This window comes from Marinobacter litoralis, assembly GCF_016427555.1.
Classification (GTDB): Bacteria; Pseudomonadota; Gammaproteobacteria; order Pseudomonadales; family Oleiphilaceae; genus Marinobacter; species Marinobacter litoralis_A.
On the sequence record NZ_JAELVS010000003.1, the window covers coordinates 346030 to 403700 of the forward strand.

Here is a 57671-nt window from a genome sequence, read left to right on the forward strand (position 1 = left end):
GCAGCGATACGCTCAAGACCCATCCCGGTATCGACCGAAGGTTTGGGCAGGTTCAGCATTTCTCCATCGGCAGTACGGTTGTACTGCATGAAAACCACGTTCCAGATCTCGATGTAACGGTCACCGTCTTCTTCCGGGCTACCGGGAGGGCCACCAGCCACATCCGGGCCGTGATCATAAAAAATCTCGGTGCATGGGCCACATGGACCGGTATCACCCATCTGCCAGAAGTTATCGGAGGCGTAGCGGGCGCCTTTGTTATCACCAATGCGCACGATGCGGTCAGCAGGCACGCCTACTTCTTTATTCCAGATATCGAAAGCTTCATCGTCATCCGCGTAAACGGTCACCCACAGCTTTTCGGTCGGCAGGTTCAGCCACTTGTCTCCGGTCAGGAAGGTCCAGGCAAAATTGATGGCTTCACGCTTGAAATAATCACCAAAGCTGAAGTTGCCCAGCATTTCGAAGAAGGTGTGGTGACGCGCGGTATATCCCACGTTTTCTAGGTCGTTATGCTTGCCGCCAGCGCGCACACACTTCTGGGTTGAAGTTGCCCGAGTGTAATCGCGCTCTTCCCGACCAAGGAAGGTATCCTTGAACTGGTTCATGCCCGCGTTGGTAAACAGCAAGGTTGGATCGTCCGCTGGCACCAGCGAACTGCTTGGAACAATAGCGTGACCGTGCTGTTTGAAATAATCGAGGAACGTCTGTCGCAACTCTGCGGTTTTCATAGCCCTTTGATACCTTTCCAGAAACCCGCCGAGAAGCCGGCAGGTCCGCGATTGAATACGAATACTTACATGCGTGTGCAAATCCGCTACTCTAGCACACGCCGAGAACATGAAAAACGTGAAACCTCATAGGAGAACCCATGCCCCGCCGCTTCCACGACGCCGAGGAACTATTACCGCCAGCCACAGCATTAAAGCGGGCATTGGCCATCATCTACGACGGCTTGATCAGCATTGCCGTGTTGCTGGTCGCCACTTGGGTCTACACCATGATCGCCGGCTGGCTAACAGGCTGGGACACCTACGAACAAATGGCCGAAGCCGGCCAGTTATCCGGTGATCCCGGGCTGACCTTTGTCCTGTTCCTTGTGCTGTATCTGTTTTTTGCTTATTTCTGGACTCGCGCCGGCCAGACACTGGGCATGCAGGTTTGGCGGGTGCGCATCGAAAACCTGGATGGCACATCGGTGAGCTGGACTCAATCATTGCTCCGCTACGGAACTGCGGCGGCCGTGGTTTTCCTGGCCATGATCGGCGGCCATTATCTGGGCGCGGTCACATTGCTGCTGACGGTACCGGCGATCATCGCCTTGTTTTACCCGATCAACGGCCTGTCGGTCACCGACCGGGTTTCCAACAGTGTGGTTGTGGCTCTCCCCAAGCCCAGCAAAAAATAACTTGCCTTCGGGCCGGCCTAGCCGGCCCTTCTCATTAACACAGCCCCTACCGCAGCATTGATCAGAATTGGCGCCAGCACCGCAATCATCGGATTAAAACCGTACACCATGCTCATCGGCCCCAGCAGATCCTGCATATACTTGAACAGCAGCCCTACCAACAAACCGGTAAACACCCGAAACCCCATGGTGACCGAGCGCAGCGGCCCGAAAACAAACGAAATAGCCACCAGCACCATCACAGCCGTCCCCAAGGGCATCAGCGCTTTCTTCCAGAAGGCTAGCCAATACTGGGCCGCCGTGAGCCCCTGCTCTCCCAAATAGCGGGCATAGGTGAACAACCCCGTCATTGATAGGTTTTCAGGCTTCACAATCAGCACACTGAGCACTTCCGGCGACAAACCAGTATCCCAACGCAGTGATGCCTGCTCGCCACGAACCGTTCGATCATCTTCAATTCGGGTTGTGACCACATTTTCGAGCATCCAGTGGTCACCCTGGAAGGCAGCTTTCTCAGCGAAACTCGATTGAATCAACTGCCGTTCATCATCAAATTCGAACAGAGATACGCCCACCAGTGCGCCGTCCGGCTGGACCGCGTTCAAGTGCATGAAGGTGTTGCCTTCGCGGTGCCAGACCCCGTGAGCTTCCGCAACATTCTTGCCGGCCCCCAAGGCGACGGCTTTATCGCTCTGAGCAATACGTTCGGTAGCAGGAGCCACATATTCGCCAATGAACACGCCCAGCACTACGACAATCAAAGCCGGTTTCATCGCCGACCAAACGATTCGCTTCAGCGAAACGCCGGCGGCCCGAATAACCGTCAGCTCCGAGGAGCTGGCCATGGTTCCCAACCCGACCAGGCACCCCATGAAAGCCCCCAAAGGCAGGTAATCATAAATACGACGGGGCAACGTCAGCGCTACGTACCAAAGCGCCTCCATGGTCTGATAGCCATTGCGGGTGTCTTCAAGCTCGGCAATAAAGGCAAAGATCAGATCCAGCGACAGCACCACCACCATCACCAAAAACATGGCGCCGCCCACGGTGCTCATTACGTAGTTATCAATCTTACGCATGGGCATTCGCCTCCTTTTGCAGGCGACGGCGATTCAGCCAGGCAGGACCAAACTGCAACCACAAGCCGAGCGACAAGAACAATCCGTGTACCCACAGCATGCCCAGCCACTCAGGCACCTTGCCATCGGCCAGCGCATCCCGCGCAACAATCAGCAAGCCGAGATAAGTGATGTAAACCAACATGGCCGGAAGCAAATGAAAGAACCGGCCCTGCCTCGGATTAACCCGGCTCAGGCGCACCGCCAACAGAGTGATAATCGGAACAATCAATGGCAGTGAAATACGCCAGTGCAACAAGGCACGGTCTTCGGGATCATCGGAATGCCAGAGGTCAAGAGTAGAAATGCCCTCTTCCAGCTCTTTGGTGCCGGCTTCACCGCTTTGAATTTTTAAACCATAGGCCTCAAAAAGCGTGGCGCTATGATCGAGCTGCCCGGGCACGCCCTGAAAACGCCCCCCATCTTCCAGAATCAAAAACCGGCTACCGGTTTCCTCATCGATCAACTGCGACCCGGTCTCGGCAGTAATCAGGGTAACGCCTTCTCCATCACTACCGTATTCGGCGATGAACACTCCTTGAAGCTGGCGCTTGTCGTCGCTCAAGGCTTCGGTATAGGTAACCCGGGTGCCCGAGGTGAAATCCTGAAATCGTCCCGGTGCCAGCATTTCGAATTCAGTCGCCTTACGCTGCTCGTTGAAAATCTGTTCTACCTGCTTCATACCCCAAGGCGACACGTATAGACTCATGGCGCCCACCACAACCATGACCGGCAACGCACCCAGCAGGGTTTTCGTCAGCAACTGGCGCTCACTCACGCCACATGCAAAGAGCACCGTCATTTCGCTTTCAAGATACATACGGCCGTATGCGAGCAAGATGCCGATGAACAGGCCCAGCGGCAGAATCAGCTCAAGAAATCCAGGAAACCGGTAACCCATGATGGCAAACAAAACGCCCGCAGCAATTTCACCCTCTGCGGCACTGCCTAAATACTTAATGAACCGGCCGCTCATAAAAACCAGCAATAAAATGCCGGAAACGGCGAACATGCTCACCATGATCTGGCGAATAAGGTAACGGAAAATGATAGTCAAATCAGTCTCTCTGGTGGCGCCCGGTTAGAAGATGGTGGATACAGGAAACTGCGCGTATTCTATGTAACCTTGCCACTGAATGACAGTAAAGCACTTATACATTACCGCTATTCAAGCAATATAGGCCGTCCGCTTGATTATTCGCGGCTTAGCCCCAATCCTAGAGAACATGCGAACCGCTGGGCTAGGCCCAACACTCGAATCACACAACAGGAGTTGTCATGAATTTCAGCCTGAGCAGCAAAGCCGTCACGGCGACCAACACCGACTGCCTCGTTATCGGACTGCCCGAAAACGGTGAGTGGCCGGAAACCACCAAAGCAGCAGACCAGGCTTTGGGAGGGCTGATCAAGCAACTGGAACACGCCGGCGACCTGACAGGCAAAAACGCCACGGTTAACACTCTGCCTCTGACCGAACAGCCCTGGCAGCGCGTTATTGTTATCGGCACAGGCAAAGACGACGAGCGCCATCAGGCCAATTACCGCAAAGCCCTGATCGCCGCCGTAGGCGCACTCAAAGACGGCCCATCCAACAGTGCCTTCATCTGCCTGACCGACACCGAGATTCAGGGTTCCGAAGCAACCTCCTCAGAAGAGGCCCGCCTGAACCTGCTCGGCCGCACACTGGAGGAGCAACTCTACACCTTCACCGGATTCAAGAGCGAACAACCGCCCGCCCGCAAACTCAACAAAGTTGTGGTGCAAGCGTCTGACGCCGATCAGGCCCAGAAAGACGCCTTCAACCTTGGGCTCGCCACCGGCCGCGGCATGAATTACACCCGCGATTTGGGCAACACACCGCCCAACGTTTGCCACCCGGTATGGCTGGCGGAACAAGCCCAAAACATGGCTAAAGAACACGACTGCATCAAAACCGAAATACTGGATGAGAAGCAGATGGCCGACATGGGCATGAATACCATCCTGGCCGTTGGCAAAGGCTCCACACAGCCCCCTCGCCTGATCGTTATGGAATACCGCGGCGGCAAAGCCGACGAAAAGCCCTACGTACTGGTCGGCAAAGGCATCACCTTCGACAGCGGCGGCATCAGCCTCAAGCCCGGCGCCGGCATGGACGAAATGAAATACGACATGGGCGGCTCTGCCAGCGTATTCGGCACCATGAAAGTCCTGGCTGAAACCAAACCAGCCATCAACGTGGTCGCCGTTATCGCAGCAGCTGAAAACATGCCAGACGGCTCAGCAACTCGCCCGGGCGACATCGTCACTACCCTGAGCGGCCAAACCGTTGAAATCCTCAACACCGACGCCGAAGGCCGGCTGGTGCTGTGCGACGCCCTCACCTACGTGAAAAAGTTCGACCCTGAAACCGTCATCGACCTGGCCACCCTCACCGGCGCCTGCATCATCGCCTTGGGCCACCAGGCAACCGGCATGCTGGCCAACGACGACGAACTGGCCAACGAACTGCTGGCCGCTGGCGAAAGAACCGGCGACCGAGCCTGGCGCCTGCCTCTGTGGGACGAATACCAAAGCCAGCTCGACAGCAATTTCGCTGACATCGCCAACATCGGCGGCCGCCCTGCAGGCACCATCACAGCGGCCTGCTTCCTGTCCCGGTTCACCAAAGAATACCGCTGGGCACACCTGGACATCGCAGGTACCGCCTGGGATTCCGGCAAAGCCAAAGGCGCCACCGGCCGCCCAGTGCCTCTGCTGGTCAACTACCTGATGTCCCATGCAGGGTAACAATCCGACCAACTTACCGGAGCCCGGCAGCCCAGCTGCCGGCCCCTCCGGCCAAGACGCAAAAAACCAGCGCTACTGGTTCCACATCCTCGCCCAAAACACCCCAGCCGCCCGCAACCTCCACGCCGCCAAACTCGTGGACAAAGCCTGGCAGCAAGGCGACCGCGTGTGCGTGCTCTGCGAAAACCAGCAACAAGCGCAAGAACTCGATGACCTGCTCTGGAACTTCACCCCAGACGCCTTCATCCCTCACAGCATCGCAACCGACCCGGGCACCCCATGCTCAGACCCAGTCGGCATCCTGCTCTATCCTCCGGCCGCCACCGATTGGGAAACCGTCATCATCCTGTCTTCCACTCTGCCTGAACAGGCGGATCAATACCGAAGACTGGCACTGGTCGCCCAAAACGACCCGACGGTACTCAACCAAGCCCGCGGCCACTACAAACAACTGCGAAAGCTGGGCATTGAAGCGCGGGTACACGACATGCGAAAACGCTGACTAACACGTTTGCTCGTCAAAAGGCATACGGTAGCTCACGACTTTCCAAGCACATCGAAACAGCACAAACTTGGGTGCGACAATAAGCCAGAGTTTGATAAGCGAAGTTGGGACAGGCTTTCCAAAAATTTCGTAGGCCATGGATGGCCGGAGAGAAGCGCTCAGGGACGAGCTTGTAGCGGTTTTTGGAAAGCCTGTCCCAACTTCGCTAACACCCAAACAAGCAGGCTAAGAATATACGAGCACCGGAAGCTGAACGTTCGCCCGAACCAAAGCGACCATGTATAATGGCCGGTTTCAAACTTCCCCATCGTGAATCAACCAACGGTCACTGCAGAAACCCATGGAAAAAACCTACCAGCCAGAAAACATCGAGCGCCAGTGGTACGAAAACTGGGAATCCAAAGGGTACTTCCGCCCCAGCGGAGAAGGCCAGTCCTACAGCATCGCTATCCCGCCACCTAACGTGACCGGCAGCCTGCACATGGGCCACGCCTTCCAGCACACCATCATGGACACCCTAACCCGCTACAAGCGCATGCAGGGCAACAACACCGTCTGGACCGTCGGCACAGACCACGCTGGCATCGCCACCCAAATGGTCGTCGAGCGCAAACTAGCCGCAGAAGAAGGCAAAACCCGCCACGACCTCGGCCGGGAAGAATTCATCAAACGCATCTGGAACTGGAAAGAAGAATCCGGCGGAACCATCACCCGCCAGATGCGCCGCCTGGGCAACTCCGTAGACTGGGACAACGAACGCTTCACCATGGACGATGGCTTCTACAAAGCCGTACAGGAAGTCTTCATCCGCCTATACGAAGACGGCCTCGTCTACCGCGGCAAGCGACTGGTTAACTGGGACCCGAAACTGCACACCGCCATCTCCGATCTGGAAGTGGAAAACAAAGAAGAAAAAGGCTTCTTCTGGCACCTGCGCTACCCGCTGGCTGACGGCGCAACCACCCAAGACGGAAAAGACTACGTCGTGGTCGCCACCACTCGTCCCGAAACCATGCTGGGCGACACCGCCGTAGCCGTACACCCGGACGACGAACGTTACCAGCACCTGATCGGCAAGCACGTGATGCTGCCGCTGGTAAACCGCAGAATCCCGATTGTGGCCGACCACCACGCTGACCCGGAAAAGGGCTCCGGCTGCGTCAAAATCACACCGGCCCACGACTTTAACGACTACGCCGTCGGTAAACGCAACAACCTGCCGATGATCAACGTCCTGACCCAGGATGCCAACATTCGTGACGTTGCCGAAGTCTTCAACAGCGACGGCACTGAAAACAGCGACATCGACGGCAGCATGCCAGCGGCCTACGCCGGCCTCACCCGCGAAGCGGCGCGCAAGCAAATCGTTGCCGACATGGAAGCCGAAGGCCTGGTACAACAGGTTGAAGATCACGTACTGAGCGTACCCCGCGGCGACCGCTCCGGCCTGATCATTGAGCCTATGCTCACCGATCAATGGTTTGCCGATGCCAAAACCCTGGCCAAGCCCGCCATTGAAGCGGTAGAAGACGGTCGTATCCAGTTTGTGCCCAAGCAGTACGAAAACATGTACTTCTCCTGGATGCGGGACATTCAGGACTGGTGTATCTCCCGCCAGCTTTGGTGGGGCCACCGGATTCCAGCCTGGTACGATGCCGAAGGCAACATCTACGTCGGGCGCGACGAAGACGAAGTGCGCAAAAAGCACAACCTGTCCGCCGATCTGGAACTGAAACAAGACGACGACGTACTGGACACCTGGTTCAGCTCCGCACTGTGGACCTTCGGCACCTTGGGCTGGCCGGAAATCACCGAGCGCCTGAAAACCTTCCACCCCACCGACGTGCTGGTCACCGGCTTCGACATCATCTTCTTCTGGGTAGCCCGGATGATCATGATGACCATGCACTTCATGAAAAACGAAGACGGCACCCCGCAGGTTCCGTTCAAAACCGTTTACGTCACCGGGCTCATCCGCGACGAACACGGTGACAAGATGTCCAAATCCAAGGGCAACGTCATCGACCCGCTGGACATGATCGACGGCATCGGCCTGGATGAACTGCTTGAAAAGCGCACCGGTAACCTCATGCAGCCCAAGCTGGCTGAAAAGATCGGCAAGCGCACCAAAAAGGAATTCCCGGAAGGCATCGCGGCCCACGGCACAGATGCCCTGCGCTTCACCCTGGCGGCCATGGCCACCACCGGCCGTGACATCAACTGGGACATGAAACGACTGGAAGGCTACCGCAACTTCTGCAACAAGCTGTGGAACGCCGCGCGCTACGTTCTGATGAACACCGAAGGCGAAGACTGCGGTGTGAACGACGAGCCGGTAGAACTGTCGCTGGCGGATCGCTGGATCATCAGCGAGCTGCAGCACTGCGAACAGGAAGTGACTCGTCACCTTGAGCAGTACCGCTTCGATTTGGCGGCTTACGCGCTCTACGAGTTCATCTGGAACGAATACTGCGACTGGTACCTGGAACTGGCCAAGCCCTGCCTGAGCAACGACAGCGGCAGCGTTGAAGCCAAGCGCGGCACCCGCCGCACGCTGGTACGGGTTCTGGAAGCCATCCTGCGACTGGCGCACCCGATGATGCCTTACATCACCGAAGAAATCTGGCAGCGCATTGCGCCTCTGGCCGGAAAGAGCGGCGACAGCATCATGCTGCAGCCCTTCCCGCAGCCGGAAGAGAGCAAACAAGACGCCACCGCCAAAGCCGACATCGAATGGGTGAAAGGCGTTATCGTCGCAGTACGTAACATTCGTGGCGAGATGAACATCTCCCCGGGCAAGCCGGTACCGGTATTCCTGAAAGGCGGCAACAGCGAAGACGAACGCCGCCTGAATGCCAACCGTCAGTTCCTGATGTCTTTGGCCAAGCTTGAAAAGCTGGAATGGCTGGGTTCCGAAAAAGCCCCCATGAGCGCCACACAGCTGGTTGGCGAAATGGAAGTTCTGGTCCCCATGGCCGGCCTGATCGACAAAGACGCTGAACTCAAGCGCCTGGACAAAGAGCTGGATCGACTGCAGAAAGAAATCAGCCGGGTTGAAGGCAAGTTGAGCAACGAAAAGTTCACCGCCAAAGCTCCGGCTGAAGTGATCGAAAAAGAGAAAGGTAAACTGCGCGATGCCCAAGGCAGCCTGCAGCGGTTGAGTGCACAGCGAGCCGAAATCGAGGCCATGTAAGGCCATGATTGCGATTCTGGGAGCCGGCTCACTGGGCCGGCTTTGGGCCGCCAAACTGCCTGCGGGGCGCGTCGCCTTTGTGCCCCGCCCGGAGCAGTCTGCTGCCTCCCTCCGCTATCGCTTCCGGCCCGTTCAAGGGCCGGAAATACCGGTGCAAATTCCCTGGCTAAACAGCCACCAATCACCCTCGCTCTTATTGGTCACCACAAAAGCCGGCGACACTGTTGCCGCTTTGCAGAGCGTTGTTCCTCGACTGCCCGAGACAACACCCATCGTTTTGTTTCAGAATGGCCTCGGCAGCCAGCAAGATGTGGCCCAATCCTGGCCGAATCGCCCTATCCTCGCAGCAACCACCACCGAGGGTGCGAACCGGCCGAAGCCCGAACTGACGCTTCATGCCGGGCAAGGTGAAACCTGGATTGGTGCACTCACCCCCGCTGGCGAAACCTGCCTTAACGAGGCGGTTTCCAGGCTGGCAGAAACCGGCCTGTGCGTTAACGCCACACCGGACATTCTCGACAGACTTTGGCAAAAACTGGTGATCAACGCGGGCATCAACCCATTTACCGCGATTTTGAATTGCCCGAACGGCGAGATTCTCAACCAACCGTTCTACCAGCAATGGATCGATCCTCTGTGCCACGAAATCAGCAAACTGTTAACCGCCAGCGGTCAACCTTCGAGATCAGCGGCAACACTCCGGGAGGCAATCGAATCGGTCGCCTGCAGCACCGCAGCCAATACATCCTCGATGCGAGCCGATCGATTGGCCGGACGCACAACCGAAATTAACTTCATCAATGGCTACTTGGCGCGTGCCGGAACCGAGCTCGGCATCGACACCCCCGTGAACCAGATGCTCACCGATCAAGTAGAACAACTGAAATGACACTTTTTCTTCAGGAGCACTCGCACTATGGGCAACCGCCTATCAAAAATTTATACCCGCACCGGTGATGACGGCACTACCGGCCTGGCAGACGGTAACCGAGTTACCAAGAACGCCCTGCGGGTCGAAGCTATGGGCACCGTTGATGAGCTGAACTGCCACATAGGCATGCTGGTGGAAACGTTACCCGCTGAAGATGCTCTGGTAGATCTGTTCCGCCGCATTCAGCACCACCTGTTCGATATTGGCGGGGAGTTTGCCATCCCTGGTAGCGTGATGATTGGCGAAAAACACATAAGCTGGCTGGAGCAGGTGCTGGACGAACACAACGACGACCTGCCCCCTCTGAAGAATTTCATCCTACCCGGCGGTTCTCCCGCAGCCGCACAGTGTCATTTGGCCCGAGCAGTTTGCCGCCGCGCTGAACGGATTGTAGTTGGCCTTAGCCAAGAAGAGGAAATCAATGCCGGTGCGCGACAGTATCTGAACCGTCTGTCGGATCTGCTGTTCGTAGTATCCCGGGTACTGGCCCGTCGGGAAGGTGCTAAAGAAATTCTTTGGGAGCAACAAAAATCCGGCCTCTAAGGGCCGGATTTTTAGGTTTAAGTCTCGACGACATCAGACCTTGAAGGCTTCGACCAACTTCTGAAGCGACGCCGTCAAACCGGACATCTGGCGTGAAGAATCCAAGGTTTCCTGTGCGTTTTCGGCCGTGCTTTGGCCCAATTCACCGATGCTTTCAACATTGGCATTCACGTTCTTCGCCACTGCGGATTGCTCTTCAGCTGCCTGCGCAATCTGGTGGCTCATATCGACAATTTCAGAAATTCCGTGTGCGATGCTATCCAGAGCCTGCGTCACTTCCGTAGACTTCTGAACGGTCAGTTCAGTCGCGCCATGACTACTGGTCATGGCCGATACCGCTTCTTTCACCCCACCTTGCAAGCGGGAAATCATATCTTCGATTTCCTCAGTGGACTTGTGAGTACGCTGCGACAACGACCGCACCTCATCCGCCACTACCGCAAAGCCACGGCCGTATTCGCCAGCACGCGCAGCCTCGATGGCCGCATTAAGCGCCAACAAGTTGGTCTGCTCCGCGATGGCTTTTATCTCGACAAGAACCTGACTGATGTTATCGCTGTCTTTGTTAACCCGATTGATGACATCCATCGCATCGGCAATCTCGCTGGCCAGCTTATGAATCGTCTCTACGGTATCCGCAACCACCTGTCGGCCTGTTTCGGTGTCCCGCTCTGCGCTACCAGCGCTGTCGGCTACCCGATGGGCACTCTCGGTCACTTCGTTTACCGCCTCGACCATCTGCCCCATGGCTTCATTAATCTGGCTGCTTTCATCCATCTGACGCGCCACCGCTTCACTGTTTGCAGCCGCAGTATCGTTGACCCGGACAGCCTGAAGGCCGACATCCGTGGTGGTCGCACTCACAGACCGGATCAGCTCGGCAATCTTGTCGGTCATGTTGTTGAATTCCGATGTGAGCACGCCTAGTTCGTCGCGGTTCGAAAGCTCGATATGCGTGGTCATATCACCGGCTGCCACACTTCTGGCGGCAGAACTGAACCGGCCAATGGCAACCCTGACCGACATAAAGAAACCAATGTACAAATACACCACTACCAGCATTACTGCGATCAGAGAGACAACAATGATGGTTCGCTGACGGGTTTCACTCGCTAAACGGTGTTCCAGGTTGGCCCCGACCACCTCAAAAATCGTCTCGGTCAAGGCATCGAAATGTTTGGTCTGGGCAGTTACCGTTGCATCGTATTCCTGCCACGGAGCCTCCAGCCGCATCGGGGTGATTATCTGAACATCCAGCGCATTCCTGACAACCAGCAAGCTGCCATCAACACGAGACAGGGCGGGATCCTCGGCCAACTCAGGCGAAGCATCTTTAGCAACCACCAGGCTGGGAGACAGCAAAGAGCTTCGGTTGGTCAAACGATCAAAGATCTCGTTCAGGTTTTCGCTCATTGCATAGCCCACCTGCCCGTCTACCAACGAGAAGATACCGTAGGATCGGGCGCTACCGATGGCATTACGTGCATCCGGAAAAACATCACGTACCAAGCCAAGCAATAACTGGTTTTCGCGGGAAACGTCCTGCCCCAAACCCGACACTTCCATCGTGGCTGGCAACACGGCCACCACTTTCTGCACGAACTCCTGATAGTACTTGAACTGCGCGTCCATACTGCCCTGATAGCTATTACTCTTCAGGAGTGCACGCCAATCTTTCTGCAATGCAAGAATCTGTTCCTGCCAGGACCCGGATTCATCAAACGAACGACGCGGTTCGGCCAAATCTGTCAGCAACGCATCCACTTGTTTCGCCGCCCGATCAGCTTTGTCAGCCAGTGCAGGATCTTCTTTGAGGATGGCGGGCGCTTTGTAGTCACGAAACTCCATTGCCGCTGCCAGCAATCGATCGGCGGTTTGCAGCTCCACTAATCCGTCAATGCTGCGATTCATGGTTTGCACAGACTGATTGAGGCCGGAAATTACCAGCCAGGACAGCACCAAAATCGGACCAAGAAAGAGAATGCTGATGAGGCTGAACTTGTAAACCATCGGCAGCCGGTTCATCAACGCAATCGCTGGATTAATTAAGTAGTTCAAAGCGCCCTCGCCCAGATTCGAAAACCGAACCATGAATGTTATTTTTTTGATTTTCACCTACAGCTGAAACGTTTGAATCGCTCCAAAGAGGTATTGGATCTAAACCACGCCTGCAATAACCAGCAACGCAATGGCACAGATCCAAACCAGCATGCTGCGGCTCAATAGATCCCTGATGGCAATCAGACTGCGGCCGCCGAAGCTTGGCCAGTCTGCCGGATGTAACTCCGAGAACCGTTCAGGATCAAGTGCATATCCGGTTAACGACCCGTTGGCGGAAATCATTAGCACTTCCGTCGTCGATTTTTTCAAGCCGGGCAAAACTTGACGAACTTTACGGGACCAGCCAGACAAATCGCCCGCCACACCGAACGTGCAGGCAAGCAATCGAGCCGGAATCCAGCCAACCCAAAAGGTCAGTTTTCGATACCCCGGTCGTGCTCCGGCTTGCGGCCAATGCTCCGCCAACGCCGATACACCACGAGCCAGAACGGCAGCCCCAATACCACCTACGACATACCAGAACACCACCAGGAAAAAACGGTCGAACACGTTGACAATCAGCGCCTTGGAAACCGACAAATGCATCACTTCGGGGGATACCGCCGCACCGCGCTCATCGGCCGGCAGCCGGTCTTTCACATGATGCCAGGCGCCCTGCATGTCACCATGCCCCCAAGCTTCGGAATAGGCCTTCAGTGACTCCTGCCAGCCCGGCACGCCCATCAGCAGGACAAGCAACACCATCTCTAACGGATAAACAGCCAGCCGAAACCCCAGCTGCTCTGCCAGCACCGTCAACAGTACCAGGCAAATCGCGGGCAGCACGACCAGCGCATACCCCCTTGTCGGGGACGTTTCATGCCCCGCCTTGCTCGTGGCCCCCTGCTGAAACCAGGCACGCCAGAATCCATCCGCGCTGTATGCGCCTTGCCGGTCCAGCTTGCGGCGAATCACATACGCCAACAGCAATATCACCAAAACCATTCAGTTTTTCTCCGAGCTGCTCACAAGCTTGTGAAAGTGCCGCCATTGAAACACCGGGCCAGGATCTGTCTTGCGGCCGGGGGCAATATCACTATGACCGGTGATGCGATCTGGGGTGACAGCGGGCCAGGCCGCCATAGTCAATCGCGTGAGCCGAGCCAAGGTTTGATACTGTGGCTCGGTATACGGAATGTCGTCAGTACCTTCAAGTTCGACCCCAATGGCAAAGTCATTGCATTCCTGCTCATCGCCAAAACAGGACCTGCCGGCATGCCAGGCTCGGTCAAGGCAACTGACAAACTGCACAACCGAACCATCCCGACGCACCAGTGCGTGCGCCGACACTTTCATGTCAGCGATCTCGGAAAAATAGGGGTGCGCGTGTCGATCCAGGCGGTTGCAAAAGAAATCTTCAATGTAAGGACCACCAAACTGCCCGGGAGGCAAACTGATGTTATGCACGACCAACAAGGTAATCTCAGCTCCGTCCGGGCGGGGGCCGAAGTTGGGCGACGGGTGCCATATGCTATCGGGAAAGCGGCCGGTCTCCCGCAAGGTATCAACTTGCGAGGTAAAATCAACGTTGGAACCGGAGGGGGCTATGAGATCAGATTGTATATTTGGCAAGGCTCATCCGTAGGGGCAATGAGTGATTCAAGTATTTCGATTGAATCACAAAGCGATTACAGATGCCACGAATTACCCGAATAGCAAGGCTTCAGTCCTTTCGACTTTGCCGGAGGTTATCAATGATGGATTCAAGTGCGCGATCGAAGATCAAGCCATCATCCAACAACGTGATCTCATCTTTCTGCATCGCCAATGCAAGGTCGTCACGAAGATATTCGGCTACTTTCGCCCCGTTACGGTTCACAAAAATGTACTTATCGGTCGCCTTGATGAAGGCCGCCAGCTTGCAGCGAACCCGAACACCGTCTCTATTCAGTTCAAGCCAGGACCCTACGCTCAACTGATCAGCTGTATCGAGCCACCGTTGATCAGCAACGTCTTTTTCCGATTGAGCCGCTGCCTGATCGACAATCTCTACCGCGCCGCCGTTACCGTCGTCGCCCTGGTCTGAACCAGGCTCTTTCCCCTCATCCTTAAGTTCTTCAGGCTCAAGAAGCGGCGGCTCTGCTTCAGCGTTCTCATCAAAGGCAATATCAGAGTGCTCTGGCGCGTCCTCCTTGGAGTCGCCAGGCTCAATCGGCGCTGTCACCAGATTCTGCAGCACATCAACGTGCACCAACTCTAAGTCCCGTATCACCGCATCAGTAGCAAACGGATCCCAGGAAATTTCCTGTAACGCCTTACGCAGCCCTTCTACCACATCCGGAATGGCTCTCAACAGGTCCGAACGGGTGTCAGAGGAAACCGGATGCGGATCAACACTCCACACCAACCGCTCGGTCAACGCTCTGGCGCTGGCCCATTCATGGGTCTCCTCCCCGTGGCGCAATAACACCCACTGGAGATAGCGCGATAGTGGGTCGTGGACAATCTGTGAGACGGGCTGCGGGAGCTCGTGCGCTTCCGTTTGCTGGCGGATCAACTCGGCCGCGGCCTGCTGGGCGCGCTCCTGCCTGGCCCGCCCTTCTTCCGCATCCCGAAGCCTTTGCTCGACCAGTTCTCTGCGGCGGCGGTCCAGATCCATGAAATGACCGAAGTCTTTCACCAGTTCCTCGAACAGCCCCACGTTCTCGCTGTACTCAGACAACACGCGCTCAACGACTTCCTCAATTTTATCGCGCAGCGGATCCCGCACGCCCGCTCGCTTCTCACTCCACCCAATTGCCGCCAGTGCAAGTTCGTTCAGCAACTTACGTACCGGATGCCCGCCGCGGTTGAAGAAATTTCGGTCACAAAGGGCCACCTTCAATACCGGTATTTGCAGCCGGCCAATCAGCGCCTTCATCACCGGATGCAATTGCCGGTCTTCCAGAATAAACTCGAACAGCATTGAAACAAGGTTAATAACATCACCATCAACCTGCCCAACAGACGCCTTTTCCCCCTCAACCGACTGTAGCAATGGTTTCAATTGATCCCGCAATGGCAGAACCTGTTCGTTGCGTGCAGTCTGGGTAGCTGATTGGAGCTGGCTCAACTGAGTGATCAATCGTTCTGTCTCTAACACCTGCCCTACAGCTTTCTCCGCCGGGGCTTCCTGATGATCGGTTTGATGCAGCAACGCGCTTAACTCACTTAATGTCGGCGTTACTTCCGCCTCTTTGTCATGGGAGGCAAGGTTCGAGCCGCCACTGTGTCGGGTACTGTCTGATGTCGGCACCGCACGAGGAATAGAAGAACCCGCACGCGGCGGTGTGGTCATCTCCGTCAATACGCCCTGGGTCACCAGGGTCTGGTTACAGGCCTGATAAAACGCCCCGAGCTGTTCGGTGAGCATTCGCTCGAAAAGCTTCAGCACCACCAGTTTGGCACGGATGTCGATATCGAGATCCGCGCAGGCTTCTGAAATCGCTCCTCCCAATACTTCGGGGCTCAGTGGAATCTGTGCGTCGGTCAGCGACAAGTCCGGAACGGAATGGCGCACTCTGGCCGCCAACAGACTCAAGACTTCCGCATACCGGTTCCGCAACCGATTGATCAGGTTGTCCAGCGCTACCTGCTGTTCAAGATCCCCGTGGTCAACCAAACTTAGTGAATCAACATCCACGTGTTCCAGCGACTGACCTTTCTGACCCGGATGAAATCGCCCCAGTTCGTTAAAGGACTGACTTACGTACTGCAGAATGGATACGGTCATGGCCTTGCGCCGCAAGCGCAGTTCACGCATGGCATCAAAATAGGAGGCCTGGTCCTGGTTCGAGCCCGCTCGGTCAGCCAAAGCGAACAAACTGTCATCAGCCTTTTCGAAAAAACCCGCAAGCACGGTCTGGAGTGATTGGCCGGAACTGTCCCGCAGTCGCACTAACGCTAACGGTAGCGAGAATTTGCCTACCGATGTTTGGCCACCCAAGTGAACGACCTTACTGTGCTGTGCCATGGATATGCTCCGTCCCAAACCTGTTAAACAATGTAAAACACGGCGTGAATACATCATATAGGCATTGCCTGTCACCTTCTGTCAGAATTTGTCACCTTTTGTTTACGCCGGAACTCAGTCACATTATTCGGTCTCGCACGGCGCATTTTGATTAACTGCCCGAGCGAAGTAGAATTGCGGGCCATCAACCCACATTCACTTACCCGGAACGTCACCATGATCAACCCAGAACTGCTTCGACAGGCCCGCATTGAATCCGTTGCTCAAAGCCTGCGGGAAGACATTGGCGATGGCGACATCACCGCCATGCTGATCCCTGCCGACAAGCCAGCCGAAGGCCGGGTTATCACGCGCGAACCTGCCAGGCTGGCCGGTAAAGAATGGGTGAACGAAGTATTTCGCCAGGTAGACCCGCAGGTTAAGCTGGAATGGTTGCATGAAGATGGCGATCAACTGCAGGCGGATGACGTTATCTTCCGGATGTCCGGAAACGCCCGCTCGCTTCTGACCGCCGAGCGCTCTGCACTCAACTGGCTTCAGATGTTATCGGGCGTGGCCACCGAATGCGCCCGGTTTGCTGCCAAGGTTTCGCACACCAAGGTGCAACTGCTGGATACTCGCAAGACACTGCCAGGGTTACGACTTGCCCAGAAGTATGCGGTCACCTGCGGCGATTGCAGCAATCACCGCATCGGGCTGTGGGACGCTTTTCTGATCAAGGAAAATCACATTGCTGCGTGCGGGTCTATCGCAGCAGCCGTTAAAGAGGCCCATCGCATTGCTCCGGGCAAACCGGTCGAAGTAGAAACCGAATCTCTGGATGAGCTAAGGCAAGCACTGGATGCCGGTGCCGACATCATTATGCTGGACGAGTTTTCCATGGAGGATATGAAACAAGCGGTGCAGCATGTTGGCGGGCGCGCAAAACTTGAAGCTTCAGGTGGTATCAACGAACAAACACTGGTTCCCATTGCAGAAACTGGCGTTGATTTCATTTCGATTGGCGCCCTGACCAAAGACGTGAAAGCCATCGACCTATCTATGCGTCTGGATTAATCCAGACGCTTTTCGATCACTCCCCCGACAGCAAACTATCCATGTGCGCCAGTGCCTGAATAAGCTTGGCGCCACTTTCGTTGCGCCCGCGGAAGTACTCCTCGGCCATCGGCGCAATACCGGACACCGACGGCAGTGGCTGCCCGCCTTCGAGCAACACTTTCATGCGCGCCACGAAAACAAACTGAAGCCACTGCGGAAAGCTCATGGTATCGAGACAGAACGGCTGCGTGCTTTCAAACGCTTCTGGCGGAAGCGGTTGCTCTTGCCATGCATCCATGACTCTAAGCTCCATTTCTATCTGGAGCAAACTGTCGGCAACGTGACTTGCGTGAATCTGGCTATCAGTCATGGTCCTTCGCCCTGTCAATCCGCCAGCGCTTCCAGCTCAACCGCTTCACCGTGCAGCACCCGGTACAAATCTTCGAACTGCTGGGTGAGCGCATGCTTGGGCGCCATATGTATCAATGGTTTTCGTGCCTGATGGGATTCTTTCATTTTCACTGAGCTGGACAAACGCACCGGCAGGACCGGCAAGCCCTCGTCAATCAGCTCCCGCACCAACTGCTTTGGCAGACTGGCCCTCGGCTGGAACTGATTCGCCACGATGCCTTCAACGACCAAGGCTTCATTATGGTCTTCCTGCAACTCGCGAATCTCATGCAAAATGTTGTACAGGGCCTGGCGCGAAAAGTCGTCACAGTCGAATGGAATCAGGCACCGCTGCGCGGCAATCAACGCTGACCGAGTATAGAAATTAAGAGCCGGTGCGGTGTCGATAAAAATCTCGTCAAAACTGTCACCCAGTTTCTTCAGAAATTCTCTCAACTTGTAAATCTTGTGCTTGGCTTCCAATTTGCGCTCAAGAAAATCCAGTTCCGGGCTGGAAGGCAACACAAACAGGTTTTCATAAGGCGTGGCATGCACAAACTCATCCGGGCGACGGGTGAACATGCTGAACGCAACCGTTTGCTCTAAGAGGTCTGCCACCGTGTCCTTCAGTTCAGAGGAGGCCTTACCCAACAGGTAATGGGTAGAGTTCCCTTGAGGATCAAGATCAACAACCAGAGTCCGCTTTCCCCGGGCAGCACTGATTGCTGCAAGATTACAGGTAATGCTGGATTTGCCCACACCACCTTTTTGGTTGAATACAACCCGTCTCATGTCATCTCTCCAATCGTCTTTGTAGTTTTGAATTCTTTGTTATTGTGCTGCTACCAACCCATAACCGTTTTTACGAATGGAATGGTCAAACGCCGCTGGGCCTGCAGCGAGTTTTCATCAAGCGTATCCAGAATACCCAACAGATCTCCGAGCTTTCGTGGCGCTCGCCGCATGATGAAGTTGGCCACATCGTCGCTTACGACCAACCCACGCTGCTCTGCTCTGGCCATGAGTATATGCATCCGGTCTTCGTCCCGGTACAACCCCAGTTGAAGCAATAACCCGTGAGACAGGCGGGACACCAGATCCGGCAACCTGAACGGCAATGACCCGGGCACTTCCGACAGACTTACGAGCAGCAGACCGCCACGGTCCATTACCCGGTTGTAAAGATGAAAAATCGCCTCTTCCCAATCGGGTTTACCAGCAATTTTGTCCAGATCATCGAGACAAAGTAACGGGTGAACCTCGAGGCCATCCAGCGCGTCCGGACCAAAGGGCAGCAATTCGCCAATACTGATACAAACACCAGCCCGGCCGAATTGGTCGGTTTTGTTGCAGGCAGCCTGTAACAAATGGCTTTTGCCGGTATCGGAATCTCCGCAGACGACAACTACTGGCAGCCCCTGTGGTGCATCACAGATGGCCTCAAGACGACGAGCCGCCTCACGATTCCTGTCGCCATGAAAATTATCGAAACGAGCGTCATCCCTGAGTTTGACCCCGAGGATCATCTGAGACGGTATCACGACCGCTTTGCCCTCCATGCCCTCACACCCCAAACCAAAACATAATGGCCACCGCTAAAGACCGCGGACAAGGCAACGACCCAGATACTGGCTGTGAGGATCCAGGGTTCCATCGACAAACCGGCCATAAGAATAATGATTACCAAAGCGGCCAAAATTTGGATAAAGGTATTCATCTTGCCCGGTATACTCGGCTCCATTTCAAAGCGCCCTACGCCATAATGAAACGCAAGCCCCCCGCACACAATAAGCAAATCACGCCCAAGCACCAAGGCAAACAACCAAACCGGCAACACGCCCGTAATCGTCAACATCAGGTACGTGGTGATCAGCAATGCTTTGTCGGCCAGCGGATCTGCAATTGCACCAAGCCGGCTTTTCCAGTTGAAGGTGCGGGCGAGAAAGCCATCAATCGCATCGGTCAGCGCTGCCACTGCAAAAATAGCCAGCGCAAGGCGATACCCGCCGTCAAGCAAGGCACCGGCGAACGGAATGACCAGCACGATCCGCAAAAACGTCAGTGCGTTGGGAATCCAACGCAACTGCTGCGATCTCACGTATAAATCTCCGTCAGTTTACGATTCGCTACCACCACGCCCCGGAACTCTTTGCCAGCGGTAGTAGAGCACTTCGTAGAGTGATTCAAAAGCATCAGCCGCGTCTTGCTCATCACCATCGGGCAACGACTGATAGGCCGGCCCTGAGGCTTCTGCCGCTTCAACTCCGTCTTCCTGTTTTTCCTGACCCACCGAGGCGGTTGATTGCGGAGCCTCGGTTGCATCCATCGTCGTTGCATCTTCTGCACTTTGGGCCACAAACCGCGGGTCCAGCGCAATGTATTCTTGCAACTGACTTAACTCGCCCGAAAACGCCACTTCCAACGTCAAACGCTCGCCCCGAATACGCGACGCGCCAACGGCCCGCACGGGAGTCATACTCTCAAGCGCTTTCAGCACCTTGCCGTAATCCGCCAGAGAGGTTACGCCGTCCAACACCACGTCAACGACCGGCGAATCGCCCACATTACCTGCAGAAACCGCGTAACGGCTAGCATAGAGGTCAGCCCAATTATCAACCACTTTTGCGGCGAGCTCTGCGGGCGTACCTGCGCTGACCGATCTTTCACTGGGGTCCATGCCCATGCCTTCAAATACCCAGCCCGCACGCCACTGGCCACCTGAGCGACTGATGCGCATCAGAGAAATGACATCATAGGCCAGCCCTTCCGAAGCGGCTTCGATCCGGTCAACAAACTGGCCCCACAGATCGGACAGCAACGAGCGGTCATCGGAAAATTGCTGGCCGGGAAAAACCATCGGCAATCCGCGCTCAGAGGCAGCCGCCATAAACAGTTGACGCCACTCAGCTGCGTTTGCAGATTGCGATGAGGCTTCAGCCTCTGCAGTAATCAGCTGGCGCTGACCACGATCTTCCACGGCAATCCAAGCCAACGTAAGCGGCCGGTTGGCTCCCCACACGGGTGCATTGAGTGCTGCCAGCCCCCGGTTCACGCCTACCGCACCAAAGCTCATCTGCATACGGCTCTGCCCCTCACTTTGCCCTACCTGGTAGGACAGCAACAAGGATTCGGCCTTTGCCAACAGATCGTCTACGCCTTCCAGCTCCAGAACATCCCGACTGCCGGACACGCGCACGAGTACTTCGCGCAACCCGGCCTCGTAACCGGCTTTCACACTTGAACTGCGGGTATCGGAAATCTGCACATCGGCATTGTAGAGCCCGGTGATCGTAACCGCAGCCGCTGGCGACGCAATAAACAAGGCGCCTACCATTGCCATTATCAGGCGCCCTGCCTGTTTCATTTTCGCTGAATACCCGTTGACTAAATTCGTCATGTAGATGTAGCACCCTGCCGTTCCCATGATTGGCGCACAGGATACACCATCGCCTGTCGGCTGAGTAGCAAGCCAGCCACCGCTCTACGTGATAACCGTAGATTATCCAAGGAATCGTAGCCGTATCGAGGAATACCAGTTGGAGCCCCCGTGCGCACCTGTTAAAATCCGCGGCCAGACCCACAGTCCAATGGTTATTTTCCATGAGCGAACAGAAGCCCTCCCTTACCTATCGCGATGCAGGTGTTGATATCGATGCCGGCAACGAGCTGGTTAACCGCATTAAGAACACCGCGACCAAAACCCGTCGCCCCGAAGTACTCGGCGGCCTCGGAGGTTTTGGCGCTATGGTGTCCATCCCTGCCGGCTATAAAGAGCCCGTGCTGGTATCAGGCACCGATGGCGTAGGCACCAAGCTTCGTCTCGCCATGCAACTTGAAAAGCACGACACCATCGGCATCGACCTTGTTGCCATGTGCGTGAACGATCTGATCGTTGGTGGAGCCGAGCCTCTGTTCTTCCTGGATTATTACGCCACAGGCAAACTTAACGTCGATATTGCGGCCAATGTTGTTGAAGGCATCGGCAAAGGCTGTGAACTGTCTGGCTGCGCACTGGTGGGCGGCGAGACCGCTGAAATGCCAGGCATGTACGAAGGCGATGACTACGACCTCGCAGGCTTCTGTGTTGGCGTGGTTGAACGTGAAAACATTCTTGACGGCAGCCGTGTTCAGTCTGGCGACGCACTGCTGGCCCTGGGCTCTTCAGGCCCCCACTCAAACGGTTACTCGCTGATTCGCAAAATCATCGAAGTGAGTGGCACCGATCTTAGCCAGCCGATGGGCGATGCCACTCTGGCGGATGCACTCATGGCTCCGACCCGCATTTACGTCAAGAATTTGCTGAAACTGATCCGCGACGTAGACGTGCGTGCCATGTCTCACATCACCGGTGGCGGGCTTCCGGAAAACATCCCCCGCGTTCTTCCGGATAATACGGTTGCCGCGATCGACACCGATAGCTGGGAGCTACCTCCTGTGTTCCAGTGGCTGAAAGATGCTGGCGGCGTGGCCGCTGAAGAAATGTACCGCACATTCAACTGCGGCATTGGCATGATCGTGTGCGTACCTGAAGACCAAAAAGATCTGGCCATCGACACGCTGAACGCAATGGGCGAAAAGGTCTGGCAGGTTGGCGTCATCGAGAATGCCGATTCCAGCGACTCCGCTTCGGCCGTCCGTTACGCGCCAGGGCTTCTGAAGGCATGAAGGCAGATCCAGCGCCGCTACCCAAAATCGTTGTTCTCGCATCCGGCAGCGGAACCAACCTGCAAGCTTTGATCGAAGCCACCCGTGAACGGGATTTTCCTGGCGAGATCATTGCTGTGGGCTGCAATCGCCCCGGGGCGTTTGCACTCGAGCGTGCAGCACAAGCCAACATCCCGACTTTTGTGATTGATCATACCAAGTCGGATTCGCGGGAGGCATTCGACGCCTCCCTGATGGCTGAACTGCACCGGCACAACCCGGACGTGATTGTTCTGGCTGGCTTCATGCGCATTTTGACGCCTGATTTTGTTCGCGCCTTCCGTGGCCGGATGCTGAATATTCACCCCTCGCTCCTTCCAGCCTACACTGGCCTGAACACGCACAAGCGGGTACTGGAGGCAGGCGATAAAGTGCACGGCGTTTCCATCCACTTTGTCACCGAAGAGCTGGACGGCGGCCCCGTCATCGCACAATCCGAAATTCGGGTGAACGACGACGATACTCCGGAGTCGCTGGCAGAGCGCGTACAGCAACAGGAACATCTGCTGTACCCGATCGTCCTGCGCTGGTTCTGCGAAGGGCGCATTCAGCTTGCCGCTGATGGCGTTCAATTCGACGGCTCGCTGCTACCGAGCCCGATGCGTCTTTCGGATAGCTGAACAGATTGTCATTCTCTCGAAGCCAATAACGACTAGACTGTGTCTCATGCACAGACCGTGAAGAGGCCTTCGAATGCAACGCTACCAAGCGCCAATCAATATTCTTTCGCTGCTCGCGGGGCTCTTATTTTCAAGCCTCGCAGCCAGCGCATCCACCAACAGCACTGCCACGGCAGAACTGACCCCCTACGAGGCCAGCTACACGGCGTCTATGTCCAAAGGCGTAAGCCTGAACGGCCAAGGCATCCGCACGCTCACCTCTCAGGGCAATAACGTTTGGCTGTACCGTACCGATGTCGATTCGTTCATCGCTGACATCAATGAGTCTCTGATTTTCAAATGGGACAACGGCCACGTTATTCCCTTACGCTATCGCTACCGGCTGTCCGGTTTTCTGATCAAAGACCGAAAACAGTCCATCGATTTCGATTGGCAAAACGGCATAGCGACCGGGAAATATCGCGGCGAATCGTTTGAGGTAAAACTTGAGGAAGGCACACTAGACCCTTTGGGCTACCAGCTGCAGCTGCATCAGGATTTGAAAGCGGGAAAGCGCGATATCACCTACCGCGTGTTGGATAAGGGCGACTACGACACCGACCGCTTTGCGGTCATTGCCGAAGAGAGCCTGAGCGATCGCGGTCGAACCTTGCAAACCCTGAAAGCCGAGAAGGTGCGCGAAGAAGACTCGAAGCGCCAAACCTTGATGTGGTTTGATCCCGAGCAAAACTATTTGCTGGCCCGCCTGCTTCAGGTCGAGCCAGATGGCAGCGAGTACGAGTTACGATTAAAAGATGCGCGGGTTCAGGACTGACCCGAAGCAGGCCGCTCTGCCCACACTGCCTTTACCTCGTCGGCAATGATACGCAGGCCATTAGCCACCTGCTCATCATCCTGCGAGTAGGTCACCCGCAGACACTCGTGGCGATGCTTCCAGTCATCATCCGGCAAGCCGGGGAAGAAATAGTGCCCGGACACCACCAGCACCCCACGCTCTTTCAACCGCTGGTATAGCTCCAGGCTTGAAATCGGCAAATCCGGGAACCACAACCAAAGGAACATTGCCCCTTCCGGCTTGTGGATGTACCAGCGGCAACTGTCTTCGCCCATCGCCACCCGAAATGCCTCGACCGCCCTTTCCATTTTCGCTTTGTAGAACGGGCAAATCACTTCGCGACTCAGCGACAAGATCTCGCCGGATTTCACCAGCGGCTCGGCTAGCATGGCACCGAAACTGCCCGTCGCCAGATTCATGATGGCGTTGATACCGGACAGCGCTTTGATGATCGACGCCGAGGCGATCACGATGCCCGTGCGAGCGGCCGGCAAACCGAGTTTGGACAAACTCAGGCAAAGAATGATCTGTTCATTCCAGGTCGGCTTTGCGTCCACGAACAACAAGCTCGGGAAAGGCGTGCCGTAGGCACCGTCCACTATCAGCGGAATATCCTGCTCGCGAGCCATCGCTTCCAGGCGCGCCAGCTCTTCATCGGTAATCACGTTGCCGGTCGGGTTGGTAGGACGGGACACGCAAATAGCACCCGTTTCACCAGTCACTTCAACCGCATCAAAGTCCACGCGATATTTGAACTCATGGGCATCGGTAAACGAAATATCAGGCTGTACCGCGTGGAACAAATCCTGATCAATGCCGGCATCGGCATAGCCGATATATTCCGGAGCCAGTGGCAGCAGGATGTGCTTGCGTTGCCCATTGCCGTACTCACCGCCAAACATATTGAACAGCATGAAGAAAGCTGCCTGGCTGCCGTTGGTAAGTGCGATATTCTCGGGCTTCAGCCCCCACCCGTATTCTTCGTTCAACAACTCAGCCAAGGAGGCAATGAACTGCTTTTCACCCTGAGGGGGATCGTAGATCCCCACCAGGCGGCGCACCTGATTCTCGTCGGTGGCCATCGTCGCTAAAATTTCCTGCACCCTCTGCTGAACTTCGGGGATGTGGCCTGGGTTGCCACCGCCCATCATGATCATATCTTCACCCGATGCCATGGCATTCCCCAGATCATCCATGAGCGAAGTGATACCAGCGTCAGCGGTGAACTTACAACCAAAAGCAGAGAGTTTCATGTCTCTTATCCGTTCTAAAGCGATTGAGGGAGTGTAGGAGAATTCTACTGCGGACTGCGGCAATCAGGTATCCAGGGAGATACCCAGATTGCTGACGCCTTCGTTTGAAGCATCGTTTCGCAGCTCTTCAATGAAGTCTTCACTGGGTACGCGCTGGCGCTTGAGTGCGAGCACCGTGTCGCGCTGGAAAACTTTATCTTCTTTGAGCAAAGGGTGTTGCTCGAACAACCGGATCAGCTCGTCGTCATCCATGCCCTCACCTTCCGACATTTCAACGAAATCCATGACGGTTTTGGTGGCCAACTGGGACGCGTCTGTTGCCCGGTGCTTGTTCGGGTTCAGGCGATTCAGCAAGGCTTGCTCCAGCAGCTGACAGAAGTCGAAAGCCGGGTATACGCCATAGGCATCGAACTCATCGACGTTGGGGCTGAGGGTTTCGAGCTTGCTGAGCAACTGCGGAATCGCGGCTTCCGAGGTGTCCAGCTGTAAGGTCCCCCAGGCAAGATCGAGCAGTTGGCGCATTTTGCCACCGCTTTTCATGCCGACTGCGTCTGCGAACAGCGCGTAGTTGGGGAAGGCTCGCTCGGCGAGAGCCAGCAGGTAGGCGCATTCGCGCCATCCCTGCAGCTGTGAAACGGCTTTTAAAAACTGGTTGGCGTTCATGTCCGCGGCAGGGTCACGCCTGTCTGGCCAAGGTATTTTCCGCCACGGTCTTTGTAGCTGGTTTCACAGATTTCATCAGACTCGAAGAAGAGCATCTGTGCCACGCCTTCGTTGGCGTAGATTTTAGCCGGCAGGTTGGTGGTGTTGGAGAACTCCAGAGTCACCTGGCCTTCCCACTCAGGTTCCAGAGGGGTGACGTTAACGATGATGCCGCAACGGGCGTAGGTGCTTTTGCCAAGGCAGATGGTGAGCACACTTCTGGGGATGCGGAAGTATTCTACGGTGCGCGCCAGGGCGAAGCTGTTCGGGGGGATAACGCAGACGTCGCCGGTGTAGTTGACGAAGCTGTTTTCGTCGAAGTTTTTCGGATCTACGGTGGCGCTGTGTACGTTGGTGAAGATTTTGAATTCGTTGCTGCAACGTACGTCGTATCCGTAGCTTGAGGTGCCGTAGGAGATGACGCGGCCTTTGTCGCTTTCACGAACTTGCCCGGCTTCGAAGGGTTCGATCATGCCGTGTTCTTCGGACATCCGGCGGATCCACTTATCGGACTTTATGCTCATGGAGAATTCTCGTTTCCAGCTGGGAAAAATTGGGGCGTAGTTTACCTTGTCCTTGGGGTTGTGTCGAAGGCTTTGCAGGTGGCTGCGCCACCAGGGACGACCGGCCAAAAACCGCTACGAGCACATCCATGTGCGCTTCTCTCAGGCCATCCTTGGCCTTCGAAATTTTTGGCCGGTCGTCCCTGGCGTCGCGAACAATCCTGGGAGCGTGCGCTCCTCAAGTCATCTAACTAAGTTACGGCTCAACTACTGAAACGCTTGAAATCGTTCCACCTAGATTCCGCTCCCTCGTGGACAGCTCCGCACCTACCCTGCGAGCAATATCACGGTAGCGGCGAGCCACTTCAGAATCGGGTTCGGCAACGACGGTTGGCGAACCGCTGTCGGTTTGTTCGCGGATGGTCATGTGCAGGGGCAGCTGGCCCAGCAAGGTGGTGTCGTATTCTTCCGCGATGCGTGCGCCGCCTTCGCAGCCGAACAGGTGTTCTTCGTGACCGCAATTGCTGCAGATGTGCACGCTCATGTTTTCGATCACACCGATCACGGGGATGTCCACTTTGCGGAACATTTCGATGCCTTTTTTACCGTCCAGCAAGGCGATGTCTTGCGGAGTGGTGACGATGACGGTGCCGGTGACCGGGACTTTTTGGCCCAGGGTGAGCTGGATGTCGCCGGTGCCCGGTGGCATGTCCACCACAAGGTAATCGAGTTCATCCCAAAGGGTTTGTTGTAGCAGTTGCATGACGGCACCGCTGACCATGGGGCCACGCCAGGCCATGGGGGTTTTGTCGGTGGTGACGAAGGCCATGGAGTTGGCTTGCAGGCCGTGGGCCTGCATGGGCACGAAGTATTTATTTTCGCGCACGTCAGGGCGTTTTCCTTCGGGCACGCCGAGCATCATGCCGATGCTGGGGCCGTAGATGTCGGCATCCAGGATTCCGACTCGGGCGCCTTCGGCGTGTAGCGCCAAGGCCAGGTTGACGGCGGTGGTGGATTTACCGACGCCGCCTTTGCCGGAGGCCACGGCGATGATGTTTTTCACGCCGGGGACCGAGGCGATTTCTTTGTTGATTTTGCAGGCGTGGATTTTTTGCGCGACATGCACTTCGGCGCTTTCTACACCGTCTACGAACTCAATCGCATTGGCGACGATTTGTTTAAGGCCGCCAGCAATGCCTTTTGACGGGTATGGCAACTCGACCATCAAGGTGACATTTCCCTGTTCGTCTGCCGTCAGATTTTTCACCGCCCCCAGCTCGTAAAGGTCTTTGTTCAGGTACGGGTCACGGTATTCGCGTACGGCGTCTTCAAGTGCCTTTTGGGGGATCTGGGTCATCGGTGTCTCCGGAATATGCTTATCACCCTGAATGCAGGTGAAAATTGATGGCTTGGAAGGTATCATCTGTGGCCGTTTCTGACCATATGGGGTCTTCGTCTGGAACAATCAATTCTGATTGTCTTCAAAACCCTGTTTGGCTTTCCACCCCGTATCAACATAAGGTTCGGACATCACCATGACGCAAGCGAGCAATCAACAGCGCGACATTCTGGTTACCAGCGCTCTGCCCTACGCCAACGGGCCCATCCATCTCGGGCACCTGCTGGAATACATTCAGACCGATATCTGGGTGCGCTACCAGAAAATGCGTGGCCACAACTGCTATTACGTTTGCGCCGACGATGCCCACGGTACCGCGATTATGCTGCGGGCCGAGCGTGAAGGCATTACGCCGGAGCAGTTGATTGACCGGATTCGCCAGGAGCATCAGGAAGATTTTTCCGGCTTCCACATCCAGTTCGACAACTATTACTCGACCCATTCGGAAGAAAACCAATACTTTTCCGAATACATCTACCGTCAGATCCAGGCCAAAGGCAACATCGCGACTCGCAAGATCAAGCAGTTCTTTGATCCCGAAAAAGAGATGTTTCTGGCGGACCGTTTCATTAAAGGCACCTGCCCGAAATGTAAGACCGACGATCAATACGGGGATAACTGTGAGGCCTGTGGCGCTACCTATACGCCCGGCGAGCTGATCAATCCTCGCTCAGCGGTTTCAGGTGCCACGCCGGTTGAGAAAGAGTCTGAACATTACTTCTTCAGACTGCCGGAGTTCCACGATTTCCTGAGTAAGTGGACGCGCAGTGGCACACTGCAACCCCAAGTGGCCAACAAACTGGCGGAATGGCTGGACGCAGGTCTTCAGGAGTGGGACATCAGCCGCGATGCGCCTTACTTCGGTTTTGAGATCCCGGACGCGCCGGGCAAGTATTTTTACGTTTGGCTGGACGCGCCAATTGGCTATCTGGCCAGCTTCAAAAACCTGTGTAACCATGAAGGTATCGATTTCGAGCACTTCTGGAAGAAAGATTCCACGGCCGAGGTGTATCACTTCATTGGTAAAGACATCATCAACTTCCACGCTCTGTTCTGGCCTTCGATGTTGCACGATGCCGGTTTCCGCACACCAACGGCGGTTTGGGCACACGGCTTTGTCACCGTTAATGGCAAGAAGATGTCGAAATCTCGCGGCACCTTCATCATGGCTCGCACCTATCTGGATCATTTGAACCCGGAATATTTGCGCTATTACTTCGCCGCCAAGCTTACCGGCGGTGTCGATGACATGGACTTGAACCTCGAAGATTTCGCCGCGCGGGTGAATTCGGATCTCGTCGGCAAGGTGGTCAATATCGCCAGCCGCAGCGCCGGTTTCATTACCAAACGGTTCGATGGTCAGCTCGGCCAAGTTACCGAGAAGGAAAAACTGCAAGAATTCATCGACGCTGGCGAACAAATTGCGGAGTTTTACGAAACCCGCGAATTTGGTCGTGCCATGCGCCGGATCATGGAGTTGGCCGACATTGCCAACCAGTACGTGAATGACGAGCAGCCCTGGATCATTGCCAAGCAGGAAGGTCAGGACGATAAGCTGCAGGCGATCTGCACGAATGCGATCAACATGTTCCGCCTGCTGATGACGTATCTGACGCCGGTATTGCCAAAGACGGCACAGGCATCGGCATCGTTCCTGAACGACCGCCTGACTTGGAATGAGCGTGCGAACCTGCTGGAAAATCACGGCATCGACAAGTTCAAACCTCTGATGAGCCGTGTCGATATGGCCCATGTTGAGAAGATGCTGGATGCTTCCAAGGAAGAGATGCCAGCCGCTGCAGGTCAGCAGCAGGCTCCCGCGTCTGATCTGGAACCCATTGCAGACGAAATCGAATTCGGCGATTTCGCGAAGGTGGATCTGCGTGTGGTGAAAATCGTCAAAGCTGAGCATGTAGAAGGTGCCGACAAGCTACTTCGCCTCACTCTTGACGTGGGACATGGCGAGCGAAACGTGTTTGCGGGTATTAAGTCTGCCTACAAACCGGAAGAGCTCGAAGGCCGCCTGACCGTTATGGTTGCCAACCTGAAGCCTCGGAAGATGAAGTTTGGTATGTCCGAAGGCATGGTTCTGGCCGCAGGGCCGGGCGGGAAAGACATTTTCATTCTATCCCCGGACTCCGGCGCCACGCCGGGCATGCGGGTGATGTAAGCAGCAACAGCAGAGACGCTCCTGATGACAGAGTATTTGCTTATTTTGGTCAGTACGATCCTGGTGAACAACTTCGTGCTGGTGCAGTTCCTCGGGCTATGTCCTTTCATGGGGGTTTCCGGAAAACTGGAAACCGCCATGGGCATGTCGCTGGCAACTACCTTTGTTCTGACGCTGGCGTCTGTGTGCAGTTACCTTGCGTACACCTACTTGCTGGAACCACTGGATCTGGCGTTCTTGCGCACCATCACTTTCATCCTGGTGATTGCCGTGGTTGTTCAGTTCACCGAAATGGTGGTGCGCAAAACCAGCCCTTTGCTGTACCGGGTTCTGGGCATTTTCTTGCCGCTTATTACCACCAACTGTGCGGTATTGGGTGTCGCGCTGCTTAACATCAACAAGAACAACAATTTTATCGAATCTGTTCTGTACGGTTTCGGGGCAGCGGCCGGTTTTTCTATGGTGCTGGTTCTGTTTGCGGCGATGCGTGAGCGCATTGCAGTATCAGATGTCCCTGTGGCCTTTCGCGGCGCCTCCATTGGCCTGATCACGGCCGGTCTGATGGCACTGGCCTTCCTGGGCTTTACCGGCCTGGTTGCGGTCTGAGGAGCACGCACGATGTGGATTAGTTTCCTGATTGCCGTCACCGTGCTGCTCACGTTGGCGTTGGTATTTGGTGGATTACTAGGATTTGCTTCCGAACGCTTCAAGGTTGAGGGCAACCCTCTGGTCGATCAGATCGACTCCCTCCTGCCCCAAACCCAATGCGGCCAATGTGGCTACCCGGGCTGCCGGCCTTATGCCGATGCCATTGCTGAAGGTGATGCCATCAACAAATGCCCCCCCGGGGGTGAAAGCACCATAAAAGCTCTGGCTGATCTGCTCGATGTGGAGCCTCAGCCTTTGGATGCCGAACACGGCGCCGAGCAAGCCGTCCGCGTTGCGGTGATTCGGGAAGACGAGTGCATTGGCTGCACAAAATGCATCCAGGCCTGCCCGGTGGATGCCATCCTCGGCGCAGCGAAGCACATGCACACGGTTATCGAAAGCGAATGCACGGGCTGTGATCTGTGCGTGGAGCCTTGCCCCGTTGATTGCATTGATATGGTCACCGTTGAAACGGACATCCGTACCTGGACACCACCAGCACCGAGCATTATTGCCACTGATCGCCAGGGAGCCACCGTCTGATGAGCCAGTTGTGGGATTTTTCAGGCGGCATTCATCCGCCCGAAAACAAGATTCAATCCACCCGTCGCCCTATCCGGCCGGCCGGTATTCCTGAACGCCTGATCCTGCCGTTGCAGCAACATATCGGTGTGCAAGCTGAAGCGTTGGTCAATGTAGGTGACCGGGTCCTGAAGGGCCAGAAAATAGCCGACATCACAACCGGCATGGGTGTTCCGGTTCACGCACCGACCTCCGGCACCATCCAGGCCATTGAACAGCAACCGGTCCCCCACCCGTCAGGCATGTCGGACCTATGTGTGATTCTGCAACCGGATGGTGAAGACAAGTGGGTCGATCTGCACCCCGTGGTGAACTATCAAAAACTCGACCGGGACGAAGTGTTGCAGCTGATCCGCGACGCGGGCATTTCTGGCATGGGCGGTGCGGGCTTTCCGACGACCATCAAGCTAAGACCACCTCGTGACCGCAAGGTTGAGACGCTGATCCTCAACGGTGCCGAGTGCGAGCCTTACATCACAGCTGATGATATGACCATGCGCGAACACGCCGCCGAGGTGGTGTCGGGCATGCAAATTATGGCGTGGATTTTACGCCCCTCCCGATGCGTTATTGGCATTGAGGACAACAAACCGGAAGCGATTGCTGCCCTGCGCGAAGCGGTAGAAGGCACTCAGATTGAAGTGACGGTCATCCCGACCAAATATCCGTCTGGGGGTGAAAAACAGCTGGTCCATATTCTGACGGGCTTGGAAGTACCCAGCGGTGGCATACCGGCAGACATCGGAGTGATGTGCCAGAACGTGGGCACAGCCGTTGCCGTCTCGCGCGCGATCCATGAAGGCAAGCCGCTGATTTCGCGGATCGTGACCATCACCGGTGACGCCGTGCAAGAGCCCGGCAATTTCGACACTCTGCTTGGTACACCGGTCAGCGATTTGTTATCCGCGGCCGGGCTGCAAGCTCAGTTACTGAACCGTTTGGTGCAAGGCGGCCCCATGATGGGCTACACGCTCACCACCGATGCGGTTCCGGTGGTAAAAACCTCCAACTGCGTAATTGCTGCAACCGCTCGGGAACTTCAGGCTCCGCCGCCAGAGCAGCCCTGTATTCGCTGTGGCCAATGCGCGGAAGTATGCCCGATGGAACTCTTGCCTCAGCAGCTTTTCTGGTACTCCAAAGCGGAAGAGTTCGAGAAAGCCGAGCACCTTAACCTGTTCGATTGCATCGAATGCGGGGCCTGCTCTTACGTTTGCCCAAGTTCAATTCCCTTGGTGCAATACTATCGCTTTGCCAAAGGCGAAATTCGCAACCAGCGCGAAGAACAACTCAAATCGGACCGAGCGAGAGAACGGTTCGAGGCTCGCCAGGCGCGTCTTGAGCGGGAGCAGCAAGAAAAAGAACAGCGCCGCAAAGAGCGAGCGAAAGCCGCCGCCGAAGCGCAGGCGAAAAAGAAGGCCGAAGCCGAAAAGGCAGCAGCAGAAGGCGACGCCGCTGACGACCGGGCAGCCAAAGCGGCTTTGGTGCAGCAGGCACTGGAGCGCAAAAAAGCCAAAGCCGCCGAGGCCAAACCTGAGCCTGCACCGGCTGCAGAACAACCCGATTTCGAAGCGCTGGAGAAACAGGTCACCCAAGCCGAAGCCAAGCTCAATACCATGCAAGGGATGCTCGACGAGGCAAAAGCTCAGCAAGCCGACAACGTCGACAAACTCGAGCGCGCGGTCGCAAAAAACCACGAGCGCGTTAAACGGGCAAAAGAGGCGCTCGCCGAAGCCCGTAAGCAAGTCCCGGCTGAACCCGAAACTCCGTCGTCCGAGTAACTTATTTCAGGCTGATCGTTCATGGCATTAATTCAACAGTCTTCTCCTCACGCCCGCAGCGCGCGCCCCACATCGCGCGTTATGCTGTGGGTCATTCTCGCAGCACTTCCGGGCTTGCTTGCCCAAACCTTGTTCTTTGGCTGGGGTAACCTGATCAATGTGATTTGGTGCGTCGCACTGGCAATTGCTACCGAAGCCCTCGTTCTGAAGCTTCGAAACAAACCGATTGGCTTTTTCTTGCGTGACAATACGGCGGCGGTCACCGGCCTGCTGCTGGGGTTATCTCTGCCGCAACTGGCGCCCTGGTGGGTCTCTGCGGTTGCCGTCATTACCGCCATTGTGGTGGCGAAACAACTCTACGGAGGCTTAGGCTCAAACCCGTTTAACCCGGCCATGGTCGGGTATGCTCTGGTGCTGGTGTCGTTTCCCGTTGCCATGACAACGAACTGGGCTCAGCCAACCGCACTCTGGGCTGGGGCACCGGGATTTGGTGATACTCTGGCTACAATTTTTTCCGCCAGCCAAACCGCGGTCGATGGCTGGACCATGGCCACGCCTCTGGATGAATACAAACACAAAATTGCCACACACACCGCAGCCGAAGTGCTGCAACACCCCACTTTTGGTGAGCTTGTGGCTCGAGGCTGGGAGTGGGTTAATCTGGCATTTCTGCTGGGCGGGCTGGCGCTTATCGCCCTGAAAATTATCAGTTGGCACATTCCGGTAGCGTTTCTTGCCGGCATCACTGTTATGAGCCTGGCGTTTGGCAGCAATGCCGATCAGTACGTTCCACTGCAGCTGCACCTGTTAGCCGGCGGTACCATGCTTGGCGCGTTCTTTATTGCCACAGACCCCGTCTCGGCGGCCACCAGTCATCACGGCAAGCTTGTCTACGGTGCCAGTATCGGTGTGCTTGTTTACCTGATCCGTACCTGGGGCAACTATCCGGATGCGGTCGCCTTTAGCGTTTTATTGATGAATTTTGCGGTGCCCTTTATTGATCATTACACACCACCGCGTACCTATGGGCACCACAAAGCACGTCGTGGTCTGCCCAGCAAAAACGGAGCGAAGTCATGAATGCAATGATGAGTTCCGTTCGCCGTAGCGCCATTGGTTTGGGCCTGTTCGCTGTCATTACCGGCGGCACTATCGCACTGACCCAAGGTGTCACTAAAAACCGGATAATCGAACAGGCTGAACGCGCTGAAGCCAAAGCACTGTTTGAAATCATCCCGGAAAGCCAGCACGACAACGATTTGCTGAAAGATGTTGTGACGCTGCCGGCAGACTCCCAACTACCGTCGCAAGATCCGGTACAGGTATGGGTTGCCCGGAGCAGCGGCCAACCGGTCGGGATTATCATGCCCACTACCGCCCCGGACGGGTATTCTGGCGACATTCGCTTGCTGGTGGGCATTAACATGGATGGCGAGATCATGGGCGTTCGGGTGACCAATCACCGTGAAACACCCGGGCTGGGCGACCGTATAGAAACCCGGAAATCCGACTGGATTTACAATTTCGACGGGCGTTCCCTCAGCAATCCGCGGCCCAGGCTTTGGAATGTCAAAAAGAACGGCGGTGTCTTCGACCAATTCACCGGTGCCACCATCACTCCGCGAGCCATCGTGAAAGCCGTTCAACGGTCGCTGGTCTATTTCCAGGAACACCGGCAGGATATACGGGAACGCTTGAACGAAGCGCTACCCGGCAATCCCAACACGCAGCGCCCCGAAGTCATTGCGGGTGAACTCAACACTGCGGAGCATTCGTGATTATGGCCACCAAAACTTCTACCGAAATTATCAAAGAAGGTCTATGGACCAATAACCCTGCCCTGGTACAGGTGCTAGGGCTCTGCCCATTGCTGGCGGTCACCAGCACCGTCGTCAATGCCATTGGTCTAGGGCTTGCTACCTTACTGGTTCTGATCGGCTCTAATCTGTCGGTCTCGCTGATCCGCAATTTTGTCGGTGAGTCGGTCCGCCTCCCGGCCTTTGTGATGATCATCGCCTCATTCGTGACCTGTGCAGAACTGCTGATGCAGGCATTCACCTATGAGCTTTATCAAATTCTCGGCATATTCATTCCCCTGATCGTAACCAATTGCGCCATTCTGGGTCGTGCTGATGCTTTTGCCTCCAAAAACGCGCCCCTGCCCGCTCTCCTTGACGGTGTCATGATGGGGCTGGGCTTCCTGCTGGTCTTAATCCTTCTGGGTGGTATGCGGGAATTAATTGGCCAGGGGACCTTATTTGCCGATATGCATTTGTTGCTCGGCCCGGATGCCGCAAACTGGACCATTCGCCCTTTCGAGCACTACCCCGACATGCTGTTCATGGTGCTTCCGCCGGGTGCGTTTGTGGGGCTGGGCCTTCTCATTGCACTGAAAAACAGTATTGACCAGCGCCTGAAAGAGAAGCAATTGGCTGCAGCACCTGTGCAGGCAGAAGCAGGTAGCAAACGCGTGCGGGTGACCGGCACCGTTTCCTGACTGTCATGAACGACTCTATTTCCGGAAGATCATGAACAAAGATAAGCGTACCGAAATCTTCACACGCCTGAGAAACGAGAACCCGAATCCGACCACCGAGCTGAACTACAGCTCTCCGTTTGAGCTACTGATTGCGGTGATTTTGTCGGCACAAGCTACTGACGTTGGCGTGAACAAAGCCACCGACAAACTTTATCCGGTAGCAAATACCCCGGAAGCCATCTATGCACTGGGAGTCGATGGGCTCAAGGAATACATTAAAACGATCGGTCTGTTTAACAGCAAAGCCGAAAACGTGATCAAAACCTGTAAGATCCTCATCGACAAACATAACAGCGAAGTGCCCGATAACCGCGAAGACCTGGAGGCTTTGCCGGGCGTCGGCCGAAAAACCGCCAATGTTGTACTGAATACCGCCTTCCGGCAGCCGGCTATGGCCGTGGACACCCACATTTTCCGGGTCTCCAATCGCACCGGTATAGCGCCTGGCAAGACCGTATTGGAAGTAGAAAAACGATTAATGCGCCTGGTGCCAAAAGAGTTTTTAATGGACGCGCACCACTGGCTCATTTTGCACGGTCGATACACCTGTGTCGCGCGAAAGCCCAAATGTGGATCCTGTCTGATTGAAGATCTCTGTGAATTCAAGCAGAAACGGGATTACCTGTAAGGCCCTTAAAGCTTTACCCAAGGCACAAAAAAACCGGCAACAGCCGGTTTTTTTGTGCCTTGAAACCTACTTGATCCTTAGCTCTTGCCAAGCATCTTAGCCTTCAAGTCTTTCTGGGCGGGTTCGTCTGACAGCCAGATTCCAAACAGCGCCTTTTTAAATTCAAAGTCACCCACGGTATCTTTTTGCTCGCCATTCTTGAACACCTGCACGCCAGTGCCTGGAACGTACACGAGCTCAAACACGTCGCTTTCTTTGATTTCCTCTCCGAACACAGCGAGGAACTGGTCAACGTCGGACTGAATGGCGGACAGGTCGCCGTCAGTTGCCGCCTTGAAACCGTCCATCGTAGCCTCGGTCATTCGATCGCTGGTGATCATGCCAGAGGTTATATGCAAAGCGATGGCTTGTGGCTCATCTGCATTAATAACGGTGCCGCCATCGCTGACTTGCTCTTGAACGTATAGACCACCAACGTATAGATCCATAAACCACTTCGAGCGCGTGCCCGCACCGTTCAACATAAGTTCCTGGCCTGCTGCCGTGTAGGTGTCGGGAATATCAACACCGGCCACTTCGAGAGCATGCACGGGCGTTACCAGTGCTCCAGCCAATAGCAAAGAGGCAAATCCCGTTGTAAGTGTCTTCTTCATCGTCCTTTCCTTCCATCATTATTATCGAACGCGGTTTCGTGCCGAGGCCGGCACACAGCCTCCAACCGACGCCACATTCTAGCAATGAAGGTAAACTCGTCATCGGCACCTGGTTCTCATTTGATAGTGACCATAAATGAAAAACCGGCCATGTTTCCATCGCCGGTTTTTTATTCGCCTCAGATCGAGCGCAACCTATTCGAATAACAGGTTACTAGAAAGGCCTTCTTTTTCAAGGATTTCTCTTAATCGGCGCAGAGCCTCCACTTGAATCTGACGCACACGCTCCCTAGTCAGTCCGATTTCCTGCCCGACTTCCTCGAGGGTACTGATCGGATAACCCCGCAAACCAAATCGGCGCGACAAGACTTCCTGCTGCTTGTCACTCAACTGGTCGATCCAGTTTTCAAGGCACGAATTCATGTCGTTGTCTTGCAGTACGTCCGCTGGATCCGACGCGCCTTCGTCGGCCACGGTATCCAGAAGCGACTTATCACTGCCGGCACCGAGAGGTGTATCCATCGAGGCCACACGCTCGTTAAGCCCCAGCAAGCGCTTGACGTCCTTGACCGGCTTATCAACCAATTGGGCAATGTCTTCTGCGGTTGGTTCGTGGTCCAGCTTCTGAGTGAGCTCTCGTGCGGCACGCAGGTACAGATTGAGCTCTTTAACCACATGGATGGGCAAGCGGATGGTACGGGTCTGGTTCATGATTGCCCGCTCGATGGTCTGGCGAATCCACCAGGTTGCATAAGTCGAGAACCGGAAGCCCCGTTCCGGGTCGAACTTTTCAACCGCTCTGATGAGCCCCAGATTACCCTCCTCGATCAAATCGAGAAGTGTGAGCCCGCGATTGACATAGCGCCGGGCGATTTTCACCACCAACCGCAAGTTGCTTTCAATCATCCGCTTACGACCAGACTCTTCGCCCTTTCGGGCCAAGCGTGCGAAATACACTTCTTCTTCTGGTGTTAGTAAGGGGGAAAAACCAATTTCGTTGAGGTACAGCTGAGTGGCATCCAGCTGCTTTTGGGAAGCAAGAAACTTCCCGCGGTAAGTAAGGTCATCTGATTTATCGACTGCCGCTTTGGTAGCTGGCGTTTTGCCGGGCTTACCTTCGGTCAACATCGACTCGTCCAATTCGTCTACTTCTGCTACGCGATCAATGACGCCTTCTTGCTCTAGTGACATGATGCATCCCGCCTCTCAATAATCCTGTGATCGCCCTCTACATCTTATTATTCCGGGCCCATCGTTTTTGGTTCTGTTCAGGATATTAATGTTTTTGTTGGCAATTTCCGTTGCCGTTTTTCTTGTTTTGCTTTTTGCTGATCCCGGCTCCCTTCGGAAACCACTTTTTCTAGCGCCTTGGCAGGTATCGGGCGGGATCGACCGGGTTGCCATTTTTTCGGATTTCAAAATGCAACATCGGTTTGTCCGTACCGCTACTGCCCAGTTCGGCAATGACCTGACCTGCTTTTACGCCCTCCCCTTCTTGCACTAAAATCTTGCGATTGTGTGCATATGCACTCAGATAATGTTCGTTGTGATTCACAATAATCAGGTTACCGTAACCAAGCAACCCGTCCCCTGCGTAAACCACACTCCCATCGGCTGCTGCCTTAACAGCATCCCCGGGTCGGCCAACAATATCAATGCCTTTATTGACTTTTCCCGACGTAGAATACGAAGCAATTACGGTGCCAGCATGCGGCCAACGCCACTTGATATTGGCAACGGTCTGACTACTCTGTGAGCCGGACCGTCGAACCGAAGGCGCTTTCGATACCGACTTTACCGGCGCCGCTTTGGCCGGCGGCGTTCTCGATGCCGGTGGTTTCGCAGCCGGCATTCGCCTGGCCTGAGCTGTCGAATCCGCGCTATGTCGGATCCGCCCCTTTCGGTCCAGCCTTAAAACTTGTCCTGCTTTTATGTTCCAGGGAGGCCTCAAACCGTTAGCATCTCCCAGCTCCCGGTAATCCCGACCATAACGCCAGGCAATGCCGTAAAGGGTTTCACCACTCTTGACCACGTGGCTCCCCCAATACACCGGTGGGTTATAACGATCGTCGTTGTAGATGGCAGCTGTATTACAGCCGGAAAGAAAAATCGCAGAAAGAAGAAAGATAACAACGGCAGGCAGCGGGCTCATGTACGAACGGCCGCCCTCGGAGCGTCCGCCTGGTAGGCAGTGCTTATCGAGGCTCGCTGAATGGTGATGCCTGCTATAAAAAGTCACAAATAAGCCAACGCCTGATTATAATAAATCCATCTAAGAAACTGGACGTGCTGCACGCACATTCTTATGTTTCAGGACTAACCTTCTAATATATTGCACGTTTCGGCAGTGATTCCAAGTTACTGCTGACTCAGGTTTGTTACCTTCCGGAACACGTTTTTTGTGCGCCAAGTAACACTTTCAACATGCAAGCCTCTCAATCCCGAGCATCCGAACGCTGACGCCCGATCATTTCCAGCCCCACCACAATCATCAGGCCCACGCACGCCATTAACCCGGCCAGGCCCACCAATGGCTCTTGGCCATGCAGGGTAGCCCAGGTCTCAGGGCTTACCGGTAATTGAGTCAATGGCACCTGCTCTCCGGAACTGTTCGTACGCCAGCTCAAGGTTTCCTGCCATGGCCAAACCTTCACAAGAGCGCCGATCATAAAGCCCGTAAGCAAAGCCAAGACGGTGTCGTGAGCGTGTTTGAATGCCAGCGTGATAAGGCGGGCTACTGACAGCAGGCCGATCACACAGCCCGCCATGAACATGCCCAAATCTCCGAGAGCGGCACTTTTTATGGCCGATAAAACCGGTGCATACATACCGATAATCAGTAACAGAAAGCTGCCAGAAATGCCCGGTAAAATCATCGCGCAGATCGCTAAAGCCCCGGCCCCGAGAAACGCCAGAGCTGAAGGATCCACTTCATTGGCGGGCAGCGTTGTTACCCACCAGGCAAAGACCACGCCCGCAATCAATGGCAGCAATAACACAGACGAATAGTGTTTTACCTGCTGCCCCACGTGCCAGACGGACGCAACGATCAACCCGAAAAAGAAACTCCAGATTAGAATGGGATGCTGATCCAACAACCAGGTGATGAGCGACGCCAGGCTGGCAACGCTGGTCAGGATGCCCGCCAACAACAAGACCAGAAAAGAACCGTCAATGGCCCGCCAGAATCCGGAAAAATCGCCGCGAAGCAGCTGTCGGAAAAAAGCAGCCGGTGCGGCACTGATCGCTTCGAGGAGTCGAAAATAAATTCCCGTAATGAAAGCGATGGTGCCGCCAGAGACACCGGGTACGATGTCTGCCGCGCCCATCGCCATGCCTCTCATAAAAACACCGACCGGATGATGCGTTCGGTTTTCTCCGTTCCCTTGCAACTCGGACATTAACGGACCACCCCACCCAACAAGGGAACAAACTTGACCGGTTCCAGTTCACGGCGCTCGAAGTTATCACCGTGGCGCACTATTTCGACCAACACCTGATCCTCTTCGCCGACGGGCGCAATCAACACTCCACCATCCGCAAGCTGGTCCAGCAAATCTTTGGGAACATCTGCCGGTGCCGCTGTCACAATGATGCCGTCAAAAGGGCCGCGGTCGGGCCAACCCATGCCGCCATCTGCATGCTTGAGCATCACGTTGCGGATGTTGAGCTGGCGCAGCCTGTCACGGGCCCGCTCTTGCAACGGGCGGATTCGCTCGACGCTGTAAATCTCTTTAAACAGCTGGGAAAGCACTGATGTCTGATAACCTGAGCCGGTCCCTAGCTCCAGGACCCTCTCAGGCTCATGAGCCAGGAGAAGCTCTGTCATACGGGCCACAATATAAGGCTGGGACAGGGTTTGGCTGTAGCCGATCGGCAGTGCCGTGTCTTCATAGGCCCGGTGAGACAGGGCCTCATCCAGAAAGATGTGCCGCGGGATTTGCCCAATGACTTCCAACACCCGGTCAGACTCTATGCCCGATTCCCGCAAACGTTGTACAAGGCGCATTCGGGTGCGCCGGGAGGTCATTCCAATACCTTCAATCTGAGCATTCATTGATCTACGACCTCTACTCCGGTCAAGCCACCAAGCCAATCCTTGAGCTCCGGGAGCGCTGCATGTCTCGTCATATCAGTATGAACAGGCGTAATCGACACACATTTTTGACTGACCGCATAGAAATCGGTTCCCGGCCCGGCATCGCCCCCCCGGCCTGCGGCGCCGATCCAGTAACGTTTCTTACCTCTTGGGCAGGTGACAGGAACAACGCCCTCAGCGCGCTCACGATGCCCCAGCCGGGTGATGCAAAACCCGGCGATTTCGTCCCACGGGACATCGGGAACATTGACGTTGAGTATGGATCTTGGCCCAAGAGCGAGGGTGCGAGGATTTTCCAGCAAGCGACGTACAACCTGAGCGGCCGTTTCATAATGGAAGCGCCCTTCGTTCGCCAGAGATACCGCTATGGCCGGTAAACCAAGATGGCGGCCTTCGGTAGCGGCTGCTACCGTGCCGGAATAGATAATGTCATCGCCAAGGTTTGCGTGGGTATTAATGCCAGACACCACTCGATCAAAAGGTTTGCTGAACAAGCCATTGACCGCCAGGTGCACACAATCCGTAGGTGTGCCGTCAACCGACTGAAAACCGTTAGGGTGTGTTTCGACCGTCAGTGGCCGACTCAATGTCAGAGAGTTGCTGGCACCACTGTGGTCGCGGTCCGGTGCAACTACCTCCAGCTCACCCAAACCTTGCAACCCCTCATGCAGGGCAACCAAGCCAGGCGAATGAACGCCATCATCATTCGACAGTAGAATTCGCAAAGTGATCTCCAGCTAGCTCGCTTATTACTTATTATCACGGCTGAGGCTCATGTCCTGCAGCTCAAAAACATCACCCAACACAGTGGTTGCGTACTGACCAGGCGGCAACAAGAACTGCAGCTGAAGGGTAGTGGCGTCTAACCACTCCCAGCGCAACCCATCCGGCCGAGTGACTAAGGCACGACGTTCGGGCTTCATACGCGTACTCGAAAAGAGCTGCTCAAACTCCGGATGCAGCGCAACAACTGACCGTTCCAAGCGTTCTTGTTGTTCAGTGGCCTGGGTGCCACCATCGCCCCAAAGAGGGCCGGTTGGCTTGCCGTCATCAGCCGGCTCCCCGGGCAATGGCGTAAACCAGTTTCCGGCACTGACACGCTCTGCCAGCACCTCGTTGAACAACCACGAACGTGCCGCCGAAAAGTACAATACGTTTTTCGAGGCACTTCCGCCACCGCCGCGACGACCACCGCGCTTTCGATTCAATCGTGTGGGATCAAGATTGACCGCCTTATCCAAATTGCCGCCACCCAGGCCAAATCGCTGAGGGCCGAAATAATTTGGCGCACCACGCTCGGCTAACTCAGCCAAGGCCGCGTCAATGTGAGGGCGCTCCCCTCGGACTTCTCGCAACACCAGCTCAAAACCATTGTGTTCATGCTCGCCGCGACGAAGCTTCCGGGCGTGTCGACAATGAGCCAGGACGGGCCAGCGCTCCGCGATCGCAGCCAGCAATCCAGCATCGTCTGATTCCAGCCCGGGGCGGTACAAACTGAACCACTGCACCGTTACCGCATGACGGTCTTTCATCCCACAAAAGCCCACTTCGAATGCTTTCGTGCCCGCCAGGGCCGCCAACTCGCGCGCAACGTACTCGGTGTTGTCACCGGTCTTTTCGATACGAACGCACAGATGCTCTCCGCCCCCGGTCTTGTTAACTTGCGGAGCTTCGAAGTCGGACGATAAATACTCGGTCACCCGAAAATCTTCAGGACTGACCTTGAGCAAGGCGGAAGCAGGCCGAGCGCCCGAAGACGTTGGCCAATCAAGGCGCCAGCGCGCTGTCACTACCGACGATGAACTCACAGAGTCACCGGCTCAAGTAAACACACCGCCTGACAGGCAATGCCCTCACCCCGACCAGTGAAGCCCAGCTTCTCGCTGGTTGTCGCCTTTACACTCACCCGATTAACGGGCACCCCTAAATCCGCGGCAATATTCAATCGCATGGCTTCAACATGAGGCGCCATCTTAGGAGCTTGAGCAATGATCGTGGCATCTACATTGACAACCGAAAAGCCTTCGTCCTGAACCCGCTGCATCACCATCCGCAATAATTCGCGACTGTCCGCCCCGGCCCACTCGTCGCTGGTATCCGGAAACAGATGGCCAATATCACCCAGTGCAACCGCGCCGAGCAGTGCGTCTGCCAACGCATGCAAAAGAACGTCGCCATCCGAGTGGGCTTTCAGCCCCTGACTGAAGGGAATTTTAACCCCACCTAAAATGACAAAATCGCCCTCACAAAAGGCATGGACATCAAAGCCCTGGCCAATACGCATGGTCATCTCCGAATCAAAAACCAGAATGTGCGGGTAGGCAAATCTTACTGCCGGTTCAGAATAAACTCGGCCAGTTCCAGATCCGACGGTACCGTGATTTTCAGGTTATCCGCCCGGCCTTCCACCAGAAGTGGCATATTACCGGAAAACTCCATAGCAGAGGACTCATCCGTAACCGTATGGTTGTTTTTGAGGCACAATTCCAATGCGGCTTTCAAAGCACCAAAACGAAACATTTGTGGGGTTAATGCCCGCCACAACTGGCTTCGATCAACGGTTTCTTCAACCTCAGGCTCCCTTCCTCTGTTGGCCCGTTTCAAGGTGTCTGCCACCGGCGCTGCAAGCAATCCCCCGACCGGGTGGTCAAACAACGTGTCAATCAGATTGGAAAGATCGTGGGGGTGCAAGCATGGGCGTGCAGCGTCATGCACCAACACCCAGTCGTTATCATCGGCTTGCTCGTCCAGCGCATGCAGCGCTGCAAGCACCGAATCTGCCCGCTCTTTTCCACCGGTGCAGGTCTGGATACGCTCATCCTTGGCGCATTCGCTGTCCGGCCACCATTGATCTTGGGGGTTTAACGCTACCATGCAGCCTTTAAACGGCGCATTGTTCAGCAAACGGGACAGGGTGATATCGAGGATAAAGCGGTCAGAGATTTTCAGGTACTGCTTGGGGCATTCAGCTTTCATACGCTGGCCGATACCAGCGGCAGGAACCACAAGCCAAAGATTATGGGTTTTCATAGAGGCAGATAAACAAAGTTGGGAGAGCATTGGGCGGATACTTTCCGGGAATGTCGAAGGCCAAGGATGGCCTGAGAGAAGCGCACATGGATGTGCTCGTAGCGGTTCCCGGAAAGTATCCGCCCGATGCTCTGTGCACCGAAATTACTTCTCGACAACGAGGAAAAACGTCTCATCATCCCGAATCAAGCCCAGGTTCATGCGAGCCCGCTCTTCCACCGCCCCCTGCTGATTTCGCAGGTTACGAACCTCTGCGTATAACCGATCGTTCCGAGCCGCCAGCCCGGCATTCTCGGCCTGCTGCTTGGCAATCGCTTCTTCCAGAGCCCACACTTGCGCAAAGCTACCCTCCCCGACCCACAGGCGTACCTGTAGCAGGAGAATCAGCACAGCAAGAATGGCCCAAAGCGTTTTCATGCAGATTAGCTCAAAAAATAACAGTTAAAAACTAACGTCAGAGGGTAAGTATAGACGCTCAGGTAGATTAACAAGAAAATGCCCCAACTTATTGGGCAAAAAGGCCATCGTGTCTGAATTTTCATCCAGAACGCGATGGCCTTAACATTTTGTTACCTGACAGCATTCACTGTCAGGTGTACCGCAGGCTCGTAATTAGCCTTGGCCTTTAATCTCACTCAGGCCACGGTAAGGCGCCTTGCCTTCCAGATCACCTTCAATGCGCAGCAACTGGTTGTACTTGGCCACACGGTCAGAGCGGCACAGTGAACCGGTTTTGATCTGCCCCGCGCAGGTCGCCACAGCCAAATCAGCGATGGTGGTGTCTTCGGTTTCACCGGAACGGTGAGAGATAACCGCGGTGTAACCAGCATCCTGAGCCATTTTGATCGCGTCCAGAGTCTCGGACAAGCTACCGATTTGGTTGAACTTGATCAGGATGGAGTTGCCAACGCCTTTTTCGATACCCTGCTTCAGGATTTTGGTGTTGGTTACGAAAAGGTCATCACCAACCAACTGAACTTTGCTGCCCAGCTTGTCGGTCAGAACTTTCCAGCCGTCCCAGTCACTTTCGTCCATGCCGTCTTCGATAGAGACGATCGGGTAGCGGTCGCACAAGCCGGCCAGATAATCTGCGAAGCCTTCGGAATCGAAGCTCTTACCTTCACCGGTGAGCTGGTACTGGCCGTCTTTGTAGAATTCGGAAGACGCACAGTCCAATGCCAGAGTAACGTCTTTGCCCAGCTCGTAACCAGCTTGTTCAACGGCTTCTTTGATAGCAGCCAGTGCGGCTTCGTTGGATGGCAGGTTGGGTGCGAAACCACCTTCGTCACCCACAGCTGTGTTGAGGCCTTGGGCCTTCAGAACTTTCTTGAGGCTGTGGAAGATTTCAGCACCGACTCGCAGGGCTTCGGCGAAGCTGGTTACGGAAACCGGCTGGACCATGAATTCCTGAATATCGACGTTGTTATCGGCGTGCTCGCCACCGTTCAGGATGTTCATCATCGGAACGGGCATGGAGAACTTGCCGGAGGTGCCGTTCACGTCGGCGATGTGCTCGTACAGTGGCTTGCCCAGTGACGTTGCAGCTGCTTTGGCAGCGGCCAGAGATACGGCCAGAATGGCGTTGGCGCCCAGGTTGGCTTTGTTTTCGGTGCCGTCCAGGTCGATCATGATTTTGTCCAGACCACGCTGGTCTGCAGAATCTTTGCCTACTAGAGCGTCACGAATCTGACCATTGATCGCTTCAACGGCTTTGCGTACACCTTTACCGAGGTAACGGGATTTGTCGCCGTCGCGCAATTCCAGCGCTTCGCGGGATCCAGTTGAGGCACCGGAGGGTGCGCAGGCACGGCCCAGGGTTCCGTTTTCCAGAATTACGTCGGCTTCAACGGTTGGGTTACCCCGTGAATCCAGAACCTCACGAGCTTTGATGTTGGCAATCTTGGTCATTCGAAAGTTTCTCCAGATTTTATCTTCTAAACACTGTACCGGTTATCAATTTCGGTGCTGGAGCGATCAACTGGAAGGGCCTGGCGAAAACCGCTACAAGCACATCCATGTGCGCTTCTCTCCGGCCATCCATGGCCTACGAAATTTTCGCCAGGCCCTTCCAGTCGCTCACTCTTCAAGTCCGCAGTTTGCCTTCGTGGTAATTACGTCCGGAATATGCGGGCTTTCAAATTGCGGACACCGCCAATCAGGCGGTGTCTATAGGTTTAAAACTTTTTACCAGGTCGTCTACGGCTTTCACCCGCTGAAGGAACGGCTCCAGCTGGCTCAAACGCAGTGCGCATGGGCCGTCGCATTTGGCTTGATCCGGGTCCGGGTGCGCCTCCAGGAACAAACCGGCAAGGCCTTGAGACATGCCGGCCAACGCCAAGTCGGTCACTTGTGCGCGGCGGCCGCCAGCAGAATCGGCTCGTCCACCCGGCATTTGCAGCGAGTGGGTTACGTCGAACATTACAGGCACGTTCATCGACTTCATGATGCCGAAGCCCAGCATATCGACCACCAGGTTGTTGTACCCGAAGCTGCTGCCCCGTTCGCACAGGATGATGTTGTCGTTACCGGCTTCTTCGCATTTGGTGATGATGTGCTTCATTTCCTGAGGTGCCAGGAACTGAGCTTTCTTGACGTTGATCACCGCGCCGGTTTTTGCCATGGCAATCACCAGATCGGTCTGGCGACTCAAGAACGCCGGCAGCTGGATGATGTCGCACACTTCAGCGGCAGGTGCTGCCTGCGCCGGTTCGTGGACATCGGAGATAATGGGGACACCGAATTTGCTTTTGATGTCCGCCAGTATCTGCAAACCTTTATCCAAACCGGGGCCGCGGAATGAATTCACGGATGAGCGGTTAGCTTTGTCGAACGATGCCTTGAATACGTAAGGAATGCCCAGCTTGTTCGTGGCTTCCACGTAGGCTTCAGCAACCTCCATGGCCAACTCGGGCGACTCCAGTACGTTCATGCCACCAAAAAGCACAAAAGGCTTTTCGTTAGCGACTTCAATGCCAGCGACATTAACCACGCTCTTGGCCATGCTTAGGATCCCTTTTTGTTCGCCAAAGCGGCTTCAACAAAGCCTTTGAACAGCGGGTGGCCGTCGCGAGGCGTTGAGGTAAATTCCGGGTGGAACTGACATGCCACAAACCATGGGTGATCCGGTGCTTCTACAACCTCGACCAAACGGCCATCGGTAGAGCGACCAGAGATCAGTAGTCCAGCCTCTTCCAGCTTTGGCAGGTAGTGGTTGTTCACTTCGTAACGATGACGATGACGCTCACGAATAGTCTTCTTGCCGTAGCAGGCGGCAATGGTCGAGCCTTCGGTCAATACGCAGTCCTGAGCGCCCAGACGCATGGTGCCGCCCAGGTCAGAGGCTTCGGTACGCTCTTCGGTGTTGCCGCTGGCATCCAGCCATTCGGTGATCAGGCCAACAACCGGTGCCGGAGAGTGCTCACGGAACTCGGTGCTGTGGGCATCCGCCAATCCGGCCACGTTACGGGCGTACTCGATAACAGCGACCTGCATACCGAGGCAGATGCCCAGGTATGGAACTTTGTTTTCTCGGGCGTATTGAACTGTGCGAATTTTGCCTTCTACGCCACGCTCTCCAAAACCACCGGGCACCAGGATTGCATCGGCAGATTCAAGCACCTGAGTACCTTCACGCTCGATGTCTTCGGAATCAATGTAATTGATGTTGACCTTGGTGCGGGTCTTGATACCGGCATGCAGCAGGGATTCGATCAGAGACTTGTAGGCCTCCAGAAGTTCCATGTACTTACCAACCATGGCGATGGTGACTTCTTGCTGCGGATTCATCAAAGATTCCACAACTTCGTCCCACTCGCTCAGGTCTGCTTCACGGGCATCGAGATTAAACCGGTCGATCACCAGCTGGTCCAGACCGTATTCGTGCAACATGCGCGGGATGGCATAAATCGACTTGGCATCCTGCATCGGGATAACCGCACGCTCTTCCACGTTGGTGAACAGAGCAATCTTGCGGCGGGAGCTGGCATCTACTTCGTGCTCGGAGCGGCAAAGCAAGATGTCCGGCTGCAAGCCAATAGAGCGCATTTCTTTTACGGAATGCTGGGTTGGCTTGGTTTTAATCTCACCCGCCGTCGCAATATATGGGACCAGCGTCAGATGCATGAATAGAGCGCGCTGGGCACCGACTTCCACTTTCAGCTGGCGACACGCTTCGAGGAACGGCAGAGATTCGATATCGCCCACGGTCCCGCCGACCTCAATCATCGCCACGTCAGAACCGGCCGCACCTTCGATAACGCGGCGCTTGATTTCGTCAGTGATGTGCGGAATTACCTGAACCGTGCCGCCCAGATAATCGCCACGGCGCTCTTTGCGGATAACTTCCTCGTACACCCGGCCGGTGGTGAAGTTATTTCGCTTGCTCATCGGTGTACGGATGAAGCGCTCATAGTGGCCAAGATCAAGGTCGGTTTCAGCACCATCTTCGGTGACAAATACTTCACCATGCTGGAACGGACTCATGGTGCCGGGGTCCACGTTGATGTATGGATCCAGCTTGAGAATAGTGACCTTCAGGCCGCGTGCCTCCAGGATGGCTGCCAATGAGGCAGACGCAATACCTTTGCCCAAAGAGGACACAACACCGCCGGTGACGAAAATATAACGCGTCATGCAGATTCCATGATTATCTGGTTCGGTAAAGGGGGGAGATTGTTCATCTCAAGATGGGACATCAGACTACCAGAAAGCCCTCACCTACTCAATTAAAATCCCGTTCCACAATAAGCCTCCAACCGGTGGTCGGGGCGCTTCCCGAGTATTGGTCAGAACACCATAAATCGCCAATCGCAATCAGCTCTTCACCCTCGCCTACACGCCTGTAAACCAAGGGCAGCAAGGCTCTTTCCCAAGGCGGGACGCCCTGTTCCTGAAGCCATGTTTTTAATGCCCGGGAGGGACTATCGGGCCGAATTTTTACCCGTTCACCGCCTTGCCTCGTAGATACCCGTATTGGCGGCGAAGATCCCATTGAGGTACCTGCAATTTGAATTGGCAACAAACGGAGCCGCCAGCCTCCCCAGTTCACCACCTCATTCGGTGAAAGATCGACAGGCCCTTTCGGCACTACAGCTTCAGGCACAAGATAGAGATGACCGCGATACCGGCGCAAGGCAAAGCCGGCACCCCGGATTTCCGGCGCCCGGTCTTCTGCCGCGTTCAGCAGATCGGAAAGCCCCTGATCCAGGCCGCTACTCGCTGGCACTTCAAAACGACGCTGCAGCAGCCACCACCGCACCAGATTTCGCTGTTCGAGAGTACTCAGGCTCCCAAATTTCGCCAGCACCAGCCGCCCCTTATCCGCGCAAGACTGCCACTGCAGTTCCGCCAAACGCTGATTCAGCTCGGCGCTTTCCCGGCATGCTCCAGCGCTATGCTCCAGTCGCCGCAACAAGCCCGGCCAGCGCGCTTTCAATTTCGGGAGGATTGCATGACGCAAGTAATTACGGTCGTAGACCGTGCTGGCATTGCTCGGGTCATCCACCCAGCTCACACCGGCATCAACCGCGACCTGCTCCAGCCGGTTACGCTCTATCGACAACCACGGTCGATAAAGATGCCCCTTACCCAACGCTCGGTTTACTGGCATACCGGAAAGCCCTTTCACGCCCGAACCCCGGAGCATTCGAAACAGGACCGTTTCGGCTTGATCATCCCCGTGATGAGCCATCAGGATCAGGTCGCCACCACCAATGCGACGTTCGAAGACTCGGTAACGGGCGTTTCTTGCCGCTTCTTCCAAGCCGCCAGCAGCGGTATCCGAAACAGGCACATCAACGTGCTCGACCACAATGGGCACGCCCAGGCGCTCGCATACATCCCGGCAGAACTGCTCAGTCTGCTGATGGTTCGCTTGAAGCTGGTGATTAATATGCAGTGCAGTGATATTGGAATGGCAAGCCGCCGCCACGTGCAGCAGCAGCGCCGAATCCAGACCGCCGCTGAAGGCGATCCAGAGCCGGGAATATTCGGGGAGAGTGCTGACCGGCGCTCGCAGATCATCCGGCCAGTCAGCATGCCGGGCGGAGTTACCGCCCGCCTTCATACTTGGTCAAACGCTCATACCGGCGGGCGATCAACTCATCCTGTGGCAGGCGGCACAATTCGGCCAACCCGGTTTCAAGTTGCGCTTTCAGGGTTGCCGCCATATCTTCGGGGCTGCGGTGCGCCCCGCCTAACGGCTCTTCTATGACGTTGTCGGCAACGCCCAACTCTTTCAGGCGAGTCGCCGTCACACCCATGGCTTCGGCCGCTTGCGATGCGTACTCGGCGCTTTTCCAGAGTATCGACGCACACCCTTCCGGAGAGATCACGGCATAGGTTGAATATTGCAACATATTCAACTGATCACATACGCCAATAGCAAGCGCGCCACCGGACCCACCTTCACCAATGACGGTCGAAATGATCGGTGTTTTCAGCCTCGACATCACCGCAAGGTTGAAAGCAATGGCTTCACTTTGACCGCGCTCTTCCGCGCCGATACCGGGATAGGCCCCCGGGGTGTCAATGAACGTCAGAATCGGCATTTTGAACCGCTCAGCCATTTCCATCAGACGCAGGGCTTTACGATAACCTTCAGGGCGCGGCATACCGAAGTTACGTTTAACTTTGTCACGCACTTCCCGCCCTTTCTGATGCCCGATGACCATAACCGGCTGATTGCCCAGACGAGCAGTGCCGCCTACGATGGCCTGGTCATCTGCATAGCGACGATCGCCGTGCAGCTCATCAAAATCGTCAAAAATCAGATCAATATAATCCTGGGTGTAGGGCCGGCGAGGATGCCGTGCCAAGCGTGCTACATCCCAGGGCTTGAGATCAGAAAAAATGCTCTCTGTCAGGCTGACGCTCTTCTTTTTGAGGCGACTGATCTCATCGGTAATATTGATGTCGGTATCGTTACCAACCATTCGAAGCTCTTCGATTTTGGCTTCGAGATCGGCGATCGGCTGTTCGAAATCCAGGTAATTAGGGTTCATGATGTTCCATCATTTGATTGCCAGGCGGGCAAATGCCCACCCAAACCAGAATTTGGGACAAAGATAGCAGCGCTGGCCGCAGAGCAAAAGCGGACATTGGTCTTAATCATAGACCAGTTCTACTGCTTGGTCGCCCACCAGATGTTTCAGTTCAAACAGGAGGTCATCATCCGGCTGTACTCGCCAGGATTCTCCTAGTTCTATGCGGGTACGGGCTTCCGCGCTGCTGTATTCAATCCATACCGGGCTGCCGTCGTTACGGAAAGGCCGCAGCGTATCGTCCAACTTATCCAGCAAGCCGTTTTGCAATTGGTCAGCGTGCAATGCCAAGCGAATTCCCCGACTGAACTGCTGACGCGCTGTCGCGACATCGGTGACCGAGCTGACCCGCATTTTCATCTGCCCCGAGTAATCGTCGTGGCTAACCTGCCCCTCCAACACGATCACCTGATCCGATTGAAGCAGCTCCCGGTTCTCAAAATAGGCCTCCGAAAACAGAGTCGCCTCAATGCGTGCGCTTCTATCATCGAGCGTGATGAAGCACATGGTTGAACCTGTGCGGGTTTTCATGGTGCGCTGAGCCACCACCAAGCCGGCCACACGCTGAGGTGATTTATTGGGCTTGAGCTCGGCAATGGACGAGCGGACAAACCGACGCACCTCTTTCTCGTACTCATCGAAGGGGTGGCCGGTAAGATAGATACCCAGCGTGTCTTTTTCACCTTTCAGACGTTGCTTTTCAGGCCATTCGCGCACATCGGTCACATCGGCATACACGTCTTCATCATCGCCACCACCGAGCATTTCGCCAAACATATCCACCATGCCAACGGCATCGTTTCGGGATTGCTGACCGGCCTGCTGTATGGCCTTATCGATACTGGCCATCAGCTGCGCCCGGGTTGCACCGAGCTTGTCCATTGCGCCGGCACGGATCAATGCTTCCATGGCACGCTTGTTGACCTTCTTCAAATCAACCCGACGAGCGAAATCGAAAATGTCCTGGAACGGGCCGCCTTCTTTGGCGGCGGCAACCACGCTTTCGATGGGCCCTTCACCCAAGCCTTTGATGGCACCCAGGCCGTACACAATCTGCCCGTCGTCATTGACGGTAAAGGTGTACTCGGAACGGCTGACGTCAGGCACCAGAAGGTCGAGCTTCATGTTGCGACATTCTTCGACCAGCGTGACCACCTTGTCGGTGTTCTGCATATCCGCGGTCAGTACCGCCGCCATAAATTCAGCCGGGTAATGGGCCTTCATCCATAGAGTCTGGTACGACACCAAGGCGTAGGCTGCGGAGTGCGACTTGTTAAAACCGTAGCCGGCGAATTTCTCAACCAGGTCGAAGATGTTTTCGGCCAGAGTCTTATCAATGCCGTTGTTCGCACATCCGTCAAGGAAAGAAGCCTTCTGCTTAGCCATTTCCTCGGGCTTTTTCTTACCCATAGCCCGGCGAAGCATGTCGGCGCCACCCAGGGTGTAACCCGCCATAACCTGAGCAATCTGCATGACCTGCTCCTGGTAGAGGATAACCCCATAGGTGGGCTCCAATACGGGTTTCAGGCCTTCGTATTGATAATCCGGGTGCGGATAGGACAGCGGCTGGCGACCGTGCTTACGGTCGATAAAATCATCTACCATGCCCGACTGCAGCGGGCCGGGCCGGAACAATGCCACCAGTGCGATCATATCTTCCAGTGAGTCTGGCTGAAGACGGCGGATCAGATCTTTCATGCCGCGGGATTCAAGCTGGAACACCGCGGTGGTTTCCGCCTTTTTGAGCATATCGAACGACGCTTTGTCATCGAGCGGAATCGTCGCAATATCCAGTTCCGGCTCCCCGCGCTTTTGCCGGCGCGGGTTGATCATGTGCAAAGCCCATTTGATGATGGTGAGGGTCCGCAGACCCAGAAAGTCGAACTTCACCAGGCCGGCTTCTTCAACGTCACCTTTATCGAACTGGGTGACCAGGCTTCCGCCCTCATCATCACAATACAGCGGCGAAAAGTCGGTAATCTTGGTGGGCGCGATCACCACACCCCCGGCGTGTTTACCGGCGTTCCGGCACACACCCTCGAGCTTGAGCGCCATTTCCCAGATTTCCTGGGCTTCTTCGTCCTGCTCCAAAAATTCTTTAAGCTGAGGTTCCTGCTCAATGGCCTTGTTCAGAGTCATGCCGACTTCGAACGGGATCAACTTGGACAGTTTGTCCGCCAGCCCGTATGACTTACCCTGCACTCGGGCCACATCCCGCACCACCGCCTTTGCCGCCATGGTACCGAAGGTAATAATCTGGGACACCGCTTCCCGGCCGTATTTCTGGGCGGTGTATTCGATAACCCGGTCCCGGCCTTCCATGCAGAAATCAACGTCAAAGTCGGGCATGGATACCCGCTCCGGGTTGAGGAATCGCTCGAACAGCAAATCGTACTCAAGTGGATCCAGATCGGTAATCAACAGCACATAAGCAACCAGCGAGCCGGCACCGGAACCCCGCCCCGGCCCAACAGGCACGCCGTTGTTCTTGGCCCACTTGATGAAGTCCATAACGATCAGGAAGTAGCCCGGGAAACCCATCTGAATGATGATATCGAGCTCAAACTTCAGTCGCTCTTCATAGACCGCCCGTTTTTGGTCGTACTCCGGATCGTCTTTGCTGAGAATCGTTTCCAGACGCATATCCAGACCTTCTTCCGACACCTTTCGGAAGTAGTCGTCCATGGTCATGCCATCCGGGATCGGATAATTCGGCAGGAAGTACTCACCCAAACGGACCTTTACCGAGCAACGGCGGGCGATCTCGACGGTGTTCTCGATAGCTTCAGGAATGTCCGAGAACAGTTCGATCATTTCCTCGGCGCTGCGCAGATATTGCCTATCACTGAAACGGCGATCCCGGCGCGGATCATCCAGCGTGCGACTTTCGCCAATGCAGACCCGGGCCTCGTGGGCCTCAAAGTCGTCAGCGGTCAGGAAGTGCACATCATTGGTTGCCACCACCGGCAACTCCATGTCAGCCGCCAGCTCAACGCTCAAGTGCAAACAGTCTTCATCACCAGCCCGGTCGGTGCGCTGAAGCTCCAGGTAATAACTGTTCGGGTACAAATCTTTCCAGTACTGGGCGCGCTCGCGGGCCAGTTCCGGCTTGCCTGCCAGCAGTGCTTTCCCGACATCACCCATTTTGGCGCCAGACAAGGCAATCAAACCGCCAGCACGAACTTCCAGCCATTCCTTTCGGATAATCGGCTTGCCGTACTTCTGACCCTCGGTATAACCTAGTGAAATGATTTCCGTGAGGTGCAAATAGCCGTCGTTGTCGCGGGCAAGCAGAGTCAGGCGAAACGGGTTTTCAGGCTCATCCGGATTTTCGAGCCACAAATCCGCACCGACGATCGGCTTGATGCCGGCCCCCATAGCGCCCTGGTAGAAACGAACCAGTGAGCACATATTGGATTGTTCGGTCAGCCCGACCGCGGGCATACCCAGTTCAGCCACCCGATTGATCAGAGGCTTGACCCGAACCAGGCCATCCACCATGGAATATTCAGAGTGTACGCGCAGGTGTACGAAAGTATTTGCCATGTTCAATTGCCGATCACTGTGCGGATATCGTCTTCGGTTTGCGGACCAAAGCGCGTCTCAATAAGCTCACCGCCCGGGCCCACAACAAAGGTGGCAGGCAGGGCCACCGGTACATTCCAGCCAAACTCTGGTGCGGGGTCTTTCGCCAGCATGGTGTACTCGATTCCCATTCGTTCGCCTAGATCCTGCAAAGTCTCGCCTTCGATACCATCGAAATTCACCCCCAACACCGATATATCGGGGGCTTTATCGAGCTGGTTCAGCTCGGGGATTTCCTCAAGACAGGGTTTACACCATTCGGCCCAATAGTTCACCAGCACCCATTGCCCCCGAAAACTGTCCCAGTTTTTCAGAGTGCCGTCGGCTTGCTCCAGCTCCACTTTGCTGCAACCGGTCATTACCAGTCCTGCACTGAACACCAGGAGTGCTAACCAACATGGGCGAGGTGCGGCCGGGGAGATTCGAGGGATGGACGGGTACCGAGGGTACTGCAAGGCATTTCCTCCTGTTAGACTACGCCCCAAAATAGACCGCAATCACGACTGTTAATCGAGCATGACCATGACAGAACAAACCCGTATTTTCCATAACCCACGGTGCTCAAAATCACGCCAGACCCTTGAGCTGCTTCAGCAAAAAGGTATCGAACCGGAGATTATACGCTACCTGGAGACGCCTCCGACAGAGCAAGAGCTATTACAAATTCTTGACCTGCTGGGATGCGAGCCCAGAGAACTCATGCGTACCAAGGAACCTGAATACAAAGAGCAGAATTTAGCCAACCCCGAGCTGACCCGTGAGCAGCTGGTTCAGGCGATGGTGGCCACCCCCAAGCTGATCGAACGCCCCATTGTTCTTGCGAACAACAAAGCTGCAATCGGCCGCCCGCCAGAATCTGTATTGGACATCCTTTAAACAGAGCCGTCTCAGGAGCCAGGCATGAGCAATTCCAGCCCCTACATTCTTGTTCTCTATTACAGCCGAAACGGCCAGACGGCTGAAATGGCCAAACAGATCGGGCGCGGCGTGGCCCGGGTGGCAGGAATGGAAGCGAAGATTCGCACCGTGCCCCCGGTTTCACCTGATACCGTAGCCAGCCAGCCTGCTGTACCTGATACCGGCGCCCCCTACGCCACACGGGAAGATCTGGCCCATTGTTCCGGCCTGGCGCTGGGTAGCCCTACCCGCTTTGGAAACATGGCGGCACCGCTCAAGCATTTTCTGGATGGCACCGGAGACTTGTGGCTGAATGGCAAGCTCGCTGGCAAACCGGGCGGAGCCTTTACCTCAACAGGAAGCTTGCATGGCGGGCAGGAAACCACCCTGATAACGATGATGCTGCCTCTGCTACACCACGGCATGGTACTGTGCGGCATTCCCTACTCGGAAAACGCTTTGAACGATACCAGCACCGGTGGCACCCCCTACGGGCCGTCCCACTGGGCCGGCACCGGCGCGGAACAACCTCTAAGCGAACACGAACGAACGCTCTGCCAGGCTTTTGGCGAACGGCTGGCTCGTTTGGCACAGAAACTCTCTGACTGATTCCACATCGACGTTAACTATTCGGAACCCTTTATGCTCCATAATGAAAAAGCCAAAACCACCGCACGCGTAACCAGCGGGCTCTATCTTGCCGTATTGGCTACACTGGTTCTGACAACGTTCTTCCCGGCGCCGGTTGAAGGGGTTTCCATCGGCCTGATGCTCGCGGTCAAGTTACTGCCTCTGCTGGCGTTTATCATCCCGGTTTTCCGAGGTCACAACCGCGGTTATATCTGGATGTCGTTTGTACTGATTTTTTACTTCACCCAGGCGGTTGTCTCCGCCTGGCTTAGCGAAGGCGCACTCGGCCCCGTGATCATGACGGTGCTGACGTTCCTGCTGTTCACTGTGGCCATGATGCACTTGAAAGTGAACCGCCCGGTCGCGGCCTGATGCACACCACTTGAGAGGCAATACGGATGGCTGATCAAACACTCGCAATGCCCGCGCCACCCCATCATCGCACGCTCACCCTGAGAGACGTGTGTACTGCGCTGGTGGAAAGCGAGGAAATCAGCCAGCAGGATGCCGAGCGAGTGCTGACAGCCAACCTGGGCTCATCGTCCGAGGGCACGAACAGTACTCCCAGACACCCGCTGGAACTGGTGGCCATTGCCGGCCTCACCAGCCAGATTGACGGGCGCACGCTGGATCTGGAACGCCTGACCCACTGGTTAGCCAGCTGGGGCCAGCAGGATTATTACCACATTGATCCCCTGAAAATTGACACCCCAGCCATTGCCCGAGTCATGTCTTACGCCTTTGCCCAGCGCCACGGCATTCTGGCGGTCGAGATCACCGACGACGAAGTGGTGATCGCCAGCAGCGAGCCGTTCAAACGGGAATGGGAAAGCAACCTGCGCCAGGCAGTGCGTAAGGACATTCGGCGCGTGGTCGCCAATCCCGAAGCCATCCGCCGCTATACGGTCGAGTTCTACCAGTTGGCGGCCTCGGTCAGCAAAGCCGGGGGCGGCGCGAAAGCCGGGCCGGCCGGCAATCAAAATCTGGAGCAGCTGCTGGATCTGAGCTCCGGTGATAGCGCGGACGCTAACGACCAGCATGTGGTGAAGATAGTTGATTGGCTGCTTCAATATGCCTTTGAGCAACGGGCATCGGACATTCATATCGAGCCTCGTCGCTCAGTCACTCAAGTGCGGTTCCGTATCGATGGCGTACTGCACAACGTTTATGAATTTCCCGAGCACGTTGGCACGGCCATTACCAGCCGCCTGAAAATTCTGGGCCGGTTGAACGTCGCCGAAAAAAGACGCCCGCAAGATGGTCGAATCAAAACCCGCAAACCAGATAACCGGGAAGTAGAGCTCCGCCTGGCCACCATGCCCACCGCCTTTGGCGAAAAAATGGTGATGCGAATCTTTGATCCGGAAGTCCTGCTGAAATCGTTTGAACAACTCGGTTTCAACAAAGACGATCGAAGCCGCTGGCACAG

General features: G+C 55.5%; 55 protein-coding genes (2 of these 55 only partly in view). 22 read left to right on the forward strand and 33 right to left on the reverse strand.

From position 1 onward, the window contains the following. Nucleotides 1-731 carry the 5' end (the start) of an alanine--tRNA ligase gene (gene alaS / locus JAO79_RS11635; protein ID WP_199007422.1) on the reverse strand. 1900 nt of this gene lie to the left of the window's left edge, so only the first 731 of its 2631 coding nucleotides appear in the window; its start codon is at nt 729-731; its stop codon lies beyond the left edge, outside the window. 140 nt (nt 732-871) lie between these two features. Between alaS and JAO79_RS11640 the strand changes: the two genes are divergently transcribed. After that, nucleotides 872-1408, forward strand: coding sequence for an RDD family protein (locus tag JAO79_RS11640; RefSeq protein WP_199007423.1), 537 nt, complete (start codon nt 872-874; stop codon nt 1406-1408). Nucleotides 1409-1425: 17 nt separating this feature from the next. Here JAO79_RS11640 and lptG read toward each other — a convergent pair whose 3' ends face one another. Beyond that, a complete protein-coding gene (gene lptG, locus JAO79_RS11645) occupies nt 1426-2487 on the reverse strand; it encodes an LPS export ABC transporter permease LptG (protein WP_199007424.1) in 1062 nt (353 codons plus the stop codon). Further along, nucleotides 2480-3583 (reverse strand): LPS export ABC transporter permease LptF, encoded by a 1104-nt coding sequence (gene lptF / locus JAO79_RS11650; RefSeq protein WP_199007425.1) that lies wholly within the window; start codon nt 3581-3583, stop codon nt 2480-2482. The genes lptG and lptF overlap by 8 nt, the downstream gene beginning before the upstream one ends. Before the next feature lie 221 nt (nt 3584-3804). Here lptF and JAO79_RS11655 point away from each other — a divergent pair, with 221 nt between their 5' ends. The 5 genes from JAO79_RS11655 (at nt 3805) to JAO79_RS11675 (ending at nt 10467) form a co-directional block, all read left to right on the forward strand. Further along, on the forward strand, nt 3805-5295 hold the full coding sequence (locus tag JAO79_RS11655) for a leucyl aminopeptidase (protein WP_199007426.1): 1491 nt from the start codon (nt 3805-3807) through the stop codon (nt 5293-5295). After that, nucleotides 5285-5797 carry a DNA polymerase III subunit chi gene (locus tag JAO79_RS11660; RefSeq protein WP_199007427.1) on the forward strand — a complete coding sequence of 171 codons (513 nt, stop codon included), beginning with the start codon at nt 5285-5287 and terminating at the stop codon, nt 5795-5797. Before JAO79_RS11655 ends, JAO79_RS11660 begins: the two co-directional genes overlap by 11 nt. A gap of 343 nt (nt 5798-6140) precedes the next feature. Then, nucleotides 6141-8993 (forward strand): valine--tRNA ligase, encoded by a 2853-nt coding sequence (locus tag JAO79_RS11665; RefSeq protein ID WP_199007428.1) that lies wholly within the window; start codon nt 6141-6143, stop codon nt 8991-8993. A 4-nt stretch (nt 8994-8997) separates the two neighbouring features. Beyond that, nucleotides 8998-9882 carry a ketopantoate reductase family protein gene (locus JAO79_RS11670; protein ID WP_199007429.1) on the forward strand — a complete coding sequence of 295 codons (885 nt, stop codon included), beginning with the start codon at nt 8998-9000 and terminating at the stop codon, nt 9880-9882. A gap of 27 nt (nt 9883-9909) precedes the next feature. Next, a complete protein-coding gene (locus JAO79_RS11675) occupies nt 9910-10467 on the forward strand; it encodes a cob(I)yrinic acid a,c-diamide adenosyltransferase (RefSeq protein WP_199007430.1) in 558 nt (185 codons plus the stop codon). 33 nt (nt 10468-10500) lie between these two features. Here the strand turns inward: JAO79_RS11675 and JAO79_RS11680 are convergent, their stop codons facing one another. From JAO79_RS11680 to JAO79_RS11695, 4 genes are all read right to left on the reverse strand, one after another. After that, a complete protein-coding gene (locus JAO79_RS11680) occupies nt 10501-12525 on the reverse strand; it encodes a methyl-accepting chemotaxis protein (protein WP_199007431.1) in 2025 nt (674 codons plus the stop codon). Between the two features lie 99 nt (nt 12526-12624). Further along, nucleotides 12625-13512 (reverse strand): regulatory signaling modulator protein AmpE, encoded by an 888-nt coding sequence (ampE, locus tag JAO79_RS11685; RefSeq protein WP_199007432.1) that lies wholly within the window; start codon nt 13510-13512, stop codon nt 12625-12627. Further along, a complete protein-coding gene (gene ampD / locus JAO79_RS11690; RefSeq protein WP_227664584.1) occupies nt 13513-14067 on the reverse strand; it encodes a 1,6-anhydro-N-acetylmuramyl-L-alanine amidase AmpD in 555 nt (184 codons plus the stop codon). Nucleotides 14068-14230: 163 nt separating this feature from the next. Continuing rightward, complete coding sequence (locus tag JAO79_RS11695; RefSeq protein WP_199007434.1) at nt 14231-16519, reverse strand: DUF1631 domain-containing protein; 2289 nt, start codon at nt 16517-16519, stop codon at nt 14231-14233. 216 nt (nt 16520-16735) lie between these two features. Between JAO79_RS11695 and nadC the strand changes: the two genes are divergently transcribed. Beyond that, nucleotides 16736-17575, forward strand: a complete 840-nt coding sequence (gene nadC / locus JAO79_RS11700) for a carboxylating nicotinate-nucleotide diphosphorylase (protein WP_199007435.1) — start codon at nt 16736-16738, stop codon at nt 17573-17575. A 16-nt stretch (nt 17576-17591) separates the two neighbouring features. Here the strand turns inward: nadC and JAO79_RS11705 are convergent, their stop codons facing one another. From JAO79_RS11705 to JAO79_RS11725, 5 genes are read right to left on the reverse strand one after another with little or no spacing between them, the layout of a single operon-like run. Beyond that, a complete protein-coding gene (locus JAO79_RS11705; protein WP_199007436.1) occupies nt 17592-17927 on the reverse strand; it encodes a YqcC family protein in 336 nt (111 codons plus the stop codon). 14 nt (nt 17928-17941) lie between these two features. Continuing rightward, a complete protein-coding gene (locus tag JAO79_RS11710; RefSeq protein ID WP_199007437.1) occupies nt 17942-18739 on the reverse strand; it encodes a ParA family protein in 798 nt (265 codons plus the stop codon). A gap of 50 nt (nt 18740-18789) precedes the next feature. After that, entirely contained in the window at nt 18790-19506 is a 717-nt protein-coding gene (gene hda, locus JAO79_RS11715; protein WP_199007438.1) for a DnaA regulatory inactivator Hda, read from the reverse strand. Then, on the reverse strand, nt 19485-20045 hold the full coding sequence (locus tag JAO79_RS11720; RefSeq protein ID WP_199007439.1) for a CDP-alcohol phosphatidyltransferase family protein: 561 nt from the start codon (nt 20043-20045) through the stop codon (nt 19485-19487). The genes hda and JAO79_RS11720 overlap by 22 nt, the downstream gene beginning before the upstream one ends. An 18-nt stretch (nt 20046-20063) precedes the next feature. Continuing rightward, the gene (locus JAO79_RS11725) at nt 20064-21344 is read right to left on the reverse strand and encodes a DUF2066 domain-containing protein (protein ID WP_227664563.1); all 1281 of its coding nucleotides are present in this window, start codon (nt 21342-21344) and stop codon (nt 20064-20066) included. Between the two features lie 203 nt (nt 21345-21547). On the opposite strand from JAO79_RS11725, the gene purM reads away from it, so the two are divergent. From purM to JAO79_RS11740, 3 genes are all read left to right on the forward strand, one after another. Further along, on the forward strand, nt 21548-22612 hold the full coding sequence (purM, locus tag JAO79_RS11730) for a phosphoribosylformylglycinamidine cyclo-ligase (RefSeq protein ID WP_199007440.1): 1065 nt from the start codon (nt 21548-21550) through the stop codon (nt 22610-22612). Then, nucleotides 22609-23271 (forward strand): phosphoribosylglycinamide formyltransferase, encoded by a 663-nt coding sequence (gene purN / locus JAO79_RS11735; protein ID WP_199007441.1) that lies wholly within the window; start codon nt 22609-22611, stop codon nt 23269-23271. Before purM ends, purN begins: the two co-directional genes overlap by 4 nt. A 73-nt stretch (nt 23272-23344) precedes the next feature. After that, a complete protein-coding gene (locus JAO79_RS11740; RefSeq protein ID WP_199007442.1) occupies nt 23345-24085 on the forward strand; it encodes a DUF3108 domain-containing protein in 741 nt (246 codons plus the stop codon). Here the strand turns inward: JAO79_RS11740 and JAO79_RS11745 are convergent. The 4 genes from JAO79_RS11745 to apbC form a co-directional block, all read right to left on the reverse strand. Then, entirely contained in the window at nt 24076-25359 is a 1284-nt protein-coding gene (locus JAO79_RS11745; RefSeq protein WP_199007443.1) for a valine--pyruvate transaminase, read from the reverse strand. The two genes, JAO79_RS11740 and JAO79_RS11745, sit on opposite strands and share 10 nt — an antisense overlap. Before the next feature lie 63 nt (nt 25360-25422). Further along, the gene (locus JAO79_RS11750) at nt 25423-26022 is read right to left on the reverse strand and encodes a YjaG family protein (protein WP_199007444.1); all 600 of its coding nucleotides are present in this window, start codon (nt 26020-26022) and stop codon (nt 25423-25425) included. After that, the gene (gene dcd, locus JAO79_RS11755; RefSeq protein WP_199007445.1) at nt 26019-26585 is read right to left on the reverse strand and encodes a dCTP deaminase; all 567 of its coding nucleotides are present in this window, start codon (nt 26583-26585) and stop codon (nt 26019-26021) included. The genes JAO79_RS11750 and dcd overlap by 4 nt, the downstream gene beginning before the upstream one ends. 235 nt (nt 26586-26820) lie before the next feature. Next, nucleotides 26821-27921, reverse strand: a complete 1101-nt coding sequence (apbC, locus tag JAO79_RS11760) for an iron-sulfur cluster carrier protein ApbC (protein ID WP_199007446.1) — start codon at nt 27919-27921, stop codon at nt 26821-26823. Between the two features lie 178 nt (nt 27922-28099). Here apbC and metG point away from each other — a divergent pair, with 178 nt between their 5' ends. From metG to nth, 8 genes are read left to right on the forward strand one after another with little or no spacing between them, the layout of a single operon-like run. Continuing rightward, nucleotides 28100-30133: a methionine--tRNA ligase gene (gene metG, locus JAO79_RS11765; RefSeq protein ID WP_199007447.1), complete on the forward strand. Its 2034-nt coding sequence runs from the start codon at nt 28100-28102 to the stop codon at nt 30131-30133. A 24-nt stretch (nt 30134-30157) separates the two neighbouring features. Next, complete coding sequence (gene rsxA / locus JAO79_RS11770; protein ID WP_199007448.1) at nt 30158-30739, forward strand: electron transport complex subunit RsxA; 582 nt, start codon at nt 30158-30160, stop codon at nt 30737-30739. A 12-nt stretch (nt 30740-30751) separates the two neighbouring features. Further along, the gene (gene rsxB / locus JAO79_RS11775; protein WP_199007449.1) at nt 30752-31324 is read left to right on the forward strand and encodes an electron transport complex subunit RsxB; all 573 of its coding nucleotides are present in this window, start codon (nt 30752-30754) and stop codon (nt 31322-31324) included. Next, complete coding sequence (rsxC, locus tag JAO79_RS11780; protein WP_199007450.1) at nt 31324-33141, forward strand: electron transport complex subunit RsxC; 1818 nt, start codon at nt 31324-31326, stop codon at nt 33139-33141. The genes rsxB and rsxC overlap by 1 nt, the downstream gene beginning before the upstream one ends. A 21-nt stretch (nt 33142-33162) precedes the next feature. Next, nucleotides 33163-34221, forward strand: coding sequence for an electron transport complex subunit RsxD (gene rsxD, locus JAO79_RS11785; protein WP_199007451.1), 1059 nt, complete (start codon nt 33163-33165; stop codon nt 34219-34221). Continuing rightward, entirely contained in the window at nt 34218-34919 is a 702-nt protein-coding gene (gene rsxG, locus JAO79_RS11790) for an electron transport complex subunit RsxG (protein ID WP_199007452.1), read from the forward strand. Before rsxD ends, rsxG begins: the two co-directional genes overlap by 4 nt. A 2-nt stretch (nt 34920-34921) precedes the next feature. Continuing rightward, nucleotides 34922-35638 carry an electron transport complex subunit E gene (locus JAO79_RS11795; protein WP_199007453.1) on the forward strand — a complete coding sequence of 239 codons (717 nt, stop codon included), beginning with the start codon at nt 34922-34924 and terminating at the stop codon, nt 35636-35638. 31 nt (nt 35639-35669) lie between these two features. Beyond that, nucleotides 35670-36308 carry an endonuclease III gene (nth, locus tag JAO79_RS11800; protein ID WP_199007454.1) on the forward strand — a complete coding sequence of 213 codons (639 nt, stop codon included), beginning with the start codon at nt 35670-35672 and terminating at the stop codon, nt 36306-36308. A gap of 77 nt (nt 36309-36385) precedes the next feature. Here nth and JAO79_RS11805 read toward each other — a convergent pair whose 3' ends face one another. From JAO79_RS11805 to JAO79_RS11885, 17 genes are all read right to left on the reverse strand, one after another. Next, entirely contained in the window at nt 36386-36961 is a 576-nt protein-coding gene (locus JAO79_RS11805; RefSeq protein WP_199007455.1) for a chalcone isomerase family protein, read from the reverse strand. A gap of 195 nt (nt 36962-37156) precedes the next feature. Continuing rightward, entirely contained in the window at nt 37157-38152 is a 996-nt protein-coding gene (gene rpoS / locus JAO79_RS11810) for an RNA polymerase sigma factor RpoS (RefSeq protein ID WP_199007456.1), read from the reverse strand. A gap of 169 nt (nt 38153-38321) precedes the next feature. Continuing rightward, nucleotides 38322-39113 (reverse strand): peptidoglycan DD-metalloendopeptidase family protein, encoded by a 792-nt coding sequence (locus JAO79_RS11815; RefSeq protein WP_199007457.1) that lies wholly within the window; start codon nt 39111-39113, stop codon nt 38322-38324. A 283-nt stretch (nt 39114-39396) separates the two neighbouring features. Next, a complete protein-coding gene (locus JAO79_RS11820) occupies nt 39397-40362 on the reverse strand; it encodes a DUF368 domain-containing protein (protein WP_199007458.1) in 966 nt (321 codons plus the stop codon). Next, nucleotides 40362-41018 carry a protein-L-isoaspartate(D-aspartate) O-methyltransferase gene (locus tag JAO79_RS11825; RefSeq protein WP_199007459.1) on the reverse strand — a complete coding sequence of 219 codons (657 nt, stop codon included), beginning with the start codon at nt 41016-41018 and terminating at the stop codon, nt 40362-40364. The genes JAO79_RS11820 and JAO79_RS11825 overlap by 1 nt, the downstream gene beginning before the upstream one ends. Continuing rightward, nucleotides 41015-41785, reverse strand: a complete 771-nt coding sequence (gene surE / locus JAO79_RS11830; RefSeq protein ID WP_199007460.1) for a 5'/3'-nucleotidase SurE — start codon at nt 41783-41785, stop codon at nt 41015-41017. Before surE ends, JAO79_RS11825 begins: the two co-directional genes overlap by 4 nt. A gap of 24 nt (nt 41786-41809) precedes the next feature. Then, nucleotides 41810-42868 carry a tRNA pseudouridine(13) synthase TruD gene (truD, locus tag JAO79_RS11835; protein WP_320158960.1) on the reverse strand — a complete coding sequence of 353 codons (1059 nt, stop codon included), beginning with the start codon at nt 42866-42868 and terminating at the stop codon, nt 41810-41812. Beyond that, nucleotides 42865-43344, reverse strand: coding sequence for a 2-C-methyl-D-erythritol 2,4-cyclodiphosphate synthase (gene ispF / locus JAO79_RS11840; protein WP_199007461.1), 480 nt, complete (start codon nt 43342-43344; stop codon nt 42865-42867). Before ispF ends, truD begins: the two co-directional genes overlap by 4 nt. A gap of 44 nt (nt 43345-43388) precedes the next feature. Beyond that, nucleotides 43389-44090 carry a 2-C-methyl-D-erythritol 4-phosphate cytidylyltransferase gene (gene ispD / locus JAO79_RS11845; RefSeq protein WP_199007462.1) on the reverse strand — a complete coding sequence of 234 codons (702 nt, stop codon included), beginning with the start codon at nt 44088-44090 and terminating at the stop codon, nt 43389-43391. Between the two features lie 144 nt (nt 44091-44234). Then, the gene (locus JAO79_RS11850; protein ID WP_114335729.1) at nt 44235-44507 is read right to left on the reverse strand and encodes a septum formation initiator family protein; all 273 of its coding nucleotides are present in this window, start codon (nt 44505-44507) and stop codon (nt 44235-44237) included. 195 nt (nt 44508-44702) lie between these two features. Then, nucleotides 44703-45998 (reverse strand): phosphopyruvate hydratase, encoded by a 1296-nt coding sequence (gene eno / locus JAO79_RS11855; RefSeq protein ID WP_199007463.1) that lies wholly within the window; start codon nt 45996-45998, stop codon nt 44703-44705. 247 nt (nt 45999-46245) lie between these two features. Next, the gene (gene kdsA / locus JAO79_RS11860) at nt 46246-47091 is read right to left on the reverse strand and encodes a 3-deoxy-8-phosphooctulonate synthase (protein WP_199007464.1); all 846 of its coding nucleotides are present in this window, start codon (nt 47089-47091) and stop codon (nt 46246-46248) included. A 2-nt stretch (nt 47092-47093) separates the two neighbouring features. Then, complete coding sequence (locus tag JAO79_RS11865) at nt 47094-48722, reverse strand: CTP synthase (protein ID WP_199007465.1); 1629 nt, start codon at nt 48720-48722, stop codon at nt 47094-47096. Between the two features lie 88 nt (nt 48723-48810). Beyond that, the gene (gene tilS, locus JAO79_RS11870) at nt 48811-50154 is read right to left on the reverse strand and encodes a tRNA lysidine(34) synthetase TilS (RefSeq protein WP_199007466.1); all 1344 of its coding nucleotides are present in this window, start codon (nt 50152-50154) and stop codon (nt 48811-48813) included. Then, the gene (gene accA / locus JAO79_RS11875) at nt 50138-51091 is read right to left on the reverse strand and encodes an acetyl-CoA carboxylase carboxyl transferase subunit alpha (RefSeq protein ID WP_199007467.1); all 954 of its coding nucleotides are present in this window, start codon (nt 51089-51091) and stop codon (nt 50138-50140) included. Before accA ends, tilS begins: the two co-directional genes overlap by 17 nt. Before the next feature lie 102 nt (nt 51092-51193). Continuing rightward, nucleotides 51194-54676, reverse strand: coding sequence for a DNA polymerase III subunit alpha (dnaE, locus tag JAO79_RS11880; protein WP_199007468.1), 3483 nt, complete (start codon nt 54674-54676; stop codon nt 51194-51196). Between the two features lie 2 nt (nt 54677-54678). Continuing rightward, a complete protein-coding gene (locus JAO79_RS11885; protein ID WP_199007469.1) occupies nt 54679-55074 on the reverse strand; it encodes a TlpA family protein disulfide reductase in 396 nt (131 codons plus the stop codon). A gap of 163 nt (nt 55075-55237) precedes the next feature. Between JAO79_RS11885 and arsC the strand changes: the two genes are divergently transcribed. The 4 genes in view from arsC to JAO79_RS11905 are tightly spaced (at most 33 nt apart) and all read left to right on the forward strand, a layout consistent with a single transcriptional unit that may run on beyond the window. Beyond that, the gene (gene arsC, locus JAO79_RS11890) at nt 55238-55591 is read left to right on the forward strand and encodes an arsenate reductase (glutaredoxin) (protein ID WP_199007470.1); all 354 of its coding nucleotides are present in this window, start codon (nt 55238-55240) and stop codon (nt 55589-55591) included. Nucleotides 55592-55615: 24 nt separating this feature from the next. Then, nucleotides 55616-56221: an NAD(P)H:quinone oxidoreductase gene (gene wrbA / locus JAO79_RS11895; protein ID WP_199007471.1), complete on the forward strand. Its 606-nt coding sequence runs from the start codon at nt 55616-55618 to the stop codon at nt 56219-56221. 33 nt (nt 56222-56254) lie between these two features. Further along, entirely contained in the window at nt 56255-56614 is a 360-nt protein-coding gene (locus tag JAO79_RS11900; protein ID WP_199007472.1) for a DUF2069 domain-containing protein, read from the forward strand. Nucleotides 56615-56640: 26 nt separating this feature from the next. After that, nucleotides 56641-57671 carry the 5' portion of a GspE/PulE family protein gene (locus tag JAO79_RS11905; RefSeq protein WP_199007473.1) on the forward strand. The gene runs 775 nt beyond the window's last position, so 1031 of the gene's 1806 nt are visible here — the first part of the coding sequence; it begins with the start codon at nt 56641-56643; the stop codon falls past the right edge of the window.

Coding starts and splice junctions, on each gene's coding strand:
- rsxA (WP_199007448.1), top strand. CDS start 30,158: ATGACAGAGTATTTGCTTATTTTGGTCAGTACGATCCTGGTGAACAAC.
- ispD (WP_199007462.1), bottom strand. CDS start 44,090: ATGAAAACCCATAATCTTTGGCTTGTGGTTCCTGCCGCTGGTATCGGC.
- rsxD (WP_199007451.1), top strand. CDS start 33,163: ATGGCATTAATTCAACAGTCTTCTCCTCACGCCCGCAGCGCGCGCCCC.
- eno (WP_199007463.1), bottom strand. CDS start 45,998: ATGACCAAGATTGCCAACATCAAAGCTCGTGAGGTTCTGGATTCACGG.
- JAO79_RS11820 (WP_199007458.1), bottom strand. CDS start 40,362: ATGTCCGAGTTGCAAGGGAACGGAGAAAACCGAACGCATCATCCGGTC.
- JAO79_RS11850 (WP_114335729.1), bottom strand. CDS start 44,507: ATGAAAACGCTTTGGGCCATTCTTGCTGTGCTGATTCTCCTGCTACAG.
- JAO79_RS11725 (WP_227664563.1), bottom strand. CDS start 21,344: ATGACGAATTTAGTCAACGGGTATTCAGCGAAAATGAAACAGGCAGGG.
- dcd (WP_199007445.1), bottom strand. CDS start 26,585: ATGAGCATAAAGTCCGATAAGTGGATCCGCCGGATGTCCGAAGAACAC.
- JAO79_RS11710 (WP_199007437.1), bottom strand. CDS start 18,739: ATGAGACGGGTTGTATTCAACCAAAAAGGTGGTGTGGGCAAATCCAGC.
- metG (WP_199007447.1), top strand. CDS start 28,100: ATGACGCAAGCGAGCAATCAACAGCGCGACATTCTGGTTACCAGCGCT.
- tilS (WP_199007466.1), bottom strand. CDS start 50,154: ATGAAGGCGGGCGGTAACTCCGCCCGGCATGCTGACTGGCCGGATGAT.
- arsC (WP_199007470.1), top strand. CDS start 55,238: ATGACAGAACAAACCCGTATTTTCCATAACCCACGGTGCTCAAAATCA.
- JAO79_RS11795 (WP_199007453.1), top strand. CDS start 34,922: ATGGCCACCAAAACTTCTACCGAAATTATCAAAGAAGGTCTATGGACC.
- hda (WP_199007438.1), bottom strand. CDS start 19,506: ATGGAGGGCAAAGCGGTCGTGATACCGTCTCAGATGATCCTCGGGGTC.
- JAO79_RS11815 (WP_199007457.1), bottom strand. CDS start 39,113: ATGAGCCCGCTGCCTGCCGTTGTTATCTTTCTTCTTTCTGCGATTTTT.
- rpoS (WP_199007456.1), bottom strand. CDS start 38,152: ATGTCACTAGAGCAAGAAGGCGTCATTGATCGCGTAGCAGAAGTAGAC.
- kdsA (WP_199007464.1), bottom strand. CDS start 47,091: ATGGCCAAGAGCGTGGTTAATGTCGCTGGCATTGAAGTCGCTAACGAA.
- rsxC (WP_199007450.1), top strand. CDS start 31,324: ATGAGCCAGTTGTGGGATTTTTCAGGCGGCATTCATCCGCCCGAAAAC.
- rsxB (WP_199007449.1), top strand. CDS start 30,752: ATGTGGATTAGTTTCCTGATTGCCGTCACCGTGCTGCTCACGTTGGCG.
- JAO79_RS11640 (WP_199007423.1), top strand. CDS start 872: ATGCCCCGCCGCTTCCACGACGCCGAGGAACTATTACCGCCAGCCACA.
- wrbA (WP_199007471.1), top strand. CDS start 55,616: ATGAGCAATTCCAGCCCCTACATTCTTGTTCTCTATTACAGCCGAAAC.
- ispF (WP_199007461.1), bottom strand. CDS start 43,344: ATGCGTATTGGCCAGGGCTTTGATGTCCATGCCTTTTGTGAGGGCGAT.
- JAO79_RS11665 (WP_199007428.1), top strand. CDS start 6,141: ATGGAAAAAACCTACCAGCCAGAAAACATCGAGCGCCAGTGGTACGAA.
- JAO79_RS11900 (WP_199007472.1), top strand. CDS start 56,255: ATGCTCCATAATGAAAAAGCCAAAACCACCGCACGCGTAACCAGCGGG.
- ampE (WP_199007432.1), bottom strand. CDS start 13,512: ATGGTTTTGGTGATATTGCTGTTGGCGTATGTGATTCGCCGCAAGCTG.
- JAO79_RS11675 (WP_199007430.1), top strand. CDS start 9,910: ATGGGCAACCGCCTATCAAAAATTTATACCCGCACCGGTGATGACGGC.
- nth (WP_199007454.1), top strand. CDS start 35,670: ATGAACAAAGATAAGCGTACCGAAATCTTCACACGCCTGAGAAACGAG.
- purN (WP_199007441.1), top strand. CDS start 22,609: ATGAAGGCAGATCCAGCGCCGCTACCCAAAATCGTTGTTCTCGCATCC.
- JAO79_RS11740 (WP_199007442.1), top strand. CDS start 23,345: ATGCAACGCTACCAAGCGCCAATCAATATTCTTTCGCTGCTCGCGGGG.
- JAO79_RS11825 (WP_199007459.1), bottom strand. CDS start 41,018: ATGAATGCTCAGATTGAAGGTATTGGAATGACCTCCCGGCGCACCCGA.
- JAO79_RS11750 (WP_199007444.1), bottom strand. CDS start 26,022: ATGAACGCCAACCAGTTTTTAAAAGCCGTTTCACAGCTGCAGGGATGG.
- JAO79_RS11885 (WP_199007469.1), bottom strand. CDS start 55,074: ATGACCGGTTGCAGCAAAGTGGAGCTGGAGCAAGCCGACGGCACTCTG.
- JAO79_RS11655 (WP_199007426.1), top strand. CDS start 3,805: ATGAATTTCAGCCTGAGCAGCAAAGCCGTCACGGCGACCAACACCGAC.
- JAO79_RS11805 (WP_199007455.1), bottom strand. CDS start 36,961: ATGAAGAAGACACTTACAACGGGATTTGCCTCTTTGCTATTGGCTGGA.
- nadC (WP_199007435.1), top strand. CDS start 16,736: ATGATCAACCCAGAACTGCTTCGACAGGCCCGCATTGAATCCGTTGCT.
- dnaE (WP_199007468.1), bottom strand. CDS start 54,676: ATGGCAAATACTTTCGTACACCTGCGCGTACACTCTGAATATTCCATG.
- apbC (WP_199007446.1), bottom strand. CDS start 27,921: ATGACCCAGATCCCCCAAAAGGCACTTGAAGACGCCGTACGCGAATAC.
- accA (WP_199007467.1), bottom strand. CDS start 51,091: ATGAACCCTAATTACCTGGATTTCGAACAGCCGATCGCCGATCTCGAA.
- JAO79_RS11705 (WP_199007436.1), bottom strand. CDS start 17,927: ATGACTGATAGCCAGATTCACGCAAGTCACGTTGCCGACAGTTTGCTC.
- lptG (WP_199007424.1), bottom strand. CDS start 2,487: ATGCGTAAGATTGATAACTACGTAATGAGCACCGTGGGCGGCGCCATG.
- rsxG (WP_199007452.1), top strand. CDS start 34,218: ATGAATGCAATGATGAGTTCCGTTCGCCGTAGCGCCATTGGTTTGGGC.
- JAO79_RS11670 (WP_199007429.1), top strand. CDS start 8,998: ATGATTGCGATTCTGGGAGCCGGCTCACTGGGCCGGCTTTGGGCCGCC.
- JAO79_RS11865 (WP_199007465.1), bottom strand. CDS start 48,722: ATGACGCGTTATATTTTCGTCACCGGCGGTGTTGTGTCCTCTTTGGGC.
- JAO79_RS11745 (WP_199007443.1), bottom strand. CDS start 25,359: ATGAAACTCTCTGCTTTTGGTTGTAAGTTCACCGCTGACGCTGGTATC.
- JAO79_RS11660 (WP_199007427.1), top strand. CDS start 5,285: ATGCAGGGTAACAATCCGACCAACTTACCGGAGCCCGGCAGCCCAGCT.
- JAO79_RS11695 (WP_199007434.1), bottom strand. CDS start 16,519: ATGGCACAGCACAGTAAGGTCGTTCACTTGGGTGGCCAAACATCGGTA.
- purM (WP_199007440.1), top strand. CDS start 21,548: ATGAGCGAACAGAAGCCCTCCCTTACCTATCGCGATGCAGGTGTTGAT.